The organism is Fusibacter sp. QWL-12 (genome assembly GCF_058683495.1).
Map to the genome: position 1 here is coordinate 689897 of NZ_CM178745.1, position 57671 is coordinate 747567.

Sequence of the window (57671 nt, forward strand, 5' to 3'; positions counted from 1 at the left end):
GCACCGAATAACATAATCCCTTCAAGAGCGATGTTAATAACACCACTACGTTCACTAAACATACCACCTAATGCAACTAAGAGCAAAGGGATTGCAACTGGAAGCATATTTTGAATTAAATAATAAATCGTATCCATTATTTTGCCTCCTTATTTGCAGTTGTCGGTTCAGCATTCGCATTTGCCATTTCAACTTTTTTGCCAAATTTAGATTTAACAAACTTAGCAAATGCTGAGTTCATAATCATAGCAAACGCAGAGAAGTAAATAATAACCGCGATAACAACATCGATGATTTCAGGTTTAAAACCAACTAGGTTAGCAAGCGATCCACCTCTTTGAATATGAGAGATGAAGATTGCAGAGAATATGATTCCTATCGGATTTGAACTACCTAGTAAGGCAACGGCAATACCATTAAAGCCGTTAGCTGCTATGATGTTAATTGGTTCATAAGTCATACTGCTACCTGCAATTGCAGAAGGCGCTAATATAGCAAATGCACCACCAAGGCCTGCAAGTCCACCAGCGATTATCATAGTGACAACGATGTTTCTTTTTCCCTTCATACCTGCGTAATCCGCAGCCGTTTTATTAAATCCAGTTGCTTTTAGTTCATAACCAAACGTCGTTTTTTGTAATACGACAAATAATAAAACTGCTACTAAAATTGCAAAAATAATCCCTAGGTTAACGTTTGAACCTTCAACACCGAGCGACGGAATTTGTACGGTTGATGGTAAATAGTTAGTTCTTGATTTGCTCGCGATATACATCGTCGCATTTCCTTGAACCCACATATCTACTAAATACATTCCAATATAGTTGAACATAATTGAAGTAATTACCTCATTTACGTTTAATAAAGCCTTAAATATACCTGGGATAAAGCCCCAAATCATACCGCCGATCATTCCGGCTAATATCGCCACAACCCAGTGAAGCCCAGCTGGAAGGTCCACCATAAAGCCTACATATAAGGCAAAGAACATACCCATTGTGTACTGACCAGATGCACCGATATTAAATAGACCCATTTTAAATGCAAAACCAACTGCTAAACCTGTCATTAAGATCGGTGTAGCAAAGTAAAGCACATCTCCGAATCTACTAAAACCGCCAACCAATACGTATCTAAAGCCAGCCATTGCCTTTGATGGATTTGCTAAAGTCATTACAATTAAACCAAAGATAAGACCCAAAGTGATTGCAAGTAAAGCTGCTGTAAAAGCAGAAAACCCTTTAGTTTTAGTAATTGATCTAAAATCAAATCCTCTTTTTTGTGAAGATTTATTATTATCCTGCATGGTTAGTCTCCTTTACAGTGTTGCGTTTTGCACCCGACATATACAAGCCCAATTCTTGAACTGTTGTCGTCTTAGGATCGAGTTCTCCTACGATCTCACCCTCGTACATTACAAGTATTCTATCACTAACGTTCATAACCTCTTCAAGCTCTAAAGATACTAAAAGAACACCTTTACCCGCATCGCGAGTCGCAACAAGTTGTTTATGAATGTATTCAATTGCTCCGACATCAAGTCCCCTCGTCGGTTGTACAGCAACTAACAATTCATGCTTTTTATCTATTTCTCTTGCGATAATCGCTTTTTGTTGATTACCACCAGACATGCTTCTAACAACTGTAATAGGTCCTTGACCACTTCTTACGTCAAATTGCTTAATTAAGCCCTCAGCATAATTTCTTACTTCGTCAAATTTAATGAAGCCTTTCTTCTGAAACTTTGATTCCCAATATCTTTGAAGAACCATATTTTCTTCAAGTGAGTACTCTAACACCAAGCCATGCTTGTGTCGATCTTCAGGAATATGACTCATACCTGCAATCGAGCGCTCTCTAATAGAATACTTGGTAATGTCTTTTCCACAAAGATGAATACTACCTTCAGTCATTTTCTCAAGACCAGTCAGTGCAGCGACAAATTCCGTCTGACCATTACCCTCAATACCTGCTAGACAAACAATTTCACCTGCACGTACATCAAAAGTAACCCCTTTAACAGCATTATTTTTATGGAGCTTAGATGCAACCGTTATATTATCTACAGATAACACAACTTCTCCCGGCTTTGAAGGCGCTTTATCGACACTAAAGCTGATATCTCTACCAACCATCATTCTCGATAATTCCTCTTTAGTCGTATTTTTTACATCTACCGTTCCGATATATTTACCTTTTCTTAAAACCGTACAGCGATCTGCGACTTCCATTATTTCGTTTAGTTTGTGAGTAATAAACAAAATAGATTTTCCTTCTTCTGCAAAGCCACGCATGATCTTAAGGAGCTCCTTAATTTCTTGAGGCGTTAATACAGCAGTTGGTTCGTCAAATATGAGTATTTCATTTTCTCTGTATAGCATCTTCAAGATTTCAACTCTTTGTTGCATACCTACAGAAATATCTTCAATCAGTGCATCTGGGTTGATGGCAAGCCCATATTTTTCACTGAGTTCTATCACCTTTTTCTTTGCTTCTCTTCTTTCTATGAAGCCCATTTTGTTTGGTTCTACCCCGAGAATGATATTTTCCAGCACAGTGAAGATCTCAACTAATTTAAAGTGCTGATGCACCATTCCGATCCCAAGTGCGTTCGCATCATTTGGATTATTAATCTTAACTACTTCACCATTTTTGCGAATCTCGCCCTTTTCAGCCTGATATAAACCAAAGAGAACGCTCATGAGAGTTGATTTTCCAGCACCATTCTCACCTAATAGAGCGTGAACTTCCCCTTTTTTAAGATTTAAGGTAATATTATCGTTTGCAATAATACCAGGGAATTCTTTTGTTATATTTAGCATTTCAACAATATAATTTTCCACTTTGACCTCTTCTTTTCTAATAGAATTCTCACAACAGACGCTACATTGTTAATAATATACAATGTGACCTCATTTGTATATGTTGAAATTTTACAATAAATATTTGGTAAACCATATGATTTTCTTATTACTTTTTCTGAAAAATTGAAACTTTCTATAAAAAAAACAGGGGGAAACCTAAAGCCTCCCCCCATCAAGAATCATATACAAGCATAAGGCTGACGCATTATGTCGAGTACTAAATCGTTCTTATTATCTAGTAGTTACAGCAACCTTAACAAGGTTTAATGCAGATGTTAACTCATCAGCAGTAGCAACACCACTTGCATCAGCAACAGTAATTGTTCTGATAGGTGTAACAGAACCGTCAGCTAACTTAGCGAAGATTGCATCGTAAGCAGCTTTGTCAAATGATGCAAATCTGTCAAACGCATTACCATTAGCATCACCGATAACTTCTGTTGGAAGACCAACACCGTTATTAGCAGCATTAAAGTAAGTTGTTTTTCCAGAGTAAGTTGCCCAACCATCATTGTAGATAGCATCAAGAACTTGAACTACAGAAGCAGAAAGACCTTTTGTTGCAGAAGTGATAACTGTTTCTGAATCGTATCTTTGGTCAACGTCAACGCCGATAACTTTTGCACCAGCTTCAGAAGCAGCTGACATAACAGATTTACCAACAGAACCACCACAAGCAAAGATTACTTGTACGCCTTCTTGGTACATAGTTCTTGCTGTTGCTTTGTTTGTATCGTTTTCTTCGAAGTTACCAGTATAGTGGTAAGTTACTTTTACAGCGCCATCAGCTAAACCAAGTTCAGCAGCTGCAGCTTCAGCACCTTGAAGGTAACCGTAACCGAAAGCTTGAACTGCAGGTACAGCCATACCACCCATGAAACCTAAATCAGTCATACCATCTTGAACTGCTGCATAACCAGCAAGGTAACCTGATTGTTCTTCAGAATACATTACAGAAGCAACGTTTTCTTTAGTTTCAAATGTTGAGTAATCAGCAGTATGTGGTGCGCCATCAAGAAGGATGAATTTTACTTCTGGGTATTTAGTTTGAGCTTCATAGATAGGAACCTCAAATAAGAAACCAGGAGTTACGACGATTTTAGCGCCACCAGTTACAGCTAAATCAATTGCAGCTAAATAGCCAGCATCTGATGCTTCTTCTGGTTTGATATAAGTGTGAGAAATCTTGTGTTCTTCAGCATAAGCTACAACACCTTCCCAAGCACCTTGGTTAAATGATTTGTCATCGATATTACCTTTGTCAGTAATCAACGCGATCTCATAAGTACCGTCGTCTGATTTTTGACCACAGCCTACCATGCTTAATACTAAAATAAGCGATAGAGCAATCAACAATACTTTTTTCATTGTAAAACCTCCACTAATAAATTCATTCGACTTGCGTCTTCGAAATAATTATATCGTTATCCACTTCAAATTACAACAACATTTAATATTGCGGTAGTTGAAATATATAGTTTTTTTGAGCTAACTACAACATCAAGCCTTAGTCGCTTTTGTAGAAATACTTCAATCAGAATTATTAGAATTTTCGAACGTAAAATCTAACAAAATTCTATATGAAAACCTAACACAAAAACACTTTTAGAAAGTTCGCCTTTGGCGTGATATATGTGATAATTATACAAACAATCTTACAAGCCCGTTTGAATATTCAAACACACTTACAATAATTTGTTGACTTTATCTAAAAATTCATTTTATTAAAGATTGGCTGAAATCAAAGCTTTAATACCTTCAACATTTGCTGAATCTCTAGTACATTCGCCCATTCTTTGTCCATCTTTGTAAAGTACAATAGTAGGTAAGCCAAGAACGCGCTGGCTAATTGCCAATCTTCTCTCCTGAGTTGTATTGAGTTTACCAAAGGTTACTTTTCCTTGAAATTCACCTTCAAGCGCTTCAAAATCTGGCATAAGTGCTTTACAAGGCTCGCATCCTTCTCCCCAGAAATCTACAACTACAACACCTTCAGCTTTAAGTACTTCTGTTTCAAAATTCTCTTTGTCTAAAATTAACATATCTATTCCTCCAAAGCGTCTACGTATTTTTCAGCTTGAACTGCTGCAATAGCACCATCAGCAGCTGCTGTTACTACCTGTCTTAAAGATTTTGCACGAACATCACCAGCAGCAAATACTCCCGGAATTTTCGTTTTCATATTTTCATCTGTAACAATATAACCTGCATGATCAACCGTTACAAGTTCTTTGACCAACTCAGTTTCAGGAAGATAGCCAACAAATACGAACACACCTAAGAGTCCATCATTTGGATCAGCCATAATCTGCTTCATTTCTTCTGTTTTAATATTTTTTATTTCTACACCCTGAACCATGCCATCGCCAATGATCTGTGTAGCAACCGAATCATAAATAAACTCAAGTTTTGGATGCGCCATTGCTTTTTCTACAATTGATTTTGCAGCTCTAAAAGTATCTCTTCTATGAACTACAGTTACTTTTTTAGCAAACTTAGCGATAAACATAGCTTCTTCCAAAGCCGTATCACCGCCACCAAACACCACGACTTCTAAATCCGTAAAGAATTCAGCATCACAAGTTGCACAATAGGAAACGCCTTTACCGGTTAATAGTTTTTCATTTGGAACGCCTAATAATCTTGGCTTAGCACCCAATGCTAAAATAACAGACTTAGCATACAAATCGCCCTTTGACGTCACAAGTTTTTTGACTTTACCTTCGAGTTCAACAGCGGTTACATCTGCTCTTACTCTTTCAGCTCCAAAAGCTTCAACTTGTTCTACCATCCTTGCAACAAGAGATGGACCAGTCGCTTCACGGATTGACCCAGGGTAATTCGCAACCTCTTCGGTTCCTGAAATCTGACCACCCGTCTTATCTTTTTCCAGAATCAAGGTCGTCATTTTAGCTCTTGCTGCATAAAGACCTGCCGATAGACCTGCTGGTCCAGATCCAATAATAATTACATCATAAATTTTATCCATTTTTGCCTCCTAGTGTTCAGATACATCTAAAACAGCTAATGCAATATTTGAAGAGTGATCTGAGATTCTCTCTAGATTACTCAACATATCTAAGAATATAATACCTGAGCTCGTTTCACATCTGCCCTCATTAAGACGTGTAATGTGTTTCTTTCTAAGTGTTTTTTCCATTTCATCAACAACACCTTCAATTTCAACAACTTTTTGTGCTTTGTATCGATTTTCTTCTTTCATCGCTTCAAGTGAAAGTTCATAAGCTTCAATAACTTTAAGTGTCATTTCATCTAATTCCACAACTGCTTTGTCTGAAAAATGGACTGTATTGTCAATTTTATAGAGTGCAAGCTCGGCAATATTGTCAGCATGGTCACCAACGCGTTCAATATCATTAATGGTGCTAAACAAGCCATCAATAATTTTTCTATCATCGTTATCGATCGACGTATTGGATAGCTTAATTAAATATTCACTAATTTCTCTTTCTAGAGTATTAATGGTCTTTTCAATTTTAAATGTCTTTTCTATGCTCTTTTGGTCATTATTTTTTAGTGCATGAATCGCACTTTCAAGAGAAATTTTAGCCAGATTCCCCATATGGAGCACCTCTTTGACAACTTGACCTAAAGCGATTGTTGGCGTTTCTAAGATACGCTCATCAAGATACTTAATGCCATAAGTTGTCGCTTCCTTTTCTTCTTGAGTTACAGGAATTAGTATATTTACACTCTTAACAATAAGACCTGCAAATGGTAATAATATTAAAGTGTTCATTACATTAAATAAGGTGTGTGCATTAGCAAGTTGTCTTGCAGGATCGCTACTGATACTTGTAACAACTTTGATCGTCATTCCTGAGAATGCGGCAAAGAAAATTAAAGTCCCTAGCACATTAAACATAAGATGCATCACAGCCGCTCTTTTAGCGGTACGGTTTGCACTTATAGAAGATAACAATGCCGTCACACAAGTACCAACGTTTGTACCTAAAAGCATTGGGAATGCTGCTTCAATCGGAAGTGCACCCGTTGCAGCTAAAGCAACCATTATACCTGTTGTTGCCGAAGAGCTTTGAACAACTGCAGTTACAAGTAAACCGATTAAAAAGCCTTTAATAGAACCAACGAGTGTCCCAGCACCAATTGACTTGATCATAACGACAAAACCTTCATATTCTCTAAGCGGTTTTAGTGCGTCTTTCATCAACTCCATACCTAAAAACAATATACCAAAACCAAGGATAATTTCCCCGATGATAATTTGTTTGTTTTTCTTTGAAAAAAGCTTAATCCCAACACCTATTGCGATAGCAATTGGTGCAAGCATCGTTAAATCAATTGATACCAATTGCGCCGTAATCGTCGTACCGATATTAGCACCCATAATTACCCCGATGGCTTGAGTTAGGCTCATAATACCTGCATTAACAAAGCCTACTACCATTACGGTTGTTGCAGATGAACTTTGAATAACAACTGTAACAAGTGCTCCCATTAGAACACCTTTAAATACATTACCTGATAATTTTTCGATTATCTTCTCTAAACGATTTCCTGCAGACTTTTCAAGTCCCTCGCTCATAACAGTCATCCCATAAAGAAATAAACCTAAACCCCCAAGTAGCGGCATAAGTATTGCCAATAGTGCTTCAGTAGAAAATCCCATCTTTTTCTCCTTATTCTCCTTAATGAATTCTCTATATTTTATAAAAAAAAAACACCACACGTCCCCGTGCAGTGATTAAATCAATCATTTCAAATCAAAAAACTGATTCTGCCGCAAGGCTTCATATAATATGATGGCTACAGAATTTGATAAATTTAAGCTTCTTAGATGTTCGTTTTTACGCATCGGAATCTTAAATCTTGATTCTTGATAAGCCTCGTGAATTCTAGCTGGTAAACCTGATGTTTCTCGCCCAAAAATTATAAAACAATCTGGTTCAAACTGACATTCATCATAATATTTTGTCGCTTTTGTTGTAGCAAAATACAATTTTTCATTGCCATATTTCGCAAAAAAAGCATGTTCGTCTTCATGGACCTCGAGATCAAGATAATCCCAATAATCTAGACCAGCACGCTTGAGATGTTTATCGTCCAAAGAAAACCCAAGCGGTTTAATAAGGTGAAGTTTTGCGCCTGTTATGGCACAGCTTCTCGCTATATTCCCCGTATTCGGTGGTATCTCTGGCTGATATAAAACAATATTAATCATTTAAAAATCTCCATTAACCTTTTATTCCAATATCAAACTCAACATCTCCAGAAGCAGATACAAGAGGCACACAAATCGTCTCCATACCTGCTGTCGAAATTTCAATATCAGTACCTTTTACTAAAGATGGAGGTGTGATGTCTATTTTAGTTCCTTCATTGAATAGCAAAGTTGCTGAATTCCCCATGATCATATTTCCTAGCTCTGACAAAGCACTTTTTGCCATTTCATCTATTTCTTCAACAGGCATCCCCATCATCATTCCCGATGCAATAGCTTTAGCCATAGAAATGTCTAAGCTAAAAACCGCTTGACCTTTTATATCACCAGTTATACCGAGTATGATGACAATCTCTTTTGTCGGAAACGGGTTCGATCTAACTAAAGGTCTTCCAACACTAAATTTGTCTGGGACAAAGTTATTCAGCACTTCAGTTGATGCTTTTATAAAAGCATTTATATACTCAGCTTTCACAGACATTCCTCCTTCTATTTTAGTATATGCATATGATAACATATTTTTATCGCTTCTTGACATATTTTTTATGTTAAGCGCTCTAAAAAGATATCATATTGACTTCATTAAATATGGCTTATATCCCAACTTATAAGTTGATCCCTTGGATGACAGGGTATCCCATGACATATTCAATTTTATTAATGCCACAATTATCAATTTTAAACTTCCAATAACCAGATTCATTTTCATAGCATAAATAGCTTAACAAGGCTTGAATTACCCCTCCATGAGCTACGATTGCGATCTTAGTTTCAGAGTCCAGTGAATGTGGCTCTATGATTTTTTTATACGCATTTGTAACGCGTTCAAACATCTCTTTAACACTTTCACCTTCTGGAACCTTAAAATTCTCAAAATCAACAAACCATGAATTCAGTCTTTCAGGGTCAGATTTTTGAATTTCTTTAAAAGTCTTACCTTCCCAAATACCAAAATTCATCTCTCTAAGCTCTTTAAGAGGCATAGGTTGAATTGATTGTGCTTCGCAAATTGTTAACGCTGTATGATGTGCCCTAATTAAATCAGAACTATATACATGATCAAAAGCGACATTTGATAGCTTTGACATTGCCTCTTTCGCTTGTTCCTTACCATTTTCTGTTAACGCTACATCGGTAACGCCAGCAAACTCTTTTGCTACATTTGCAAAGGTTTCGCCATGTCTAATTAAATAGATAAACATTGATTACTCCTTACGCTAATCGATTATTTTGATGCGTTATACTGTTCAGCAGCCAAAGCCCATTGATCTTTTGCATACGTTTTAATAAGACGATTCTTAAAAGCAAACTCATGACGGACAACCATTTCATACCATCTAATCGCTTCTTTATAGTTTCCTAGCTGTCTATTCAGCTCACCAATAAGATAAATAACTTCAAGCTCTTTACCCTCTTCATCATCCTGCTTTTCTACTTCATAGCTTTTAATAAAAGCATCGAGTGCAAGCTGTGTGTATTTCTTATTATCACTTTCATTTCCAAGTTCTTCATAAAACCATGCCAATCTCAGCAATAGTTTCGCTAATGTCGCTTGATTCGCCTGCATAACCGTATAATTGACAAGTGCAATTAAATGAACTTTTATTGCCGTTTGAAGATCTCTTTGACCAGTAAAATCTTGTGGCTTCCAGTTTTTCGTAACCGTATTTTGTATGGCTGTCTTACATTTTGAACTTAAATCTTTCTTAAAATCATTTTCAAACTGCGTAAAACCACAGTTTGGACAACAGATAATCCCGTAATAGGTTGGATTTTCACCTGAAAATATCGTATGAAAGTCTTTTTTTCGCTCTTTTGCCCGTACCGCTGATGTTTTTACTTGTTTAGAAGTAAACTCCCCACCACAAATATTACAGCTATAACTTCTATCAAATAAATCACTCATTTTTATCCTCCATTAAGAATTCCAAAATATATCGATAATGTCTCCTGAAGCGAGGGTATCTGTATACTTTGCTCTCTCACCATTTAGTTTGAGAACGAGAATTCCCTGGGGCTTAGTTAAATCAAAATCTATATGACTAAATACATCTACAAATACAACACCATTTTGCTTATTAGGAATGGATACATTATTGCCATTTACAAACACTTCTATATTTGAGTCTAAACTAAAGGCTTCCTTATATGCATCAGTCGGACGAAATGCATCACGCTCTGAAAGAATCGAGGAAGTGTCAAATTCTGCGAGTTGATATTCATAATAGCTCCCAGGTGATAATAACTCATTTGGATCAACTTTACTATCTTTCATATAAATCGCATAACCAGCACCATCAAGTTCAAGCAACTTACTTAAATCATGAATGGTTTTTAACCCTCTAGTTAATATAACATCATCTGGTTGAACAACATAATCACCAGTTCGATCAACACCGTTAACGCCGACCACTTCAACTATTTTTATTTTCTCACCGTTTAAATAAACCGCCGCATCAAAGTTAACGACTTCTTTAAGCTGCATCACTCTCGTAGAGCCTTTTTTAGCAGGCTCTATTGTGATTTGATCCTTGTGGTTTATTTTTGAATCTAGGTGTGCGGAAAGACCATTAATAAAGATTGTCGCAGGATCACCATACTCTCCCTTAATCTCTTTCTTAACGCCATCTACATTAACAAAGTAACTATCGCCTCTTTCAGAAATTAAACTTCTAGCATTATAACCCGTCAAGATCAGTGCATCAGATACTTGTAGCGGTTTAGAATTAAACAACCTTATAGAAGTATCATTGACATTCACCTGAATGAAATCATGATCACGTTCTTCAAACGCGGTCACCCCTATACCGATAGGTGTAATAAACTCAGGTCCCTTAAGTGGTTCGAGTTCAAAACCCACCATTTCTAAGTTTTCAACGCTTTTAATAACAACTCTTTCTTGAGGTAATCCAAGATGAGTTGCCAAATGCTTTGTAAAACCAGGAATTTGTGCACCGCCACCGATACAAAATACCGCACTTGGTGCTTTTTTATTTAAGGACAGCATATTATCTGCAATTTCTTTCGTTATCAGTTCAACTGTATCGTTAATTTGACTCATGATTTCTTCTGTGGACAAAGTATGTGTTAAACCTAAAACATCCACAAATGAGTTTTCTTCTTGTTTGTTCAGACCAATCTTCAACTTTTCCGCGCTATTAAAATCCAATAGATACGTTTGAGCAATTTTTTCTGTTATCTCATCTCCAGCAAGAGCAACCATGCCATACGAAGTTACAGCACCATCTTTGGAAATTGCAATATCTGAAGTACCTGCCCCAACATCTACAAGAGCAAGATTAAGCAATCGCAGATTTTTAGGTATCGCAACATTTATAGATGCAATAGGTTCTAGCGTTAAATTCATAACCTCTAAACCAGCTTTATGCACAACCGAATACAAACTATCAACAACGATATGAGGTAGAAATGTCGCAATAATTTCTACTTGAAGTAACTTTCCCTTATGACCAATCGGATTTAGGATCATGCTTTGATCCAGATAATAGTTAATGACACTATAGCCAACACAGTAATAACTGGATTTGAGCTGTTCTCTTTCACCCAGTTGCTTTTGTGCCAATTGTATTGCTTGCATTTCAATACTATCTGTAATGGCTTTATCTATCTCTTTGGTTTGATCGATAGACATCTCAAAAGTAGAACGCTCGGTCTTTAATGCTCTACCTGCCGCTGCGATAGCCGCCTGTTCAAGCTTAAATCCATTTCTATCCTCTAGCGCATTTACGACTTTTTGAACAACTTCAGTCACTTTAGCAATATCGTGAATTTGGCCATCAAACATTGCACGATCTGGATGTTCCATAATTTCATAATCCACAACAACATGCTGTTTATCGACTTTTTTAGTTAATACGCCTACGACACTCCTTGTTCCTATATCAAGAGCAAACATTAAGTTTTTAGGCATTGGAATCAGCTTTTTTGTCATGTTAAACCTTCCTTCGTTGGTTTTTCTTATAAAACTCACATAAATCGTTTAATGTACAGACCTCACACTGTGGCTGTCTCGCTTTACAAACGCGTCTGCCATGAAAAATAATCATATGGTGTGCTAATGTCCATTTTTCCTTATTAATCGCCTTCATAAGTTGTACTTCTGTGGCTTCAACAGTACTTGCTTTTGCAAGCCCAATTCTATTTGAGACTCTAAAAACATGTGTATCCACTGCAATCGCAGGAATTCCGAATGCATTTGATACAACGACATTGGCCGTTTTTCTTCCAACACCTGGAAGCTCTGTTAAAGCTTCATGACTGCTTGGCACTTCACCACCATAAAACGCAACCAATCGCCTTGCTGTTTCTTGAATGTTTTTAGACTTTGTTTTATATAAACCGCATGGTTTAATTATTTCTTCTATTCTTTCAATTGGAAGCTCGCTTAAAGAAAGTGCATCGCCTGCAACCTCAAACAGCACTTTAGTCACTTGATTTACCCGAACATCGGTACACTGGGCACTTAAGATAACTGCAATTAAGAGTTCAAATGGATTTTTAAAATCTAATTCCGCGCTAGCATCTGGGTAAAGCGCTTCCAGTCTTTCAATTACTTCTTTAATATTTTTTTTCGTCATAATACCCTCACTATACTAAGGTCTATTATAACATAGAACGTTTTTTTTCGGGTAAGACTTTAGTAAAATCTTCGCCTATCGAAACTAAAAAAACCTGCTCTCAGTTCAATTCTGAGAGCAGGTTATTAAATCAATTATTTTTGCCTTGCTACGGGTAAGAATTATTGTTCAATTAAGTTAATAAATTTACCAATGGTATAGATCACGAGTGTGTAAACTGGAATTGTTACGATGGCGGCAATAACTCTACCTGGTAAAAATACCATAAACCCTTTATCGTATAAAATCGTCAACCAAATGGTATTAAAAAACAAAGAGTTTATAACATACGTTAAGTTCACCGCAAATGCAATTTTATCAAAACCTACAGCACCTTTTGAGCTCTTCAATCTGCTTGACATAGCAAAAGGTAAAATGATGAAAAGTGCCGTTACTAGAACCATCAAGATAATAATCGGCATCGCATTAGTATCTTCCATAAGGGGTTTACCATCTACGAAGTTGATCGTACCTGTTGAAAACATCAAATAGACAAGTCCGATACCAAAAAGGACCATGACTAGTGCATTAACAATGTTAAAGTTTAACTTCATTTTATGAATCTTAAAGGTTTTAAACAACAAACCTGCAATGACACCATAAAGTGCCGCGGTTAAAGTAAATCCTGGGAAGAAGGTTCCTCCCATGGGGTTAATCATGTAACCGACTATGTCAGAAACAATGCCTGTTAAACCACCTATTACAGGACCAAACATCATTCCCGATATAATGAGCGGAATACTTCCAAATCCCACTCGTAAAGCTGGTAGTCCGCCTAATATTAACATTAACGACAAGAAACGTGTTAATACAACACTGATCGTTGCTAATAATGCAGATTTCACAATAATCGAAGTGCTCATTTTTGACTTCGTTTGTTTCTCTTGCATAATATGCCTCCTTAATAATGTAAATTCCTACTATTACATTACTATCAAGGCAGCATAATAATGCAACAGCGGACGCGGTAAAATATCGCAGACTTTGTCTTTCGTTTAAGGTCAACTTCCCATCCCTTAACACTTAACGCATTTTACCTACTCTGTTACCGTAGCATATACATTTTAAAGCATCGTATCTAATTCGTCAACTATGGTTTTGAATACTGCTAAAGCATTGGAAACTGGATGTTCGGTCTCCATATCAGCACCAGCTGCTCTCAATATATTAATTGGGTAATCCGATGAACCACTTGATAAGAATCCTAAATACTTATCTAATGCTGGTGCGCCTTGTTTTAAGATTGCATCTGAGAGTGCTATTGCAGCTGAAAAACCAGTTGCGTATTGATACACATAGAAGTTGTAATACATGTGCGGAATTCTAGACCATTCATATTTGATGGCTTCATCAATAACAACATCTGGACCAAAATACTTTTTGTTGAGATCATAATAATGCTGATTTAAAAACTCAGCAGTCAAAGCGCCACCATTTTCAACGTGCTTGTGAATATCTCTTTCAAATTCAGCGAACATCGTTTGTCTGAAAATAGTCCCTCTAAATTGTTCTAAATAATGATTGAGAATATATTTCTTTTTCTCTGCATCTGTAATTGTTTTTAGAAGGTAATCATTTAATAATGCCTCATTCGTCGTAGAAGCGACTTCAGCTACAAATATCGAATAATTGCCATAAACATAAGGTTGATTTGCTCGAGTTAAATAACTGTGCATTGAGTGACCTAACTCATGTGCTAAAGTAAACATACTGTCTAAGTTTTCCTTGTGGTTTAAGAGCACGTAAGGTTTCGAATCATAAGTTCCCCATGAATAAGCACCACTTCTCTTTCCTTCTGATTCATAGACATCAATCCAACCATCTGTAAACGAAGATTTGATTACATCTTGATATGGCTTACCCAAGACGCCCAGCGCTTCAGTTACAGTTGTTCTAGCCTCTTCATAAGGAATTTTAAAGTCAACCCCAGCGACGATAGGTGTATAAATATCATACAAATGTAATTCTTCAACACCGAGTACACGTTTTCTAAGGCGCATGTATTTATAGAAAGTCTCTAGATTGGCGTTAACCGCTTCAATTAGTTTGTCAGGTACTGAAGCAGGAATATTATTTTCAAATAGTGCCGCTTCTCTCGCTGAAGGATGTTTTCTCATTTTACTAAAGAAGATATTCTTCTTAACTTCTGCTTGCATCAATGAAGCAATGGTATTGTTATGCGCTTCATAGACCTTGTAAAACTTCTCAAAAGCATCTTTTCTAAGGATGCGATCTTCACCCATAAGAATCGACACATAGCTACCATTGGTTAATTTATGTGGTTTTCCTTCTGCATCAATTGCATCCTCAAATGTCATATCTGCATTAAGCAGCATGCCATAGGTATTGCTAGGTGCATCTCCCAGTTCAGCAGTTTGAGCTAAAACCGCTTCCATTTCTTCAGAAAGAATATGCGGCTTATTACGGAATAAATCTTCAAAATACTTATTATAGATTTTAAGCTCTTCGTGTTGAAGTAGGTTTTGGATCACTTCGTATTCAACACTGAGTAATTCAGGCGTTACAAATGCTGTCGCTTCGCCAAACTCAGTCATAAGGCTTTCTGAACGAGAAACGAATGCTTGATAAGTTGCATTTTTAGTATTCTCATCTTGTCTAAGCCTTGCATAAGTAACCACATTCATTAGGCTACGCGCAAGGGCTTCATAGGCATTTAATCCTTTTAATAACGCCTCTGACGATTGAGTCAAAGTCCCTTTCAACGCTTTAAAAATAACCAAGTCACTTTTAATTTTGTTAAAAGCATCTTCCCATGAGGTATCATTTACAAAAAGATCGTCTAAGTTCCACTTGTATTCTGCGTTAATTTCTTCTCTTTTCATTTTGCATCCTCCTGATTAGTTCATGTACTTGTTTTCATTTTCTATCATACTGTCGATCAAATGACTCAAATCGGCAGGCATGTATATCAGTTTAAGACCACAGTTGTATATATCTTCTTCTCGTCTACACCAGACCACACGACCAATCACCACATAATTAACATCTTCATAGCTAATAGCGATGCTGAGAGTTGTCGCCTCGGTTAATGGTATATTTGACTTGATCCCAAGACCTCCCGCTGAAATATCTATGAGTGAAATCTCTAGAGGAGAATTGATAACGACGTCTTGGTTGTTGTTGTGAAAGTTAAAGGATTCAATCATCCCCAAATTCTGTAAACGTTTATTCCGCCTTCTATCCATCCTAACCTCCTTTCTTTAAAGGGTATAGTATACCCGAATAAAAATAAAAATAAAAATAAAAATCCAATTAAGTTAAGCTTTGACTTGCTCATAATAAGCTACAAATGCTGCGACTATTTTAGGATCATACCTTTTGCCTGAAAGTCTTTCAAGTTCACTTATCGCTTTATCGTGACCGATAGCACCATGATAAATTCGTTCTCTGGTCATAGATTCATAGCTATCTACAACTGCAATAATTCGAGCGATATATGGAATTTCATTTCCCTTTAAACCTTGCGGGTATCCGGTTCCATCAAAGTTTTCATGATGTGAGAGAACATACTCACCAACATTGGCAAGTGTAGGCGTTGCAATTAACAGATGATAACCAATTTCTGCATGCTTTTTGACTTCATTGAACTCACTTTCAGTCAATTTACCAGGTTTATCAAGTAGCGATTTATCAACCGAAACCATTCCAATATCATGAACAGATACCGCCAAGGTAAGTTCTTCCATGTGAATGTCGTTTAATCCGATGAACTTACCAAAATCGGATGCTATTTTCGTCATTCTTCTAGAATGATATGCCGTCTCAATGGATTTAATCTCCAACTGCTTTTTAAGGGATTCAATCATATCTAGTTTAATTCGTCTTGAGCGTCTCAGTTTGCTTCGATACATTGAATGATCAGCTTCTCTAAACAAATTATCTAAAGTTTGATGTGTATCTTTTTTTATAGCATATCCCAATGAGATATCTACAATAAAAGGAAAACGATCCAATGCCTTACAGGATTCGTCAATTTTCTTAATCCATTTCGGTATATCGCGCTTACGTGTTATAATAGCAAACTCATCCCCGCTCAACCTTGTAATAAAATCTTCGTCATCAAAAATGGTATTTAATATTTCGGAGATTGCTACTAGTAGTTGATCGCCATAGCGATGACCAAAAGCATCGTTAACCATTTTGAGTCCATTGACATCCCCAACGATTATGCAAATGCCCCTTTCACCCTTTTGCTCTAAATCAACCAATTTTTCATCGAAAGACAATCGATTATTTAATCCTGTTAAAGGATCGTGCGTTGATAAATATTTGATTTTTTCCTCAGCAAACTTCTTCTCAGTAATATCGGTTCCTACTAATTGAATTTCGTCTTTCTTTTGTGGGTGTTTAATGACACGATTACTGAGTTCAATGTGCATTTTATAACCCGTAGGTAATAAAAATTCTACTTCTACCTTTTCTTCAATTCTTGATAAGCAATAGGTGTAAAAGCTCTTCCCTGCGAGTTTTGTAATAAAGGCAGTAGAAAAATAAGTATTGATGTTCTCTATATTAGTTTGATTATCAGTCTCAATCCCTAGAAGTTGAGAAAAGCTTCTATTACTCGTCGTAATCGCATCGCTTTCACTAATAGTAAAGATAAATGCCGAGGCATTATCAAATAATTCTTTGTATCTTGCTTCACTTGATTTTAGGCGCTCAGATATTATGACACTATCGGTTATATCTCTAAGTATACCCTTTTCGTGGAGTAAGTTACCACTTTCATCGCGCTCATGTATGACCCACTCTTCCACCCATCTCACATCGCCACTTTTGGTTATAATTCTGTATTGATTCTTATAGCTAGTTGTCCCTTGCTGACGCGCGTGATAAAGCTCATTTTTTACACGTTCTCGATCTTCTGGATAGACGAAAGACCAGTAATCTTTCAAATCGCCTGCATCATAAAAATCTTCAGGTCGATAGCCGAAGATTTGAATGCTCTCAGAAACAAACTCTGTCGGTATGTCGTCTGACAAGGTCCACTTAAATATGACCAAATTGCTTTTATTAATTATGTCATATGCCTCTCGTAGGTCGATAGATAACTTCTCGTTGCCACGTGTTACCATCTAATCCCCCTATTAATTATCATAAAATATGCGATAAAGCTTCTATAGTCTGTTCAATTTCTTCTACAGTTGTAAACTTAGATGGTGATATTCGAATTGTGCCATAAGGATATGTCCCATATGTTTTATGAGCAAGAGGTGCACAATGTAAGCCAACCCTTGTTTGAATACCATAGTCCTTACTTAATTCATATGCAATCCAAGAGATATCTTTTTCTTTTGTATAAAATGACAGCACAGGCAATCTTTTATAAGCATCTGGGTTTCCGATTCTGATACAATTTGTTTGTTCATCCAAAAAGGTTTGGAGTTTGTCAATTAAACTTCTTTCATAAGCTAGATGCGTCTCCAAAGTGGTTTGACACAGCCAATTAAGTGCTGCACCAAGCCCTAATATCCCAGCAATATTTTGTGTACCTGATTCAAACTTATCAGGCATGAGTTCTGGTTGCTCCAAACTTTCAGACAAGCTGCCAGTACCACCATAAATGAGTGGTTTCACTTCCTTTGAAACAGAAGGCTCTATTAATATTGCGCCAATTCCCTGTGGACCAAGTAAAGACTTATGCCCAGTTATACACAAAACATCTATGTGCATTTCTTTCATATTTATAGGGATGACACCAGCACTTTGAGCTGCATCAACCATAAATATCGCATCATATGAATTACAAAGCTGCCCAATCGCTTCTATTTGTTGTATATCACCAGTTACATTTGATGCATGAGAGGCGACAACCAATCTTACGCCTTGATTTAAGTATACTTCAAGCGCGTTAAGGTCGATTTGACCAAATGTATCACAGGCTAATAAAATGGGGACAATGCCCCTATTCACTCTAAGATGCTCAATCGGTCTAGCAACTGCATTGTGTTCAATCCCCGTATAAATCACCCTGTCTCCTGATGACAAAAAACCATTTAGAAATAAGTTGATGCTCTCCGTGATATTTTTAGTAAAAATCACATGGTCGATAGGCTCAAATCCAAAAAATCGTGCAATTAATGCCCGAGTATTATAGACTTCATGTTCTACTGTATGTACTTCTGTGGAACTCGTCCGTCCTACATTTCCTATAACCTGAGTCATTGATCTAATTAAAGTTTCCTCAACACTTTTGGGTTTAGGATAGCTTGTAGCACCGTTGTCTAGATAGATACTCATCGATACTCCCCACTTGTCAATCTAGTACTTTGTTCTTATAACGATACTACTATTATAGCATAGCTCGTTAAAAACATATAAAAAAAAAAGCAGATATCTATCTGCTTTAAATATGCCGTACTTTCATTTTTAGTTGCCGTTGATACGTACTCCCTCAACCGAGTATATAACCCATTCTGCCACATTCGTTGCATGGTCTGCCATACGTTCAAGATACTTTGCAATCATTAGAAAATCCATGCATTGCTTAATTTCTTCAGGCTTTTGCTTCATCACAATTTCTAAATCATTTTTGATTAAATAGAAAAATTTATCGACTATATCGTCATTGGAACAGACCACTCTACTTTTTTCCATATCAAGGTCAATATAACAATCAATGGTCATACGAACCATTTCTTTTACCTGTTTCGCCATTTTAGGGATATCGATGAGTGGCTTAACATAGCTTGCGTCGGCAAGGTCTAAGGTCAGCTTTGAAATATCTGAGCAATGATCCGCTATACGCTCTAAATCGGTTACAATTTTTACGATAGAAAAAATCTTTCTTAGATCGGTTGCAAGTGGTTGCTGAGTTGCAATAAGGTAAATACACTTATTTTCAATATCAAGCATCATATTGTCAAATCGATCATCTCCATCGACAATTCTCTTTGCTAGAGCCTTATCTTGAGTGGTTAATGCCAGTATGGTCTCTTCAATGGACTTTTCTATTAATGTGCCCATCTTAATAATTTCTACGTGAATTGCCTTTAACTCATTATCTAAATTGTTTCTCATAAGAACTCCTTATTTATCGTCATCTATTGGATGACTCGATGATGTCGCTTATAATTTGAAGGTCCTTATCTGTTCATCGAGTACCACTGCAAGGGATTCAAGTTCACCACTTGCTATTTCTATATGTGCCATCGCTGTAGTTTGTATCTCAAGTATTGCCGTAACTTCCTGAGTACTTGCCGAATTCTCTTGGCTGAGTTCGGCTAGTTTTGCAGTTTGATCTTTAATCGTATCTTTTAAATGATCAATTTCAATTCTTGAGTTCGAAATTGACTCGATGAGAATAGAAATATTCTCAATTGCTTTTTCAATACTATCATAATGGCTTTGCGTCAAATTTACAACTTCACTTTGCTTATTTGCCGTTTTTACTAATTCATTTACGGTTTGTACAACACTTTTCTGATCCTTATAAATGCCATCAATGATGCGCTGGATGTGGCCAGTTGCTTGATTCGATTCTTCTGCAAGCTTTCTGATTTCATCTGCCACTACAGAGAAGCCTTTACCATGTTCACCTGCTCTAGCTGCTTCTATCGAGGCATTGAGGGCGAGTAAGTTTGTGTGTCTTGAGATTTCTTCTATCAGAGCTGTCGCTTCTTCTATTCGCTTAGAATCCGCATTGCTTTTAGTCACTGATTTGAGAACGGCTTCATTTGCAGAAAGCGATTGTAAATTGATTACACTGAGCGCATCCACGTTACTCTTTCCTTCATAGACAATCTGTTTCATGTTTGCTAAATCTGCATTCATTGTATTTTGAATTTCCGAATCTTTGACGAGCATTTCTTTTAAAGTCAATGTCGCTTCACTGCCGCTCACCGCATAGATGGCTTGTTCGTTTGAGCTCTCCGATATACTGTTAATCGCAAGACTCACTTTATCAAGGCCAATCTTTGAATGCCTTAAATCATCACTTAGTGAGAGTGTCGAAGTTTTCACACGGCTCGATGCATCATCCATCTTTTCAAGAATATTACGCATATTATCAACGATTGTAACAATCCCCTTATACAGCACCCCAAACTCATCATTTCTCTTAAGCAGCTTTTGATCGTATTTTTCTTCAAGATCATATTGCGCAATTCTCTCAATATGTGTCATCGCCTTATAGATTGGTTTTTTTAGCGTTTGAGACATCCAAATACTCATCAAAATGCTAAGTCCTGAAATCAATGCACCCATGATCAGCATCTGCTTGCGCATATTGCTCATATTGATTAGAGCCATTGCACGATCTACATCGATGATTAATCCCGCATTTAAATCACCAATCTTAACGTCCGTTATGGTGGTAATCGCTGTCATCCCTGAATAGTTTACTTCATCAAACGAAACCAAATACTCAGTTCCTGCAAGGGTATTAATTTTATTCGCAGCTATTGTATCAAGTGCATCTGTCAATGTCACGCTTTCATTAAATGGCGCTTTTTGTGTTAATGTTAAAAGTTTGTTTTCTTCATTTATTATATAGGCTTCTGAACCAATCGGTAGTTTTTCAATTCCCGATGTAACCAAAACATTTAAATCGTTTTGATTTAATACGATGTTCAGCGTCCCAATAGGCTGATCTCCTGAATAATTGCCATAGATTGGTGTAGCTAAAACCATTATATTATCGTCAATAAACGAGTTTCTAAATGGCTTTGACCAATTTTGCACACCTGTCATTGCTGTGCTTGTAAATGAGCCAGAACCCACTAAAGGCGCAAGATCTAGCGGATTATAGTTGACCGAAAAAACAACTTCATTATACATGTTCGTTACAAATATATCGGTATAGTTGTAATATGTCACTGCGCTTGATAGTAAGGTTTTAAAGTTTGCTTTAACTGATTCTAACTCTTCCTTACTAAGGGTAAAGGTATTTATCCCCTCTATACCCTCTTTAATCGTGCTTGAATGTGTGAGTAGGGTTGCATCTCCCGCTCTGGAATTAAAAAAATTCTCAATCCTTTCTTTTGTCAGGACCGCGTATAATTTTGTACTGGCTTCTACTTCGCTTTTTATCTCTTGACTGGATCTAGAAATACTTATAGAACTCAAAATTATGATGGGCACAAGGCCAATTGTAAGTGCCATAAGGATTAGTTTTTTCTGAATTCCGAGCTTCATCATTTACCTCTCAGCTTTTAGGATCAACCAAATCGACCTGTAATATAATCTTCAGTGCGTTTATCTCTTGGATTAGAAAATATCATTTCAGTGTTTCCAAATTCCACTAATTCTCCCATGAGGAAAAAAGCTGTTTTATCCGAAATACGACCTGCCTGTTGCATGGAGTGTGTAACGATACTAATTGAATAATCTGATTTAAGACTGTCGATTAATTCTTCAATTTTAGCTGTCGCGATAGGATCGAGTGCTGATGTTGGCTCGTCCATAAGGATAACGTCTGGCTGAACCGCAAGTGCTCTAGCGATACAAAGTCTTTGTTGTTGACCACCAGATAAACCGTATGCATTATCGTGAAGTCTATCTTTTACTTCATCCCAAAGTGCCGCACTTTTCAAGCTGGTTTCAAGAATTTCTTCCAACATTTGTTTGTCTTTAACACCGTGTATTTTTGGTCCATAGAGGACATTCTCATAGATCGATTTTGGAAATGGATTCGGCTTTTGAAATACCATACCCACTCTAGTGCGTAGTTCCTCTACTCGCATGGTTTTATCAAATATATTTAACCCATGATATAAAATTTCACCTGATGTTCTTACATTTGGTACGTTTTCAATCATTCGATTTAAGGTTTTAATAAAAGTTGATTTACCACAACCAGAAGGACCGATAATCGCAGTTACTTCATTTTTATTTATTTGAATGTTGATGTCCTTTAAAGCTTGATCATTCCCATACCATAGGTTCAAGCCTTTGACATCATATACAATTTTAGACTCGTATTGATTCAATTTATGCCTCCAAAATTAATAAGTTTTTTGAGTTTTATTTCTAATGACAATTGCAATTGAATTCATTAAAAATAAAGTGACCAGTAGCACGACGATCGTCGCTGCAGCAAGGTTTGCATATTCTGGCGTTAATACCGTATCCAGCGTCCAGTAATAGATCTGAATCGGTAGCGCAGTAAAGTCGTCCATTAAACTGGTTGGTACTTTTAATAAAAGCGCTGGAATTCCCAATACAACCAGTGGTGCAGTTTCGCCTATCGCTCTTGAAATTGAAAGGATCGCACCGGTCAATATCCCTGGGATAGCAACTGGCAACACTACCTTACGAATCGTCGTCCATTTATCTGCACCCATCGCATAGGATGCTTCTCTTAAAAAATTCGGTACCGCTTTAAGCGCTTCTTGGCTCGACACAACTACTATCGGTAACACGAGAAGGGATAACGTAAGACCACCTGCTAGAATACTTGATCCTAAGTTTAAGAATCGACCAAATAAGGCAAGACCTAATAAACCGAAGATGACCGAAGGGACACTTGCAAGATTGGAAATATTGACTTTAATTAAATTTTGGAATCTGCTTTTACTTGCATACTCTTCAAGATAGATCGCTGTTGATACACCCAAAATAAGGGTTACAGGTATTACGACCACCATCAATCCAACGGATCCGATGATAACACCATAAATCCCCGCTTTTTCTGGAAAAATTGACAGTTTGCTCGTAAGAAAATGCCAATCTAACCAACCGATACTTTGAGCAATAATTCTATATAAAAGAACACTTAAAACAGCAAGAGCAAATAACGTTGAAGAAAAGAATACTTTCTTCAAAATTTCGTTAATCATGACTCTTCTATTAATTCTCTGTCTGTTGATTTCTACTTTAATTTGAGTTTGGTTATTTGATTTCATAGGATTCATTCCCTTATCATTTAGAATTTCACTTCTTACATCCATCTAATATTCCTCCCTAAATCGTTTGGAAATATACTGAGCGATTAAGTTCATTATGAAAGTGAAGATGAAAAGCATTAATCCCACTGCATACAAGCTGTAGTATCCAGTTGTGCCACTACCTGCATCACCACTTGTAAATTCTACAATATACCCTGTCATGGTCTGCATGCTATGAGTAATGTCAAAGGTGAAGTTCTTTGAGCTACCACTTGCTATTGCAACGATCATCGTTTCACCAATTGCTCTTGAGATGGCAAGTACAAATGATGACATAATCCCTGACATCGCTGCTGGTAGAACTACTTTAGTTGTCACTTCTAACTTTGTACTTCCTAGACCATATGCGCCTTCTCTTAGTGCATTTGGTACGGATTTCATAGCATCTTCAGAAAGTGAAGCAACCATAGGAATGATCATGATTCCCATTACGATACCTGGACTAAGTACATTTTTCGCTTCCAGTGTCGGAATGAGCTTCATCAGAATTGGCGTTACAAACGAATATGCAAAGAAGCCGTATACAATTGTTGGAATCCCCGCAAGAACTTCAAGAACTGGTTTAATAAAGCTTCTTGTTCTCTGAGATGAAAATTCACTTAAGTACATCGCTGAAGTCAATCCAATCGGAATTGCTACCATCATTGCAATTAGAGAAGAAAGAACTGTACCGTTAATCAGTGGCAAAATTCCGAAAGAAGGATTTGCGCTGAGCGGTGCTAATTTTGTACTAAAGAATTCAAAAATGGAAACTTCTCTAAAAAAATGGAACGCATCTGTAATTAAGGTCAATACAATACCTATTGTCGTTATAATGGATACGCTCGCCATAATCAAAAAGAACCTTGGCATTAATTTATCTGAGTTATTCTTTTTTCTGCCGATATGATTTCTTATTTGATTTCTTATTTGGTTTTGGGGGGTTATCTGTTTTTCCATAGCCTCACTCTTTCTCAAACGACGACTCACCCTCGTCATTTTCTTGTTCATAGAGATTATTTTTGTCTTTAACATAGAGACAAGATGAAGGGATCTCCCTTCACCTTCTCTCTACTTTTATTATTTAAGGTTGTTTAAGATTTCTTGATAATTTGCATATACTGATTCAGGAAGTGGCGCAAACCCATTTTCACTTGCTAATCTTGATGCACCTTCGCTAGATACAACATATTTTGCGTAGTCTAAAACTTCTGGTTTTTCTTTTGCATAGTCAAGGTTAAGGTAAGTGTAAACCAATCTTGTGAAAGGTGCATACGCTAAGTCTGAACCGATCGTTGAAAGATCTGGTGCAACTGGGCCGTTACCAAAATCCACTTTTACTGCGACTAACTTATCTTTGTTGCTTTCATAGTAACCATATCCAAAGTAAGCAATTGCATTTTTATCTTTTGAAACTAAGTCTACAAGTGTTGAATATTCTTGTTGAAGATTTGCTGTAGTTACCATTGGCTCTTTACCAAGAATGTTCTCAGCGAAAAATTCATAAGTACCATGGTTTTCATTTGGACCATAGAATTTAATTTCTTCTGCTGGCCAATCTGCTCTGATATCTGACCAAAGAACCACATCGTTTTCTTTGTATTTTCCGGATAAGAACATATTGATAATTTCATCTTTCGTCATTTCAGTTGCCCAAGTGTTGTCTTTGTTAATAACAATTGTTAAACCGTCATATGCCAATTGGATTTCTAAAACGTTCTCATCCATTTTCATGCCTTTTTCTTCAAGTTGAGCGACTTCTTCATCTTTAATTTTTCTTGAAGCATCTGAGAAATCAGTTTCACCTGGGATGAACTTTTTAAATCCTGCACTTGATCCAGCTCTACCGACTTGTACACTGACATCCGGTTGAACGTTTGTCATATATTCTTCTGCGATGTGTGCCATTAATGGGTAAACTGTACCAGAACCATCAATAATTACTTGACCTTCTAATTTAGCTGTTTCTGTAGTTGCTTGTGTTTCGCCTTGTGATACTGCTTGAGTCGCTGCTACTGTTGTTGATTCATTTGAGCTACCACATGCTGTTGCTGTGAACACCATAGCTACTATCAACATTAATAATCCAAACATCTTAAAATTTTTCATTACTAAGAATCCTCCAAATTTACAACTAGATTAGGTTGTATAGTCTATTTAGTTGCTAAAATTAATTACAAACTTAATTTAACATGGCAATGTTAGGCTCAAATAATTGCTTTGTTAAGTCTGTGTAAAAAGAAGATAGATTCCATGCTAATTTTATAAAAAAAAAGAACACATCTATTTTCAGATGTGTTCTTCTGTTATGAACATGTAAATTCATGATTTATAGCTTTGCATTGGGAATCAAAATTTCAAACGTCGTGCCTTTTCCTGGTTGGCTCGTAACCGAAATCTTACCTTTATAAAGTAAGACAATGTGTTTTACGATGGAAAGTCCCAAGCCCGTACCACCTTGTGAACGAGAACGTCCTTTATCGACCCTATAAAATCTTTCAAATAGGCGTTCTTTATGGCTTTCATTAAATCCTATGCCTGTATCAGATACGGTTATGACAACCCAAGAACCTTGAGCGCCAACTCTAACTCTTACTTCACCTTTTTCAGTGTACTTGATGCCGTTGTCTACGAGATTAATCATCATTTGCTTAATCCGATCTCTATTGGCATGAATCATTGGATTTGATTCAATGTCAGTTATGAGTTTAAGTCCTTTTTCATTTGCTCTAAGTTCCAAAATATCAACGACTTCCTCTATGACACTAGAAACCTCAACCTCCGTTTGCTCAGGCTCTCGATCCATGCTTTCAATTTCGGAAAGCAATAAGATGTCGTTGATTAAACGATACAAACGATCTGACTCAATATCGATAATATCTAAAAATCGCATTGCTGTTTCGGGTTGATGAATTGCACCGTTCTTAAGCGTGTCTACAAACCCTCTAATAGAAGTTAATGGCGTCTTTAGCTCATGCGAAACGTTTGAAACGAAATCACTTCTCATTTGCTCGAGTTTTCTAATCTGTGTGACATCTTGAATAACCACGATGCTACCTAAAATCTCTTTGGTTGCTGCTATAATTGGATTAACATAAATTCTTAAAATCTTCTCGTTGTGAACATAGTTGAGCTCTTTCATCTGTGATTGACCTTCAAGAATAGCACATTCTACCATCTGAGCGATTTCTTCATTTCGAATAATCTTGTACATCGACTCATTTTCTACAACATAGTCCTGAGGCAAATCTAAAATATCAAAACAGAATTTATTAATTAGGATGATGTTTTTGTTTTGATCTACTGCGATAATACCATTAATCATACTATTTAATATCGCTTCAAGTTCACTATTCCTTTGTCTAAGCTCGCTCATAGAGCTACTAAGGGTTTGACTCATCTTGTTAAAGGACTGAGCCAGTTCGCCGATTTGATCATTTGCTTCTATATAAATCTTTCTTCCAAACTCGCCGTTAGCGATTTCATTTGCCGTCTCAGTTAGCGCATCAATTGGCTTCGTAATGCGTTTTGAAACGAAAATTGACATCAAGAGCGCAAATACAGCAGTTCCTAATATTGAAACAACAGCCACATTTAGTATATGTTGATTCATGTCCTTAATCTCGGTGAGCTGCTTTGAGACACGTATGATCCAAGTCTCGTTTCCAATATGTGCCGGTATAGCGACATAAAGAAAATCGGCTTTTACCGTATTGCTATAACGGATAGAGGTTCCCATTTTATCCGTTCTGATTGCGTCAATCACTTCTGCTCGATTTAAATGGTTGTTCATCCTTGCTGGGTCTTCATGTGTATCCGCTAGCACTGTGCCATCTTCATAGATAATGGTAATTCTCGTGTCTAACTCTCTACTGGCATCGTTAACAAAGCTTCTAAAGTCAAACTCAGCAGTTCCCTTATTTTGATACTCTGAAACAAACACCTGCTTAAGCAAATCACACTCATTGACAAATCTATTCTGAAGCTGAAGCGTCATCATATTGTTAGTACTGTTCATCATGATGAGAGCGAAAGTACTGGTAAGCACTATAATAATCGCAAAATAAGAAATGACTATTTTCTTGCGCATAGTGCCTCCTTATGGTTTGAATTTATAGCCAATCCCTCTGACGGTTAAGATCTTCTCAGGATTTCGGTCATCTTTTTCTACTTTTTTTCTAAGCTGTCTGATATGCACATCTACAGTACGTGTTTCGCCCATATAATCATAGCCCCATATTGACTCAAGAAGCTCATCTCTTGTAAAAACGCGACCTGGTGATTTTATTAATTTTTCTAAAAGTTCAAACTCCTTAAGTGTTAAAAACAATTCTTCACCATCATTAAAGATCTGATGCGTTTCGGAATTGACAAATAATCCTTCTGCAGGAATTTCGTTCGTATGCTCTACAACCTCTTCTCGAAGTTGTGCGCGTCTTAAAACAGATTTCACTCTAGAAATCAACTCTCTTGTTCTAAATGGTTTCCCAATATAGTCATCTGCACCCATTTCCAGACCGATGACGGCATCTATTTCTTCATTCTTAGCAGTCAGCATAATTACAGGCAAATCCTTCTGTTCAGACTGTCTAATTTGTCTTAAAACCTCAAGACCATCAATTCCTGGAAGCATTAAATCCAATATAACTCCGTTAATTTTTGTAGATTTGATAATGCTTAATGCATCTTCACCATTTTCTGCCTCTACAACTTCAAATCCATTACTTTCTAAATTATACTTTAAAAGCTCTAAAATATGGATTTCATCGTCTACGACTAACAATTTATTTTTCGACATCATACACCTCTTATTTTATTTGTAATTAATTTTAGCGGTGCTCTGTTCAACTCCATTGTATCTATACTTTTATCAATTGACAACTAATTTATAAAAATCATTGACAAAGTTAAATGAGAAGACTATTATTTAAATGGACACATTCCCATATGTGCATATGAGAATATAAAGGAGGTAATATGCAAGAACTCACCAATCTTTTTAAACTATTATCTGATGAATCACGACTAAGAGTTTTAATGCTATTGAAGCACGGGCCACTTTGTGTCTGTGAATTTAGCGGTATCCTACAAATGCCACAGCCTAAGGTATCTAAAAGTCTTGCGAAACTAAAGGATTTGAATCTCGTTTCTGATACCCGAGTTGAAAAATACGTCTATTATTCACTCACGAATGATTCTGCTTTGTTAACACAAATTCTTGAAGACATTCAAAATGGATTGGAAAAATACCCAACTTTAAATACAGATTTCAAAAGACTATCTCTTAAAACAGAATACTTAAATCAATGTATTCCAGAGTTTAAAATAGGAGGCTAAATGTTTATTTTCAGTTTTTTAAATGATCAAATTTTAAAAATGGTTTGGTTATCCGACCTAGTAACATGGCTACTAGGTGATCTCTTTAAACTCAATCTCGATGGAAAAGTAGGCTCCAGTCTGCATTTCTTCATCTATGATACGATTAAAATCATGATCCTTCTGGCTGTACTAATTTACTTTGTTTCCTATATACAAAGTTACTTTCCACCAGAGCGTACGAAGAAGATTATCGGTCGATTCAATGGTATTACAGCGAACCTTCTAGGTGCATTATTAGGTACTGTAACCCCATTTTGCTCTTGTTCTTCTATCCCACTCTTTATTGGATTTACCAATGCAGGATTACCAGTTGGCGTTACATTTTCATTTTTAATTTCTTCACCACTTGTGGATCTCGCTTCTGTTTTACTGCTTGCCAGTATATTCAACTGGCGAATCGCTATAGCTTATGTCCTGTTCGGCATATTACTCGCAGTGGTTTCTGGTACGCTTCTCAGCTACTTGAAAGTAGAAAGATACGTTGCACCTTATGTTTACGGTTTAGGTGGTGCTGATTTTGAACCCGATGCAATGACACGCAAAGAACGCCACAACTTTGCAATTGGACAAGTAAAAGAAATTGTCAACAAGGTATGGCTCTATATCTTAATCGGCGTATCCATTGGTGCTTTAATCCACAATGTCATTCCTGAATCAGTGATCACAGCTTTGCTAGGTCAAGATAAATGGTATTCTGTCCCTCTTGCAACTCTTGTTGGAATTCCAATGTATGCAGATATATTTGGCACATTGCCTATTGCAGAGGCACTTGTTGCAAGAGGCATTGGAATTGGAACAGCACTTGCCTTTATGATGGCTGTGACCGCACTTTCACTGCCATCCATGATCTTGCTAAAAAAAGTGGTTCAGACGCGTTTGTTACTACTTTTTGTAGCGATTGTCAGCGTTGGGATATTAACAATTGGCTTTATTTTTAATGCATTTGGTTATTTGCTCATTTAGCAAATCAACCTACTATATTATAGAAGAACTTAAATAAAGAAATTCTTAGGAGGATATTTTATGACCATTAAAGTACTGGGAACTGGCTGTGACAAATGTAAAAAATTAGAGAAGCACGCTCGCCAAGCTGTGGCAGAACTCGGATTAGAAGCAACCGTGGAAAAAGTGGAAGATATCGGAAAAATCATAGGCTACGGCGTCATGCAAACACCCGCTCTCGTCGTTGATGAAAAAGTAAAATCAACAGGTAAGCTCTTAACCGTTGATGAAGTAAAAGCAATCCTTTCATAAGCTTAAGCAATCCTTATGAAAGGATTGCTTTTTTAATGGATTGCGGTAATAATAGAATAGGTGGACTCTCAGTATATTTATATCATCACTCAACCTATTTACAGACCTATTTTAGGAGGCAACTTGGTTTCGTTAAGTTACAAAAAAAATAAAGAATTCTATAAATTATTATTCACGATCTCAATACCGATCGTCATTCAAAACTTGATTTCATCGTCTCTCAATCTCGTCGATAACGTCATGATTGGGCAGTTAGGCGAAACTTTTATAGCGGCTACAGGGCTTGCCAATCAGATTTTTTTCATTATGACCTTGATTCTTTTTGGCGGCAACAGTGGGATTAGCATCTACATCGCACAATTTTGGGGTAAAAAAGAAACCGATAAAATCAAATCGGTTTTATCCATAGGGTTAATATTTGCAATTTTTATGTCATCCCTTTTCTTCTTGGCTGGATTTGTCTTTCCAAATCAAATCCTCGGTCTTATGTCAAAGGATACTGAAGTTGTAAAACTGGGTACTGATTATCTTAAAATCGTCAGCATTAGTTATATCCTTACTGCGATTAGCTTTGCATTTGGATTTTCATCTAGAAGTGTTGGTAGACCTAAGTTACCCATGACCGCAAGCGTTATCTCACTGTTGATTAACACTGCACTCAACTATACTCTTATCTTTGGGCATTTTGGTTTTGAAGCCATGGGCATTAAAGGTGCAGCAACAGCGACCTTAATCGCTAGAATCGTTGAACTGTGTATCATCCTATATGGTATCTATAGCAGTATACCAGTTCTTGCTGTTAAATTTAGGGACTTTAAAAACATCAGTGCCGAGCTCGTTAAACGGGTTGGGAAAACTGCTCTACCAGTTATTTTAAACGAGGGCTTCTGGTCACTCGGTATGACGGTATATGCACTGGTTTACGCGCGTATTAGCACAGAAGCTGTCGCTGCAGTTATGATCACCAATACCGTCAATAGCATCTTCATGGTCGTTGGATTCGGTTTAGGAAACGCCTCGTCTGTTATGCTCGGTAACACGCTAGGCGCTAACGAAATTGAAAAAGCCATCGATTATAACAAACGATTCTTAGCACTTAGTATCCTATGTGGCATCGTCATTGGATTTGCGATTAACCTTACTGCACCTTGGATGGTAAAAACGCTGTATCAGCTTGATGCGTCTGGTTATGCAACCACCATTCACACACTTAAGATTCTCGCCTTTTTCATGTCGTTTAAATTTTACAACACCATCATCATCATTGGGACACTTAGAAGTGGTGGCGATACGCTCTACTCCATGCTTTTGGAAATCTCATGTGTGTGGCTCATAGGTGTGCCACTTGCACTGCTGGGTGCATTCGTTTTAAAATTACCTGTCTATTACGTGGTACTACTGGTCAATGCAGAAGAAGTCGCTAAGCTTTTCTTTGGCTTGCCAAGACTCCTCTCAAACAAATGGGCAAAGCGATTGGTTTAGATAAAAGTAAATGCAACCTGAACAAACAGCTGATCGTCAAGATCACATATCAAATGCTCAGAAACCGTCTCCGTGGCGGTTTCTTTTATTTTGGTCGATACTTTTATCTGTTGATCCTCAAACACCTCTTTTTTGAATGCCACTTTAAGTTCTGAAAATCTATGACCATCCATATATGCGCTTCCCAAGGAATCAATCGCCCATCTGATATAAGTAATATTGTTAACGTGTTTGTTGACATCCAAATCCGTATAGACCGCTTGAAGGCATCTCTCTGAAGGCTGCTCAATCATTGACAAATCATTAAAAGAAAGTTTATCGGGTTTCTCTGCATCGGCTTCAACATGGAAAAGCGCATTGAGAAACTTAGGAATATTCACTTGCTTTCTGAGCACTGGATCTATGTAAGCCCACTTGCTATAGCCCGTTAAGACGAGCTCATTCTCATGATTATATACTTCATAGCATCTATATGCGATGAACTTCCTAAAGTAAATCGGCTCAGTGACCACTTTGATCATTCCAGCTTTCAAAGAGACATCGTTCTTCTTTATATCCCATTCTACAATTACCCAGAGTCCTGGTAAATCTTCTCTTGGTACATCACATGTCGCATCTTCAAAATGTCTCGTCGATATATCTTGAAGAAAGTTCATCAATGTGGTCGGTTTTATCTGATAGTTTTTATCAAAATCAAAATAATTGAGCTGATATTCTCTCTCGTACTTCAATCCCAATGCCTTCACCTCTTTCTGTCGATATTACATTATATTGTATACAGTACACTAACATCATACCATAAGAAGGGGTAAAATAAATTAAAAATTGTATTGATTTTACAATCTCAATGTGTTATTATCTTTAAGAATTAAATAAAGCTTTTTAATTTGGTCCAGAGAGGCTAAGAAGAGAAGATTGCGATCTTCTCCCATGAAAAGTATTAAAGGGAGGTTTTTTTATGTCTACAAACAGCTATGCAGCAAACATTTCTACTCTTAAGGATGCTAAAAGTTTCGTTTTAGGTCTTCAACACCTTATCGCAATGTTCGGTGCTACCGTTCTTGTTCCAATTCTAACTGGTTTAAACCCATCAGTTGCATTGTTCAGCGCTGGTGTTGGTACGTTAATTTTCCACTTCTGTACAGAATTCAAAGTTCCAGTTTTCTTAGGTTCTTCATTTGCATTTATTCCATTAATTATTCAAGTAAGAGATATGTATTCCGGTGATTTAGCTTATGCGCAAGGTGGCATAGTAGTCGCGGGATTTATTTATGTGCTATTATCTTTCTTAGTAAAGTCAATTGGCGTTGGCAATATCAAAAAAATATTACCTTCACATGTTGTCGGTCCAATGATTATCGTTATTGGTTTAAACTTAGTACCAGTTGCAGTTAACATGGCATCATCAAATTATCTTGTTGCAGTATTAACGCTTGGCATCGCACTTTCAATCAACTTACTTGGAAAAGGCTTTATCAAACAATTGGCAATCTTAATCGGTGTTGTTTCAGGATATTTCATCGCTTCTGTAATGGGATTAGTTGATTTCACCGGTATCCAAAGCGCATCTTACCTTTCGATTCCAGCATTTACATTCCCAAAATTTACAGCTGAAGCAATCTTAATCATCGCACCAGTGGTACTTGCAGTATTCATGGAGCACGTAGGCGATGTAACGACAAACGGCGCTGTTGTAGGTAAAAACTTCATTGAAAATCCTGGCTTAAATAGAACGCTCTTAGGCGATGGTTTAGCGACTATGTTCGCAGGCTTTATCGGCGGACCAGCAAATACAACTTACGGTGAAAACACTGGCGTTTTAGCGATTACTAAAAACTACAACCCAGCAATCTTAAGAATTACTGCAGTATTCGCAATCATCTTAGCTTTAGTCGGCAAATTGGGTGCAACCCTTCAATCTATCCCAACTTCAGTTATGGGCGGCATCAGTATCATGTTATTCTCAATGATCGCTTTCATCGGGGTTAAAAACATCAAGGATAACAACGTGAAAATGAACTTTAAAAACGTCTTGGTAATGGTCGTTATCTTATTCATCGGTCTTGCACCATCGTACCTGCCAAGCTTAGCAATCTCGTTACCTGTACCAGGAACAGCAGTAGCACTTTCAGGTTTAAGCCTTGCTGCTTTAACAGGTGTTATCTTAAATGCAATCTTGACTGCTTTTATCAAAGAAGCATAAGATCGGAATGAATTGCAATATCATATAAACTCTGACCAATCAATATAAAAAATAAGTCCTGAATCAATAGTAGCAGATGCTTAAATTGATTCAGGACTTTTAGATTTAAGATTTAATGATATGAGCGCTTTCTTCTGCAATTCGACACATGGTTTTCACCACGTCCATCATTTGATCGTCTAATATACCACTATACGAAAATACGACGATAGAGTCATTATAACCAACAACTGGTTCAAGTAGTATCCCTACTGCTTCACACGATTTGATAAACACATCTCGATTTACTTTTTTATCGAGCTTCAAAGTAACGTGAAGCCCCGAGCCCTTTCCCATAAGTGCCAACCACTGACTATTAATTGATTTGAAAGTCTCTAGTAATCGTTGATTTTTCTTTCCATATGTTTTCTTTATTCTTCTAATGTGTCTCTCGAAAGCGCCTTCAGCCATGTATCGTGCTAAAGCTAACTGTTCAATTTTTGAAACAGACTGAGAATATCTTGAAATCACCTGGTTAAACGCTTCGTTAAGCGTTCTAGGAATGACCATAAAACTGATTCTAAGTGCAGGTATTAAAAGCTTTGAAAAAGAACCCACATAGATAACGTGCTCTCCGTCTCGCAAGCCTTGTAAAGCTGGTACAGGCATACCATCATACCTCAAAAGGCTATCGTAATCATCCTCGATAATATAGCCATTTGATTTAGACGCCCATTCCAACAATTGAAGCCTTTTCTTAATCCCCATGACACCACCCATTGGGTATTGGTGCGACGGCGAAACATATACGACCTTTGCTTTTGACGCCTCTAAAGCTTTTATATCAATACCATCTCTTTCAAGTGGTATCTCTGCGCGCGCGTATCCATAATCCTCAAAAACGTACATTCCCTTTGAAAAGCCTGGGTGCTCAAATGCGATGATGTCATGATTGGTTCTAAAAGTAGTGGCTATTAGACCAAACAAATATTGAATACCCGCACCGATGACGATTTGCTCAGGTTCACAAGAAACGCCGCGCGTATGTCTTACAAACTTAGCAATTTCAGTTCTAAGCATCAGTTCGCCTTTAACATCTCCATAGGATAATAGCTGATCCGTATCATATTCCAGTACTCTATTAACCACTTTTCGCCATTGCGTAAAGTTAAAGGTACTCGCCTCTGCGCCATCGCTATTATATGGTTTTGAAGTTTCCCTTACAAAACCAGATGAGGTTGACCTATTTGTGTATAACCGTTTGGTCGTTAGATCGTGATTGCCTAGCTGCATAACAAAATAGCCACTCTTAGCGCGACTTTCTATATACCCTTCCAGCTGCAGCTGATTATAAGCATTTTCCACAGTCACTTTACTCACTTTAAGCGTTTGAGACAGCGCTCTAACGGAAGGTAGCTTCTCATAAGGTGGAATGTTACCATTTTCTATCTCAGATTTGAGATAATGATACAGTTGTATGTATTTGGGCTCTGATGTACTTTCAAAATCAATAACTACGCCTAACATATCTCCTCCATCTGACCTTGTTAATTAGTTCATTTCTGCATCTATTGATAAACCCAATTATATATTATCATTGTAGTGTAAGCAAGCTATAACTTTAGGTTGGAGGATTTATGAACAAGAATTTAAGGGTACTTATTTATACGGCACTCATGACAGCATTTGTTTTTATCACGACATCGATCATCAAGATACCCATTCCTTTTACAAATGGTTATATTCATGCGGGAGATATGTGTATCTTTATCTCTGGGATATTACTTGGTCCGCTATATGGTGGTGTGGCAGCCGGTGTAGGTTCAGCACTAGCAGACTTGTTAGGCGGCTATGCACATTGGGTCATTCCAACGTTGATTATAAAAACCGTTATGGGGATGATTATCGGTTACTTTGCAGTTTCAAAAAAGGGAACTAAGGCTTTTACAAGTGTTATTATTATTCTTTGGGTAGCAGCACTTTCTAGTTTCATTTACACATTATTTGGCACATCTGCTGAAACGGTGACCAATCATGTTGAAGAGCTTTCAACACTTGAAAGTGCAGCAAATGCAATTCGTCAAATAAAGGTGCAGCTCATAGGTGTTTTAATTGCATTTCCTGTTTTGGCAGGTGGTCTTACCCTGCTTAAAAATAAGTATCACGTAACAATGAATCAGCTCGTTGGTATGATTGTATCTGGTATATGGATGGTTCTTGGCTATTACTTAGCTTCAGCGGTTATGTATGGGTCATTCCTTGCACCTATCTTTAGTATTCCATGGAATATCGTTCAGTTTTCTGTAGGTGCCATTTTAGCATTCTTAGTGATTGCAGCACTTGAAAAAGCGAATATCAAGCATGAAACTTTATTTAGATAATTGATGTTTAAACAGGGATCACTCCCTGTAAAAAAAATTTTCAGGCATCGGGCCTTCAGATTTTACCACAAGCAAGATTGTGGCTTAATAAAAATTCGGCGCGTCATACGGTTGTATGATTTGCCGAATTTTGTTATATTTAAGACATGAACAAAAAGGAGAGACAGATGGAAAAAATACTAATTGTAGAAGATGAACTTAAAATCTCTAGAATTATCGATCTGCAATTGAAATACGCTGGATATGATACTGATTTTGCTTATGATGGTTCTGAAGCACTCGACAAAGTCAGACTTAATCATTATGACTTAATTCTTATGGATGTCATGATGCCCAAAACAGATGGTATAACTGCCTGTAATGCAATAAAGCGAATTAATCCTGATATGAAAATTATCATGCTCACTGCAAAGGATGATATTAATGATGTCATCAGTGGTTTGGATTCTGGTGCAGATGACTACGTCACTAAACCCTTTGTTTTTGAAGAGTTGCTTGCGCGCATTAGAGCCAATATACGAAAAAAAGCAAATACCACACCTACATCCGAAATTATGATGTTTGAGGATTTACTTATCAACTCTGTAACATTTGAAGTTACACGTTCTGGTAAACTTGTTGAGCTTTCTAAAACCGAGTTCGACTTATTAAAGCATTTAATCATCAATAAAGGAATCGTACTGACACGCGAGCAAATTTTGAATAAGGTTTGGGGCTATGACTATTATGGTAGTTTAAACATCGTCGATGTTTATATCAAATATCTACGAGATAAGATTGACCGAGATTTCGATCGAAAATTGATACAAACCATAAGGGGTCGTGGCTACGTTGTTCGATGATAAAATAAAGCAGATAAAAAACAGAATTAGACGAATTAAGTTATCCACTAGAATCACGCTGTCAAACGTGGTTCTTTTTACCATACTCATATCTTTATCTATGTATTTCGTTACACTTTTGACCAATCAATTTTTATATTTTAAGAATCGAGAAGATTTACAGACCACACAGCTTAAGATTCAAGAACTTTTGTATTCAGAGAAAGACACACTCTCTGCTATGTCTCCTGACAATAGGATTCCACATATTTTTAGATTGCTTGAGGATTACTATATCTTTGACAACTACAAAACCCTTGTCACGCTTTTTGATACCAACGGGAAAACGTCCTATCCTCTCAACAAGGATGTCTATGATCTTTTGATTCTTGATCAATTTAAGATTAATCCAGCTAATATTGATTTCAATGTTTCCTTTAATAAGGATATTTTACAAGGCAAGGAAATACTTACTTTCGAATTATTTAAGAAGTTAAATGCAAGTGAAACCATTAAGTACAAGGACATTTCTCTGCTCGTTCCAACAAGAGGTGAATCCCCATTCATCTCAGAATCTGACGTTATGGGTTTTGATGTTATGTACACAGTGGTTAGAATTGACATTGGCGAAGAGTACAGTCTTCTTGCATCGGTATTTATCTATCCAGATCTCGATCAAGATTTTCTGTTAAGTCTAAATTCAGCTCTATTGGTCTCTGCCATCATCGGCATTTTATTTTTATCCATTTTTGCGAAGTTCTTTACACGTAAAGCCTTAAAGCCACTTGTTGATCTTTCGAAAATCGCCCAAGGTGTCGATAATAAAATACTCAATTATCGTATCCCGCCAACTGAGAGTCATGATGAAATCGATACACTTATAAAAAGTTTAAATACGATGCTAGAAAATTTAGAGGGGTCATTTGAGAATCAAAAGAGATTTGTATCCGATGCTTCTCACGAGCTTCGAATTCCACTCACCATCGTTTTAGGATATATCGATTTATTAAAGACGATGGGTACTGGAAACGAGGCTCTATTAAAGGAATCACTCGATGCGATTGAGCTTGAAGCAACCCATATGAAGAATATGGTGGAGAAATTACTAACTTTGGCACGACTTGAGAACAATAGAATCAAAGTCACATATGAGGAAATTACCGTCTCAGAATTCTTTAGAAAAGGTTTAGAGGAATGCATTCGACTCTATCCACTCTATCATTTTAAAACCGAACTCAATTATGAAGGACTATTGTATATCGATTTAGAAATTATGACTCAAATTTTTAGAGCTTTGGTTGAAAATGCAGTAAAGTATTCCCTTGAGGACACAACGATTACTTTTAAATCCGAACAGCGCAATCAATATATTGCACTCTCATTAATCGATCAAGGACGAGGTATTGCCAAAGAAAGCATCCCCAACCTAACCAATCGTTTCTACCGCCTCAATGAAGACCGCAATCGTAGAACAGGCGGATCTGGACTAGGACTCAGCATAGTAGATGCCTTAATCAAGGCACATGGTGGACATATGAGAATAGAAAGTGAAGTTACTAAAGGCACTACCATTACATTATTCATTCCCAAAAAGAAGAGCCATTAGATTAGATTATATTAATCTTCACTATTTTAGACATAAAAAGACCTGTATATCATTTCGTTAGCAAGATGATTACAGGTCTAATTTTATATAATTTTTTATACGTTATAACTTAAATAGCGTTAATGATGCGATCATTAGTGAACTATTTCTTCATGTTTTTATAATGCTCAACTAGTTTTTCAAATGCAGGTAATGATCTTTCAATCATAGCCAAATCGACGCAATATGAAATTCTAAAATAGCCTGGATAGCCAAAACCACTTCCAGGTACCAAAAGTAAGTTGAACTTCTTCGCTTCCATAACAAATGCCACATCATCTTCTTCAAGTGCCTTAGGGAAAAGATAGAAGGCCCCTTTTGGTTCAACCATTTCAAAACCAAGTGATCTAAGCTTATCTAGTAGAAGGTCTCTTCTCATTTGATATTGTGAAATATCAACGGTTTCTTCTAATGAATCAGAGATAACTTTCTGCCAAAGTGCAGGTGCATTAACAAAACCGAGTGTTCTATTGCAAAAGGCCAAACCACCCATAAAAAGCTCAACATCTTCAAACTGGCTATTAATTGCAATATAACCAATTCTCTCGCCAGCAAGTCCAAGTGATTTAGAATAAGAATTTACCATTACAGAGTGTCTGAAGTAGTTGTGAATGTTTGGAACAACAACACCATCATATACAAGCGCTTTGTATGGTTCATCAGAAATCAAGTATATTTCTCTACCAAATTTTTCTTCAGCCTCAGTTAATACGCGTCCAATCCCTTTAAGGGTCTCTTCTGAATAGATGACACCAGTAGGGTTATTCGGTGAATTAATAATTACCGCACGTGTTTTTTCCGTGATGACAGACTTGAATGCCTCTAAATCTGGTTCAAATGTCTTTTCATCCGTTTTTAAGATGACTGGAACACCATTGTGATTATTAATATAAAAAATGTACTCAGCAAAATAAGGCGCAAATATAATCACTTCATCTCCAGCATCCATAACCGTTCGCAGAAGTACGTTGATTCCACCTGCTGCGCCAACAGTCATAAGGACATGCTCCTTTGCAATTGGCTGATCGATATCTCTATTGATTGCATCCGCTACCTTTTGTCTAACTTCAGGAAAGCCTGCATTATCCATATATCTATGTGCACCTGGTGTGTCAGCGTTTACAACACTTTTCAACTTATCAGTAACTGATTTAGGGGGTTCAAAATAGGGATTTCCTAAGCTATAGTCATAAACGTTGTCTTCGCCAAATTGCGCCTTGAGCTTGCTCCCCTCAACAAACATTCTTCTGATCCAAGACGCATTCTGTAAATTCTCGCGTACCTCTTTTGAAATCATGATTAACGCCTCCTTATCTATTTTCCTATACTATTATAACATGAAATTGTGCTTATGCAATTTTTTAATAAGGATTAAAATAATTTTATAAATTGACTTGTCTCTCATTCTACGCTAGAATGTAAATGTTATAGGTGCCAATAAATTGGAGAATAGGGAATTAGGTGAAAGTCCTAAGCGAACCCATCACTGTAAGACGGAGCGATCGCATATGCCACTGGGAAACTGGGAAGGCGCGATACGCATTGATGTTGAGCCAGGAGACCTGCCTGTAGTTGAATCAATGGACGACGGTAAAGTTCATTACCCAAGGGATAAGTTTATTCTAAATGATAAACTTACATTGAGGTAATGGGCTTTTTTTTCTGTTGAATTCAGTTCAGACTCACTTTATTGCCCCTAAAAAATTATTTTTGGAGGCCATTTATGAAAGCTTTTACAAACGAATTAAAACAAAAAATCCAACCACTCTGTATGGAAAAGATGACCGCTACACGTCAACGTGTCGATCAACTGGTCAAACCACAAGGCTCACTAGGTGCTCTTGAAGAAATCGCAGTTCAATTGTCTGGGATCTATAAAACCGAAAGACCTACAATTGAAAAGAAAGCAGTCATCGTCATGTGTGCCGATCATGGTGTCTGTGAAGAAGATATAGCATCAGCACCTCCAATTGTCACATGGGTTCAATCCCTTAACATTGCTAAAGGGGTAACAGGTGTAGGTGCATTGGCGAAGCATACCAGTACAACTGTATATGCTGTAGATATCGGGATTAATTTTCAAGAAAAACATCCCTCTCTCATTGATAGAAGAATAGCTAACGGAACTAACAATATCGCTAAATCAGATGCTATGACTACGGAGCAAGCTCTAGAGGCAATCCAAATTGGTATTGAAATGGTACGGATTGCAAAAGAAGAGGGTCATAATCTTATTGCAACAGGCGAAATGGGAATTGGGAATACAACGCCTTCCACTGCTCTTCTCTCTGTCTTAAGTGGTAAATCACCTGAAGAAATCACAGGCGTTGGTGCGAACTTTCCAATTGAAAAGCTATCACATAAGGCATCTGTCATTAGACGTGCCATCGAATCAAAATCAAAGTCACAACTGGAAAACCCAATAGAGTTATTGGCTGCACTTGGTGGATATGATATTGCCGGTATGACCGGAATCATGCTCGGAGGCGCTATCTATCGTGTACCAGTAGTTGTAGATGGCTATATATCAACCGTTTCGGCCTTAATCGCAAAAAAAATAAACCCAGATGTAGTCGCTTTCCTTTTTGCCTCACATGCTTCTGAAGAAAAAAGTGCAAGTTTGGCTACTGAGTTACTCGGTCTTAAGCCCTATCTTCACATGAACATGCGTTTAGGTGAAGGCAGTGGTGCAGTTCTAGCGTTTGGTCTAATTGAGTCAGCATGTGCGATGAATAATGATATGATAACTTTTGAGGAAGCTGGAATTGCAGTTGTATAATCTAAATGGTCATTTTGATCAATTCATATTATAATAAAAAAAAGATGACTAATTTGGAGGGATCATATGACTAAGATATTTGGACACAGAGGTGCAAAAGCCTATTATGCTGAAAATACGTTAACTTCATTTCGAAAAGCGCTTGAAATGGGAGCAGACGGTCTGGAGCTTGACATTCATTATTCAAAGGATGGTGAAATCATCGTTTTTCATGATTTTACACTTGATAGAATGTGTGGTGTAAATGGCAATATCTTTGATTTCACACTTGCAGAATTAAAGCAACTGAAAGTCCAATTTAAAAATCAATACGATCAAATACCTACGCTACAAGAAGTGCTTGAGCTTATAAAAACATTTGATCAAGAAACTGGGAAAGCTACCATTCTAAATGTTGAATTTAAAGCAGGCAGTGATTTTTATCCTAATATTGAGACACAAACCCTATCACTCTGCAATCGTTATTTGCCAAAATCACAATTGATCTACTCTTCATTTGATCATTATGCGTTACTCAAAATCAAAGCGCTAGATCCTGAAGCACAAACGGGTATCTTAACTGCAAGCGCAATGGTTGCACCGTGGGAGTATACTAAAAGATTAAATGCCGATTATTATCACCCAGCTTATCAGTCTTTAACCAATAGAATGTTAGGTGAAATCAAGCAGCATACACTTCTTCTTAATGCGTATACGATTAATGACCCTACTGTTGCAAAGGGTTTAATCCAATACGGTATAGAAGGTATTATCACCGATATGCCCGATGTCATGATCGAGCTTAGAAATAATAACTAGCAAACTAAATCAAAGCTTCTAGTAAATTACCACTAGTCGTTTTTCCAGACTTATTTTGATCATTATTATATTTGTTTTCCTGACCATCACTCATTGTGGTGGTTTTTGTTACCCCACCAGACGCATATCTTCTTCCACACTCTGGGCAAACACTTGTAAAAATCTGAACACTTTGTCTGACAACCGTTGCATCATTAGCATCTGCATTCGCTCTTTCTCTTGTGACATGCTCTTGTTCATGTGATGCAACCGCTTGGAAAGAAGCTTCGGGCGAAACATGCGTTGGCGATTTAAAGGAAACGCCCGCATCGTCAGAACCATCCACATAGGTTCTTGAGCTACAAGTACTACATTCAATAACACCCATTTGCTTTAATGCTTTTTCACCATAGATTTCTATTAGACGATCCATTCTATTTTCAGGTGATACATACTTCACAACCTTACCACTAAAGTTATTACTAGCTTGCGACCCGCTTATATTAGGCACTTCGCTAGAGGGTGCTTTTTTAATCTGTTTATTCCCATTTATCAGAACCCCATTAGAAGAACCCACAGGATTTATCGACACAAAATCAGCCCCTTTACTTAAAGCCTTGTTTTAACCTATCAAAACGTGGTATCATCAATATTAATATATACCCAATTCAGATTATTTTTATCATTATGTTAACCACAAAAGGAGCGTTTATGAAACCACTTTTTGAAGATAAACACATTATCGTCGTCGAAAAGCCACAAAATCTACCTACACAGCGTGACAAAAAGGGTGGACTCAATCTATACGATCAAGTAAAAGATTACTTAGAATTCGGATGTGGTATCGAAGATCCTTATCTTGGTTTGGTGCATAGATTGGATCGCCATACGGGAGGTCTTGTGGTATTTGCCAAAACCCCTAACGCCACGCGAACATTAAATGATCTATTTGCATCGAGATGTGTGATTAAGCGTTATACTGCAAGGGTTGAAGGACACGTTACAGAAGACATCAAAGGCTTAACACATCAAATATTATACGACAGTTCTGTAAATGTATCTAAAATTGTAGATGAGTCGGCAATTGGCACTAAAACTGCTATCTTAGATTACGAGGTAAAGAGTCATTATAAACTTGCTGAGGGATCTTTGTGTGATTTGTGTGTTACACTTCATACCGGTAGAAAGCATCAAATTAGAGCACAGCTTGCACATGTTGGGCACCCAATACTAGGAGATGAAAAGTATGGTGCAAAGCAATCAAAGGCATATGGCCTTTCAATCGCACTTTGGTCAAGTGAGTTAATTTTCTCTGCTTTCGGCATCAACTACCACTTCACCTCTCAACCACCTTTCTTAGGCATCTGGAAAATTAAATAAAGTTCATTTCTCATTTGATTTAGCATATTGTGTCAAAAAACTTATGAGACAACAATCCTGTTACTGAAAAAAATCTAGCAATCAAATTGATTGCTAGATTTTTTAATTACATTACTATACGATTACTCTACTTTATAGATCCAACCTTCAGGTGCTTCAATTTCCCCAAATTGAATACCTACAAGCGTATCATAGAGTTTTTTAGTGATTGGACCAACCTCAGTTTCGCTATGGAATACATGAAGTTTTCCTTTGTAATCAATACCACCAATTGGTGTAATTACAGCTGCAGTACCACAAGCACCCGCTTCAACAAACTCATCGATTTGATCGATATAGCAATCTCTTTCTTCAACTGGCATCTTAAGATAATTTTCAGCCAAATACATCAAAGAGTATTTGGTGATACTTGGTAAGATTGAAGGCGAATCTGGTGTAATGAATTTTCCATCTTTTGTGATTCCAAAGAAATTCGCTGCACCAACTTCCTCGATCTTACTATGCGTTTTAGGATCGAGATAAATACAATCTGCAAAGCCTCTCTTTTTAGCTTCATAGTTTGGTAACATACTACCTGCGTAGTTACCCCCTACTTTAGCTGCGCCAGTACCAAAAGGTGCTGCTCTGTCCATATCTGCAATAGTAAAGTTAACTGGTGCCATACCACCTTTAAAGTATGGACCTACAGGTACTGCAAACACACCAAACATGAATTCTGGAGCTGACTTAACGCCTAAGTTGTGACCGACACCGATCACGTAAGGTCTTAAGTATAAGGTTGCACCAGTACCATATGGCGGTACAAAGTCCATGTTCGCTTTTACAACTTGCATACAAGCATCGATAAATTTCTCAACTGGTACTTCAGGCATCATCACACGACGACAGCTTCTGATCATACGCAATGCGTTTTCATCAGGTCTAAACAACTGCACGTCACCATTGGGTGTTCTATACGCTTTTAAACCTTCGAAGCATTGTTGTCCATAATGGATTGCTGTAGACGCTTCACTAATTGTAATCATATTGTCTTCAACTAGTTTCCCATCATCCCAGCTACCATCTTTCCACATTGACACATAACGTAAATCCGTCTTTGTGTAACTGAAGCTTAAACTTGACCAATCAATTGATACATTTTTACTCATCTTCCAAGCCCCTTTCATAAATAACGTTCTTGGAAAAAGTTACCCAACTTCATTATATAATGGTCATTTCAAAAATGCTATCCCACAGTTTAAAATAATGCATTTTTTTAAGAACATTGATTGACATAAAATCTAACAACTGAATAACAGTTTATTAACGATTTATAGCATTTTGTGTAACTACATTGTGACACTACGTTTGATGATGTAAAATAAATTCGATTAAATATTATAGGAGGAGTTTATGAAGCTTCCCGAGCTAAAAGTAGGACAATTATCTATTAAGATTCCCATATTTTTAGGTGCAATGGGCGTAGGCGTAACGCGCTCTGGCCTCGCAACAGCGATTACTAGCGCAGGTGGACTTGGCGTTATTTCAGGTGTTAATCTCGGTTTTAAAGAGTCCGATTTTTATACCAACCGCCTTGAAGCAAATCTCAGAGCACTTCGCAACGAAATTCGTACTGTAAAAGAAAATACTAAAAACGGTCTCGTTGGTGTTAACTTTATGGTGGCCATGAACAACTATAAAGAACATGTAACTGAGGCCGTTAAAGAAGGCATTGATTTTATCATTTCTGGGGCAGGTCTTCCAACTGATTTACCTGCATTCGTAAAAGGCTCACGTACTAAGCTTGTCCCAATTGTATCTTCAGCAAAAGCCGCTTTGTTGATCTCTAAGTTATGGGATCGCAATCATGAAACAGTGCCTGACGCCATTGTTATAGAGGGTATTAAAGCAGGTGGTCATTTGGGCTTCTCTAAAGAAGAACTGATGGCAAAGAACTTTGATCCTAAAGAAACAATTAAAGCCGTTAAGCTCGCTTTAAAACCTTTTGAAGAGAAATATAAGAAGCATATTCCAGTAATTTTCGCAGGTGGTGTGTTCGATGGTGAGGATATCGCAAAAATGCTTTCATATGGTGCCGATGGTGTTCAAATGGCAACACGATTCGTTGCAACAACTGAATGTGACGCACACGAAAACTTTAAACAAGCCTATGTAAATGCAACCGAGGAGCAAGCACAAATCATAATCAGTCCAGTAGGTATGCCTGGTCGGGCAATCAACAATCCATTTATCCAAGAGATTGCCGCTGGTAGACGACCTAAAATTGAAAGATGCGTTAACTGTTTGCAAACGTGTAACCCAAGTACAACACCATACTGCATTTCTCAAGCATTGGTATCATCTGTTGAGGGCGATGTCGATCACGGTCTTATCTTCGCTGGAGAAAATGTTTATAAAGTTAAAGAAATTCAATCTGTAGAAGCAGTTATGAACGAACTGGTTGCAGAGGCTGAATCTTACCTTGCACTTGAATCGATCGCAAATAATGACTAAAACAAAGCCCCTCAATTTTGATTTGAGGGGCCTTATTATTTAATAGTAATGAATTTAATAGTAATGAATTTGATAGCTATGAATTTACTTGCAATAAATTTACTTACTATGAATTTGATCTAAATATCATAAGCCTATATGCCTTGAAATTTTTATAACCATCTCACATCAAACGGCTTCAACTCAACGTCTTCAAAGGTCACTTCAAAAGAATTGTGATTTAAAAGAATTTTTACACCTTCTCTAGTGACGCATTCAACACCATCTGGTAATACATTTTGTTGTAGTCCGCATTCGGTAAGTACATCAGAAACAATTTTTTTCATTAACGCATCATCCGCACCACCACCGATATAATAGACAGAACCGTTTCCGATATTTCTTCGCGTTGCGCCACTGTATTGTTTATAGAAAGCATCTGTATATTGACATAAACTTTCTGCTTCTACAGGTTCGATCATCTCACGCCACACATTAAAGGTGTGTGCTTCGCCTTCTCGTGTTACAACCTCAACCACCACATCATGACCCAAAGACTCATAGTTTTTAACTTTAATACCGCTCAGCTTTTGAACAGGATTACAGCCAAATCTGATGTTGTTTGTTATATCCTTAAGACCACTTCTGTAACCAAAGATGACAATACCACCCTTTTTAACATAGTTTTCAAGTCTGTTGACCATTTCGTCTGATAGCACCATCATGGCGGGCAAACATACAACCTTGTAATTCTCCAGGTCACACTCTAGTTTCCTGACATCAACCAATTGTTGATAGGTATAAAATGGACGGTAAAATCTAAGAATCTCTTTTTCAATGTCAAAGGCTTCACTTTGCGGCTGTGCTGCCCAAGCCCAACGGTTGGTATAATCATAAAGAACAGCGATATCACTTTTAATCTCACTCTCATAAATTGATTCATTCGATTTAATCTGTGAGAAAAAGTTTTTAACTTCATCTAGCTTTTCATTGTCTAGGTTATCCGAGTCTAAAATACCTTGGCAAAACTGCTCAGCACCATGTGTCATCCCTCTATATCTAAAGAAAAGTAAGCTTTCACACCCTCTTGCCATAGCTTGATGGGCCCATAGAGATGCCTGTCCCGGTCTTGGCAAGTAACCTATTACAGTATGTCCTTGAGCACCCATTAATTCTTCTACAACCCAAAAGTTCTTATTTTTTAATCCTCTAATATAATCAAGTGTCATAGCAATATGTTCAGGTGCTAGTGGTTTTTCTAGCCCTCCCCAGACCGGATAATTATCATACGCAACAACATCCAGTCTTTCTGCTAGTACATTTTGATCGTAAGCACGATTGAAGAATCCACCAAATAGGTTATGAATGATTTTTTGTTCTGGCTTGATCGTCCCTCTTAAAATGTCAATTTGTAATTTAGCAAAATCGTTGATCGATTTCGATCTAAAATGAGCCCAATCCACCAAAAGTGAAGGATTATGCGTCGTAATGGTTTCTGTAGGTAGCGGCACTTCATCAAATCGATTATACGATTGGCCCCAGAAAATAGTACCATAAGTACGATTCATCGTCTCAACGGTCTCATATTTTTCTTCTAGAAAATTTTGAAATCCTTTGTGACAAGTCTCACAGTAGCACTGATCTGAGCCCTCATGCCCAAGCTCATTGTCAATTTGCCAAGAAACAATTGCCCCTTCCTCTTTGTAATGATCTACAAGAGCTTTTACGAGCGCTTCTACTTTGTCTCTATAAACGGTTGAATTATAACAGTAAATCCGCCTACCACCAAAAGCATAGACTTTGCCATCCACATTTTTAGCAAGTACTTCAGGATATTTTTTTGAAAGCCACGCTGGAAAAGTTGCCGTAGGCGTTCCAAATATAATATTTAAATTCCTGTCTTTGAGCTTTTCAATCACAAGATCAAAATACGAAAAATCGTAATGACCCTCATCTGGTTCCATTAAATGCCATGCGAATTCACCAATTCTTACAGTATTTGCACCCATGGCTTTTATGCGTTCCATGTCTTCTTCCATTAGCTCGTTTGGCCAATGTTCTGGATAGTAATCCACACCTAAATACATATTGCACCTCAGAATAAATTAACATTAAGTTCAGTTTAGATATTAATTAAAGTCTATTTAAGCTTAAAAAATTAAAAAAAATAAAGGTCATAACCTATATGGAACGGCAAACTAGAGGGGCGCTGTTCCATGTGAGGCATGACCCACAAGAGGAGGATTTTACTTTCTCTTTATATATTTACGATTATCAATTGCTACTGCAATGATGATGATAAGACCTTTAATAATATATTGAATATAGGCATTTACCCCTACAAAGGCAAGTCCGTAAGCGATAACTTGGAAGATCAATACCCCTGTTACGATACCAGCAATACTACCGATACCACCTGAGAAGGATAAACCACCTACGATACAAGCTGCAATAGCATCGAGCTCATAGCCGTTACCTGTATTATTCGTTGCAGATCCGATACGTGCTGCTTCTAGTGAACCACCAAGTCCATAGAATAAACCAGCAAGGATATAAACCATGATTAACATTCTGCCAACATTAACCCCTGATACAGCAGCTGCTTCAGCATTACCACCAACTGCAAATAGGTTTTTACCAAATCTAGTCTTGTTCCATAGGAACCACATGATTGTGACTGCGATTATGGCGTAAATCACCAAATAAGGGATTGTGATGCCACCAAATTTTAATGAGCCTTGAGCGACATTAGCAAATCTTGGATCTAAACCACCGATCGGTTGTGCTCCATAAGGCGGTCTATCGTAGTAAATAGAAGTTACACCGTATACGATAACCATCATACCTAAAGTTGCAATAAATGGATCAACTTTAAATTTTGCAACTACAAAACCGTTGATACCACTAAATACTGCAGTGATTAACATAACTACCAATATTGGAACAATAACAGGTAGAATTGGTAAATCTGGATACATTTTATAAGCATAGTTTGGTGCTTGTAGTAAAGATGCTGAAATAACCGCTGCAAGACCAACTTGACGGCCTAGCGAAAGGTCTGTACCTTTTGCGACGATAATCGTACCAACACCAAGTGCAAATATGGTTCTAGTTGAAGCCTGAGCCAAGATGTTTGTAAAGTTCTTTAATGAAACAAAGCTTGGTTCAAGTGCGATGATCACCATCATCAAAACAAATAAGACTATAATAATTGCATTATTCATTAAAAAGTGACCAATATCTTGTTTGTTCAGCTTTTTCTTAATCGTATTAACTGACATAAGCCATCTCCCCATTATAAATATTTAGAAGACAATCTCAGGATTTCTTCTTGAGTCGTTTCCTTCGTGTTAACGATTCCTGCTAAGCGACCGTTACTCATAACCATAATTCTATCTGTAATACCGAGTAGCTCAGGCATTTCAGATGATACCATGATCACACCCTTACCTTTTGCAGCCAAATCAATCATCAGTTGATAGATATCATATTTCGCACCTACGTCAATCCCTCTGGTCGGTTCATCTAGAAGAAGGACTTCAGGTTCTGTTAATAGCCATCTACCAATAATAACTTTTTGTTGATTACCACCTGATAATGAGACGATTCTCGTCTTATTATTTGGTGTTTTAACACGCATACTATCGACTACCCAATTGGTATCCTTAAGAATTTTTCTTTGATCTAAAACGGATGCAAATTTAACATATCGATCAATGTTTGCTATCGAAGAGTTAAAGAAGATGTCTTGATTTGGGAAAATCCCAGTGGCACGTCTTTCTTCAGTAACCAATGCAAAACCATTTTTAATGGCATCCTTTGGCGTTTTAAACTTCATCGTTTTACCATGTAGCTGAACTAAACCGGTCGCTTGTCTCTCTGCGAATATAGATTCGATAACATCAGTACGCTTTGCACCAACAAGACCAGCAATCCCTAAGATTTCACCAGCTCTAAGTTCAAATGATACCTCCTTAATCGAAGGCTGATACACAGCGGTTAAGTTTTCTACCTTTAATATTACTTCGCCTGGATGATTTGATTTAGGTGGGAAACGATTTGATAAATCCCGACCTACCATTAAGCTAATAATTTCATCAGTCGTAATATCTTTAATAAATCGAGTTGCAATCCACTGTCCATCTCTCATGACCGTTACTTCATCACAGATTTGTTCGATTTCATCCATTTTGTGCGAAATATATATAACAGAAACATCTTTTGACTTTAAATTTCTAATAATTTTAAATAAGTGACTAACCTCTTTTTCAGTTAACGAAGAAGTTGGTTCATCCATTACGATGAGTTTTGAATTATAAGAAACTGCTTTTGCAATTTCAACCATTTGACACTCTGAAACTTGTAACTCACTTACCTTTTTCCTAGGATCTAGGTTAATGTCCAAGCTTTTAAAGATTTCAAGTGTGTCCTTATACATCTTATCTTCATCTACGAAAATACCTTTGGTCGGAAAACGACCTAACCAGATATTATCCATAATTCGCGTACTTCTAACTTGATTCAACTCCTGGTGAACCATCGATACGCCATTATCGAGTGCATGTTTAGATGAAGTGAACTTAACGTCATGTTCTTCTAATCGAATATGACCTTCATCCATATGGTAAATACCGAAAAGACATTTCATCAAGGTCGATTTACCAGCACCATTTTCACCCATTAAAGCATGAACACTACCTTTTCTTACCTTTAAAGTGACGCCATCTAATGCTTTAACCCCCGGAAACTCTTTGGAGATACCATTCATCTCTAGCAAAAACTTATTGTTTGCTTCTTCCTGCATGGATTACGCCTCCTTTCAAACTATATATTGAATACCCATTTAATCAATGCGTAATTTTTTCTTTACTTAATTGTTTACTAAAAAAAAATTTACTTCACGCTCTATACGTCATCCCACTCTGACAAATCCAAGTATAAATCGTGACTTAAGAAAAAATCTAGGACATAGTATCCTCGATTTTCTAATCCAATCATCGTCCAATGTCAAAGGACGCCGCTATCAAAATGTTTAACTTCTCCCGACATTGAATACAACGCTTACTTTCGGTATAAATTCGTCGATTACTGTAGATTCCCTATTATCTATTTCGGAAGTTGAGTTAAAAAATTCGAGATGCAGATGCTGCATCTCGAATTGTCTCTATTATAATGACTATTTGTAAGCTTCTTCAGCAAACTCGATATTGTCAATTGTAACAGCTACATATGGTACACGAACAGCTTTAGAATCATCAAGAGTCCACTCAGTTCCATCAAGAGGATCTTTACCCATTGCTACATTGTAAGCTAATTCGAAAGTTGCTTTACCTTGGTTTTTAGCATCGTTTAATACTGTACCAACCATTTTACCATCTTTGATTTGCTCAAGAGCATCTGGGATAGCATCTACGCCAACTACAGGCATGAATTTGTCGCCTTCAAAGTATCCAGCAGCGTTTAATGATTGGATAGCACCAAGTGCCATACCGTCGTTGTTAGCAATTACCATTTCGATAGCATCGCCATGTTTAGAAATCCAAGCGTCCATTAATTCTTTCGCTTTTGCAGAGTCCCACATACCAGTTTGAAGTTCAAGTTCTTCAACTTTAATTCCTGAAGCTACTACTGTATCTACAGCATATTTAGTTCTTGCTTCAGCATCTGGATGTCCTGGTTCGCCTTTAAGAAGTACGTATGACATAACGCCATCGCCATTTCTATCCCATTCTGGATGAGCGTTCCATGCGTTAATGATTACTTCGCCTTGGATAATACCAGATTCAGATGATGTTGTACCAACATACCAAGCTTTATCGTAGCTAGCAAGTACAGATGCATCTGGCTCTTTGTTAAAGAATACAACTGGAAGATCAGCTGCTTTAGCTTTTTCAACGATTGTTGAAGCTGCTTGTGGGTCAACTAAGTTAATTGCTAAAGATTTAGCACCTTTAGAAATCATAGTGTCAACTTGATCGTTTTGAGTTGCTTGTGAATTTTGAGAATCGTTCATTTCAAGTGATGCTTTGTCTGTTGCGAAGTTTTCAATTGCTCTTCTTACGAATGACATAAAGTTATCATCGTATTTGTAAATTGTTACACCGATCATTGGCTTTTCGTCGCCTTTTGCAGTTGTTGTATCAGTGTTTGATGATGAAGAACATGCTGCTAATGATAATACCATTACCAACATCAATAGAATAGCAGTAAACTTTTTCATAAAATTCATCTCCCCAAGTAAAAAATTGTGTACTACATTTTCATCTTAGTAAATATTTACGAAACTGTCAAGGTAATTTTACTTAAACTTTACAAATACTCTCTCTCAGTTGTAGCTCTGTAGGAACAACAACCTTCTTAGCAATTTCTCGCTTTCTAATAATTCTTTCAAGTAGCAATTCTACAGCCGTTTCTCCCATAAATTCCTTATGTACGCGAATCGAGGTTAACGGTGGCACAGTATACTTAGATGTTGGAATATCGTTAAACCCGATAATGCTAACATCCTTTGGCACCTTAAGACCACATTCGTGAATGGCTCTTAAAACACCAATTGCAATAGAATCGCTGGCTACGAAAAACGCACTTGGCAATTCATCCAAAGTCTGAACGGCTTGCTTCATCAAGCGATAGCCTGATTCCGCCAAGAAGGCACCTATAAAGACATTTTTCTCTTCATAAGCACCCAGATCAATCATATGTTGTCTGAATACACTCTCCCTGCGCTCACCTAACGCAACTTGATCCGGACCGATGTACTCCCTTCCGCCAATATAGCCAATACTTCTATGGCCAATTTGCCAAAGGTAATCCAAAGCTCCAGTCACCGCTTTTTCAAAATCGATAACAACGCTATCAAAACGCGTCTCTTGTGGTGAAGAATCAACGAAGACAATATTTGGTGACCGTTCGTAAATCTTTGCAATCTGCCCATCGGTGAACTTACCAATGGCGATAAACCCATCTACAGATTCCAACTTTTGAAAGTCATATTCATCTGGTCTAAAAATTTTAACGATTTCAATATTATTTTCATAGCACATTTTTTCAATGCCAAGGCGAATAGACATATAATAAGGATCGTCTAATTCCTGACTCATGGTATACCAGTGAACCAGCCCAATTTTCAATTTCTTAGGTGCCTTGCTGATATTGCGTTTTCTGGGAGGCATGTATTCCAACGACTCCGCAATCTCAAATATCAGTTTTCGTTTTTCATCAGAAACAGAGAGCGATTCATCGTAGTTGAGCACTCTGGATACAGTCGCTGATGATACGCCAGCTTTTTTTGCTATGTCTTTAATAGTTGCCATCTACTTACCTCTTTCACACTATTCTTAAACCTAATTCAGGTTAATATTTAGTAAAGTTTTACTGATTCTATCATACTCTCGTATAAAGAATTAATCAATACCACTTACTATTTTAATGCTTTACTAGGTAAAAGTCACAGAAATTGTGAAAAAAATAAAAATTTCAGAAACACCAAATGATATCAAAATTTTACACATTTTTTACAAATGTGTCACTTCACTTATTTAATCACTTTTTTATAGTTTTCATCAATTTTTTTAAGTTTGATGTATACAAAATAAAACACGTAAAAATTTAAGGTTAAATTTTTACGTGTTTACTAAATTCCGATCTAAGTTCATACTTCTACACCAGCAGCCAAATAGTATCGTTAATTGCTACTCGTTTCTGGGGCATCAGTTCCAGTTGTGTCACCTTCTTCATCATTGGTATCGATGTTTCGATAAATATCTTCCTTTCTGTGAAAACCACTTTTTATAATCACAGAATCCATATTATCCATATCAACAACATAGGCATCTAACTTTAAGAAAGGTACGGTTACATATTCATTGTATATAGAATCGTTTGCAAGAACTTTTTCTCCCTTAGCCATACTTATCGCAATTTTTGCCGTAATCGTTGCAAGGTCATAAATGGGTTTATATGCGGTTGCCAGTTGTGTATTCTCTACGATTCTTTGACACGCAGAAAGTTCTGCATCTTGACTGACCACATAGACGCTTCCCGCCTTTTGCCACTTTGAAAGCACCTCAATCGCGCCAGTTGCGAGAACATCGTTGGCGGCTATAATTCCATCAATCCGTTCTCCCTTTGATAGGTATTCTTCCACCAAATCCTTAGCGTACTGTTCACGCCATTCATTAGCCCAGGTCTCATCTACGACAGTGATTAAACCATCCTCTATATATGGCTGTATCGCTTCATAGAAACCTTGGTTTAACAGTTTTGAGTTGTTGTCTTTAGGATCGCCGTTGATGATTAATAACCTATAGGGTGTAAATTCTTCTTCAGGCACAGATGCTGCATCACTTTTAAACTGATCCATCAACCGTTGAGAAATCCCTTTCCCGATCGCAACATTATCAAACGAGATGTACAGATCAATGTCAGGATGCATAATCAATCGATCATAGGCGATAACATCTATACCATTTCTTTCAGCTTCAGACATGACATCATAAAATGCCTTCGCATCATTGGGAACCACGATAAGTACATCAACATGTCGATTAATTAGATACTTGATTTGTTCCGTTTGCTTATCAATACTCTCATTCGCAATTTGAACATCGATCTCAGCACCTAGCTCGTTTACTGTAGCCACCAAAATTTCAAGCTCTCTTTGCCAACGCTCAACAACAATACTGTCTAAGGACAGTCCTATGAGAATTTTATCGTCTGAATCTACCTGTTTATCTTTGGAACAAGCTGTAAAAGCACCTAGCAGGATGAACACTAAAATCCCTAAGCGCATCAGTTTTTTTCCAGTCATGCTGTCCTCCATCAACGGTATATTTTTTGATAATCCTTTGGTGTTAGCCCCTCATACTTTTTAAACGCTCTAATAAAATAGCTGGTATCATTATAACCAACTTTAAAGCAAACATCTTTTATACTCGCTCCAGATTTAAGTAGGCTCTTGCTTTCTTCTATTCTAAGCTCAGTTAAATATTCTTTAAAGGTAATTCCTGTATCATCTTTAAATAGCTTCGATAAATACTGAGGGGTTACTGATAGATTCAACGCCACTTCTTCAAGTGTAATTTCACTTTCAAATCGGGCATTTAAAGTATCAATAACGCTTAGTGTTAATGGATTAAAGGTATCGCTTTGCATCTTAGCGTATACGGCAAACCACTCATTGACCACCTTTTCAAAATAATGAAGCTTTGACATTGCGCTTCTATTGATCATCTCAGTCAAATAATAAGTATGCTTGTCATCAGGTGTTGATTTTACCATTAAGCTACCACAGCGATCAAAAAGAAGGACGAGAAGTTCTATTAAAATTGCTTCTGCATACTCTGCACTTTCTTTATGATTCAACAATTTTAAATATTCACCTTCAAAATGCTTCACCGTGCTTTTAAAGCGTTTGTTTCTATTGATAAAATCATTAAACAAATTATTCTTTTCTCTGTCAAAAGCATCATAATCTGACTCGATGTCTTTAATATCTTCCATTGCACAAACAGCATCATCTGATACGCGCATGGCTAATAAAGACTCGGTATAAGACTCGCGTAGATTATCAAGAGTCTTATTGGTACCAATCCCGATTCTAACTCTAAGCTTAAACCGCTCCATGATCTGTTGAGAAAGATTGTTCCAAAAAATCCGATCTTGTTCGTTCTCAACATATGCAAATATACGATTTAAAAATGGATTGCTGACGATTGCCGTTCTATGATACTTTATATGTGTCTTCAAATAGTCTGCACAGTCGTATAGCTTCTGATTGTAACTATTGAGCGCCATTGGATCGGCTTCTTGAGGCAACTTATCAAACTCTATCGTAACTACTGTTCCAAGCTCAAATGGGACTTCAAGCAACTCTATATATTGGGTTCTATATTTTAGTATATTTCTGTTGAGTAATATTGAGTTAAAGAAATTACTTTCAACCAGTTGGATTGACTGATAATATTTTTCTATATTATCCAGTTCTTTGTTTCGAAGCTCCTCTTCCATTTCAACCTTTAGAGCAATATTTTCTATAACATCTATCAGCTTCGTCTTGGAAAGTGGTTTCAATATATAGTCTTCAACGCCATATTTGACAGCATCTTTGGCATACTCAAAGTGATCGTATGCAGATACAATTATAATTTTAACTACCTGATTGACTTTTCTGATCCTCTCAATGAATTCAAGACCATTCATCCCAGGCATTTTAATATCCGTCATAATTACTGTTGGACGAAAGTGTTCAACCTTGATGAGGCCCTCTCTTGAATTTCTAGCCGTTTCAATGAGTATATCATCAAAATGTTGACTTAAAACTTGTGTAACCGATTCCAACACAATGGCTTCATCATCCACTATAAGTACTCTCAACATCACTTGTTTCCTTCCTAGGTAATCTAATAATTACACGTGTATATTTGTCTTTTTCACTCTCAAATTGCATAATCTGCTCAGTTTTGAAAAAATGCTTCAATCGATCGTAGACATTTCCGAGTCCAAGACCTGTTGTGTGCCCATGTCTCTCTGATACTTTTCTAAAATCTCCAGCATTTAATTTTTCAAGTTCACTTGCTTCAATTCCTTCGCCATCATCCCAGATTTCAATAATCACTGTCTCAGATTCAGGATAAGCGCAAATCATCATGTTACCGGTTTCCGTTTTATTTCTAAACCCGTGAATTAAAGCGTTCTCAAGCAAAGGCTGTAAAATAAGCGGTGGCATCTCAATATCTTTGACCTCTGGATCAAGTTCAAATTTAAATGTAAACTGATCTTTAAACCTAACTTTCATAAGCTCATAATACTTTTCTGCATTATCAAACTCGTCACATAGTCTTACTTTGTTCTGTAAGGATTGAATGTTATAACGAAAAAGCGTGCTTAAGACCTCTAAAAAATTACCGGTTCTTTCTGCATCCTCAATAATCGCAAGCTGTACACCTGCGTTCAAAGTGTTGAATAAGAAGTGTGGATTAATCTGAGATTGTAGCGCCATAAGCTCTGCTTGATTTAATGAGTTTTGCATTTTAAGCTTTTCAGTTTCTGATACTCTCAGCTTATTTTCTGTTTCAACTTTATCACGAAGTTCATTGATGTATTCTTGAATATGCGAAGCCATATCATAGAAGGTATCTCGTAGCAGTTCAGCTTCTCTAAAATGATTGCCCTGTTCTGGTTCAAAATCGTACTTACCCTTAGCTATGTCTTCAGCTTGGCGGCTTAACGCTTCAATTGGACCAGTTACGTTTGTAGAAAACGTAAAAACAAATAAAATACTCAATATAATTAAGAGCATAACGATAGCGACTAAATTGATCTGTATGTCTTTAAATTGCTCTGAAAGCTGCATATAATTTTGAAGGTTCACTTTAAAGTCCATGCGTTCTAGTATTGAAACCTTCAAATCTATATAACTGCTTATTTTAAGTAGCTGACTATAGGTAGAAAGATAGCTTTCTGTATTTCTACCGCGTTTGTATTCAATTGCATCCTCTGACACATCCAAATATGCCGTTAAGAGCTTGC

At 37.1% G+C, this 57671-nt stretch carries 51 protein-coding genes and 2 riboswitches (2 of these 53 running past the window's edge); of the genes, 12 read left to right on the forward strand and 39 right to left on the reverse strand.

From position 1 onward, the window contains the following. From AC4PID_RS03755 to AC4PID_RS03880, 26 genes are all read right to left on the reverse strand, one after another. Window positions 1-137 carry the start of an ABC transporter permease gene (locus tag AC4PID_RS03755; protein ID WP_492134228.1) on the reverse strand. Its footprint begins 829 nt before the window's first position, so 137 of the gene's 966 nt are visible here — the first part of the coding sequence; the start codon lies at window positions 135-137; the stop codon falls past the left edge of the window. Then, on the reverse strand, window positions 137-1306 hold the full coding sequence (locus tag AC4PID_RS03760; RefSeq protein ID WP_492134229.1) for an ABC transporter permease: 1170 nt from the start codon (window positions 1304-1306) through the stop codon (window positions 137-139). The genes AC4PID_RS03755 and AC4PID_RS03760 overlap by 1 nt, the downstream gene beginning before the upstream one ends. Further along, on the reverse strand, window positions 1296-2843 hold the full coding sequence (locus AC4PID_RS03765; protein ID WP_492134230.1) for an ABC transporter ATP-binding protein: 1548 nt from the start codon (window positions 2841-2843) through the stop codon (window positions 1296-1298). Before AC4PID_RS03765 ends, AC4PID_RS03760 begins: the two co-directional genes overlap by 11 nt. 252 nt (window positions 2844-3095) lie before the next feature. Beyond that, entirely contained in the window at window positions 3096-4232 is a 1137-nt protein-coding gene (locus AC4PID_RS03770; RefSeq protein WP_492134231.1) for a BMP family lipoprotein, read from the reverse strand. Window positions 4233-4588: 356 nt separating this feature from the next. Continuing rightward, a complete protein-coding gene (gene trxA, locus AC4PID_RS03775; protein ID WP_492134232.1) occupies window positions 4589-4906 on the reverse strand; it encodes a thioredoxin TrxA in 318 nt (105 codons plus the stop codon). Between the two features lie 2 nt (window positions 4907-4908). Further along, window positions 4909-5853, reverse strand: coding sequence for a thioredoxin-disulfide reductase (gene trxB / locus AC4PID_RS03780; protein WP_492134233.1), 945 nt, complete (start codon window positions 5851-5853; stop codon window positions 4909-4911). Window positions 5854-5862: 9 nt separating this feature from the next. Continuing rightward, window positions 5863-7515, reverse strand: a complete 1653-nt coding sequence (locus AC4PID_RS03785; RefSeq protein WP_492134234.1) for a Na/Pi cotransporter family protein — start codon at window positions 7513-7515, stop codon at window positions 5863-5865. Window positions 7516-7599: 84 nt separating this feature from the next. Further along, window positions 7600-8067: a tRNA (uridine(34)/cytosine(34)/5-carboxymethylaminomethyluridine(34)-2'-O)-methyltransferase TrmL gene (gene trmL, locus AC4PID_RS03790; RefSeq protein ID WP_492134235.1), complete on the reverse strand. Its 468-nt coding sequence runs from the start codon at window positions 8065-8067 to the stop codon at window positions 7600-7602. A 13-nt stretch (window positions 8068-8080) separates the two neighbouring features. Further along, window positions 8081-8542: a chemotaxis protein CheX gene (locus AC4PID_RS03795; protein WP_492134236.1), complete on the reverse strand. Its 462-nt coding sequence runs from the start codon at window positions 8540-8542 to the stop codon at window positions 8081-8083. Between the two features lie 130 nt (window positions 8543-8672). Then, on the reverse strand, window positions 8673-9269 hold the full coding sequence (gene cobC / locus AC4PID_RS03800; RefSeq protein ID WP_492134237.1) for an alpha-ribazole phosphatase: 597 nt from the start codon (window positions 9267-9269) through the stop codon (window positions 8673-8675). 23 nt (window positions 9270-9292) lie between these two features. Further along, window positions 9293-9973, reverse strand: coding sequence for a DUF2225 domain-containing protein (locus AC4PID_RS03805; RefSeq protein WP_492134238.1), 681 nt, complete (start codon window positions 9971-9973; stop codon window positions 9293-9295). Between the two features lie 12 nt (window positions 9974-9985). Beyond that, the gene (locus AC4PID_RS03810) at window positions 9986-12019 is read right to left on the reverse strand and encodes a cell division protein FtsA (RefSeq protein ID WP_492134239.1); all 2034 of its coding nucleotides are present in this window, start codon (window positions 12017-12019) and stop codon (window positions 9986-9988) included. A 1-nt stretch (window position 12020) separates the two neighbouring features. Beyond that, window positions 12021-12665 (reverse strand): endonuclease III, encoded by a 645-nt coding sequence (gene nth, locus AC4PID_RS03815; protein WP_492134240.1) that lies wholly within the window; start codon window positions 12663-12665, stop codon window positions 12021-12023. Between the two features lie 161 nt (window positions 12666-12826). Continuing rightward, window positions 12827-13594, reverse strand: coding sequence for a folate family ECF transporter S component (locus AC4PID_RS03820; protein ID WP_492134241.1), 768 nt, complete (start codon window positions 13592-13594; stop codon window positions 12827-12829). Window positions 13595-13658: 64 nt separating this feature from the next. Then, window positions 13659-13751: riboswitch (THF riboswitch) on the reverse strand. Between the two features lie 17 nt (window positions 13752-13768). Continuing rightward, window positions 13769-15547 (reverse strand): oligoendopeptidase F, encoded by a 1779-nt coding sequence (gene pepF / locus AC4PID_RS03825; RefSeq protein WP_492134242.1) that lies wholly within the window; start codon window positions 15545-15547, stop codon window positions 13769-13771. Window positions 15548-15562: 15 nt separating this feature from the next. Beyond that, the gene (locus tag AC4PID_RS03830) at window positions 15563-15910 is read right to left on the reverse strand and encodes a PilZ domain-containing protein (RefSeq protein ID WP_492134243.1); all 348 of its coding nucleotides are present in this window, start codon (window positions 15908-15910) and stop codon (window positions 15563-15565) included. Between the two features lie 72 nt (window positions 15911-15982). Next, window positions 15983-17800, reverse strand: a complete 1818-nt coding sequence (locus AC4PID_RS03835; RefSeq protein WP_492134244.1) for an HD domain-containing phosphohydrolase — start codon at window positions 17798-17800, stop codon at window positions 15983-15985. A gap of 19 nt (window positions 17801-17819) precedes the next feature. Further along, a complete protein-coding gene (locus AC4PID_RS03840; RefSeq protein ID WP_492134245.1) occupies window positions 17820-18965 on the reverse strand; it encodes an aminotransferase class V-fold PLP-dependent enzyme in 1146 nt (381 codons plus the stop codon). 129 nt (window positions 18966-19094) lie between these two features. Continuing rightward, window positions 19095-19745: a phosphate signaling complex protein PhoU gene (phoU, locus tag AC4PID_RS03845; protein ID WP_492134246.1), complete on the reverse strand. Its 651-nt coding sequence runs from the start codon at window positions 19743-19745 to the stop codon at window positions 19095-19097. 48 nt (window positions 19746-19793) lie between these two features. Continuing rightward, window positions 19794-21860, reverse strand: coding sequence for a methyl-accepting chemotaxis protein (locus tag AC4PID_RS03850; RefSeq protein WP_492134247.1), 2067 nt, complete (start codon window positions 21858-21860; stop codon window positions 19794-19796). 23 nt (window positions 21861-21883) lie between these two features. Next, a complete protein-coding gene (gene pstB / locus AC4PID_RS03855; RefSeq protein WP_492134248.1) occupies window positions 21884-22654 on the reverse strand; it encodes a phosphate ABC transporter ATP-binding protein PstB in 771 nt (256 codons plus the stop codon). A gap of 15 nt (window positions 22655-22669) precedes the next feature. After that, a complete protein-coding gene (pstA, locus tag AC4PID_RS03860; RefSeq protein WP_492135354.1) occupies window positions 22670-23503 on the reverse strand; it encodes a phosphate ABC transporter permease PstA in 834 nt (277 codons plus the stop codon). Between the two features lie 111 nt (window positions 23504-23614). Next, window positions 23615-24550, reverse strand: a complete 936-nt coding sequence (pstC, locus tag AC4PID_RS03865) for a phosphate ABC transporter permease subunit PstC (RefSeq protein WP_492134249.1) — start codon at window positions 24548-24550, stop codon at window positions 23615-23617. 120 nt (window positions 24551-24670) lie between these two features. Beyond that, the gene (locus AC4PID_RS03870) at window positions 24671-25699 is read right to left on the reverse strand and encodes a PstS family phosphate ABC transporter substrate-binding protein (RefSeq protein WP_492134250.1); all 1029 of its coding nucleotides are present in this window, start codon (window positions 25697-25699) and stop codon (window positions 24671-24673) included. Between the two features lie 220 nt (window positions 25700-25919). Further along, complete coding sequence (gene pnpS / locus AC4PID_RS03875) at window positions 25920-27680, reverse strand: two-component system histidine kinase PnpS (protein WP_492134251.1); 1761 nt, start codon at window positions 27678-27680, stop codon at window positions 25920-25922. Between the two features lie 9 nt (window positions 27681-27689). Beyond that, window positions 27690-28388 (reverse strand): response regulator transcription factor, encoded by a 699-nt coding sequence (locus tag AC4PID_RS03880; RefSeq protein ID WP_492134252.1) that lies wholly within the window; start codon window positions 28386-28388, stop codon window positions 27690-27692. 179 nt (window positions 28389-28567) lie between these two features. Here AC4PID_RS03880 and AC4PID_RS03885 point away from each other — a divergent pair, with 179 nt between their 5' ends. From AC4PID_RS03885 to AC4PID_RS03900, 4 genes are all read left to right on the forward strand, one after another. Beyond that, window positions 28568-28927, forward strand: a complete 360-nt coding sequence (locus tag AC4PID_RS03885; RefSeq protein ID WP_492134253.1) for an ArsR/SmtB family transcription factor — start codon at window positions 28568-28570, stop codon at window positions 28925-28927. After that, a complete protein-coding gene (locus tag AC4PID_RS03890) occupies window positions 28928-29932 on the forward strand; it encodes a permease (protein WP_492134254.1) in 1005 nt (334 codons plus the stop codon). A 60-nt stretch (window positions 29933-29992) separates the two neighbouring features. Then, the gene (locus AC4PID_RS03895) at window positions 29993-30223 is read left to right on the forward strand and encodes a thioredoxin family protein (protein ID WP_492134255.1); all 231 of its coding nucleotides are present in this window, start codon (window positions 29993-29995) and stop codon (window positions 30221-30223) included. A gap of 123 nt (window positions 30224-30346) precedes the next feature. After that, window positions 30347-31705, forward strand: a complete 1359-nt coding sequence (locus AC4PID_RS03900; RefSeq protein ID WP_492134256.1) for an MATE family efflux transporter — start codon at window positions 30347-30349, stop codon at window positions 31703-31705. Here AC4PID_RS03900 and AC4PID_RS03905 read toward each other — a convergent pair. Further along, window positions 31702-32442 carry an acyl-[acyl-carrier-protein] thioesterase gene (locus AC4PID_RS03905; protein WP_492134257.1) on the reverse strand — a complete coding sequence of 247 codons (741 nt, stop codon included), beginning with the start codon at window positions 32440-32442 and terminating at the stop codon, window positions 31702-31704. The two genes, AC4PID_RS03900 and AC4PID_RS03905, sit on opposite strands and share 4 nt — an antisense overlap. Before the next feature lie 221 nt (window positions 32443-32663). On the opposite strand from AC4PID_RS03905, the gene AC4PID_RS03910 reads away from it, so the two are divergent. Then, window positions 32664-33908 (forward strand): uracil-xanthine permease family protein, encoded by a 1245-nt coding sequence (locus AC4PID_RS03910; protein ID WP_492134258.1) that lies wholly within the window; start codon window positions 32664-32666, stop codon window positions 33906-33908. Between the two features lie 105 nt (window positions 33909-34013). On the opposite strand, the gene pdxR is transcribed toward AC4PID_RS03910, so the two are convergent. Continuing rightward, window positions 34014-35414, reverse strand: a complete 1401-nt coding sequence (gene pdxR / locus AC4PID_RS03915) for a MocR-like pyridoxine biosynthesis transcription factor PdxR (RefSeq protein WP_492134259.1) — start codon at window positions 35412-35414, stop codon at window positions 34014-34016. A gap of 110 nt (window positions 35415-35524) precedes the next feature. On the opposite strand from pdxR, the gene AC4PID_RS03920 reads away from it, so the two are divergent. The 3 genes from AC4PID_RS03920 (at window position 35525) to AC4PID_RS03930 (ending at window position 38695) form a co-directional block, all read left to right on the forward strand. Next, complete coding sequence (locus AC4PID_RS03920) at window positions 35525-36268, forward strand: ECF transporter S component (RefSeq protein ID WP_492134260.1); 744 nt, start codon at window positions 35525-35527, stop codon at window positions 36266-36268. A gap of 167 nt (window positions 36269-36435) precedes the next feature. Further along, complete coding sequence (locus tag AC4PID_RS03925; RefSeq protein ID WP_492134261.1) at window positions 36436-37110, forward strand: response regulator transcription factor; 675 nt, start codon at window positions 36436-36438, stop codon at window positions 37108-37110. After that, a complete protein-coding gene (locus tag AC4PID_RS03930; RefSeq protein ID WP_492134262.1) occupies window positions 37091-38695 on the forward strand; it encodes a sensor histidine kinase in 1605 nt (534 codons plus the stop codon). Before AC4PID_RS03925 ends, AC4PID_RS03930 begins: the two co-directional genes overlap by 20 nt. A 142-nt stretch (window positions 38696-38837) precedes the next feature. Here the strand turns inward: AC4PID_RS03930 and AC4PID_RS03935 are convergent, their stop codons facing one another. Beyond that, window positions 38838-40031 (reverse strand): pyridoxal phosphate-dependent aminotransferase, encoded by a 1194-nt coding sequence (locus AC4PID_RS03935; RefSeq protein ID WP_492134263.1) that lies wholly within the window; start codon window positions 40029-40031, stop codon window positions 38838-38840. A 115-nt stretch (window positions 40032-40146) separates the two neighbouring features. Then, a riboswitch (cobalamin riboswitch) is annotated at window positions 40147-40318 on the forward strand. A 139-nt stretch (window positions 40319-40457) separates the two neighbouring features. Here AC4PID_RS03935 and cobT point away from each other — a divergent pair. Together cobT and AC4PID_RS03945 are read left to right on the forward strand one after the other, a co-directional pair. Continuing rightward, window positions 40458-41513 (forward strand): nicotinate-nucleotide--dimethylbenzimidazole phosphoribosyltransferase, encoded by a 1056-nt coding sequence (cobT, locus tag AC4PID_RS03940; RefSeq protein ID WP_492134264.1) that lies wholly within the window; start codon window positions 40458-40460, stop codon window positions 41511-41513. A gap of 66 nt (window positions 41514-41579) precedes the next feature. After that, window positions 41580-42311, forward strand: a complete 732-nt coding sequence (locus AC4PID_RS03945) for a glycerophosphodiester phosphodiesterase (protein WP_492134265.1) — start codon at window positions 41580-41582, stop codon at window positions 42309-42311. A gap of 4 nt (window positions 42312-42315) precedes the next feature. Here the strand turns inward: AC4PID_RS03945 and AC4PID_RS03950 are convergent, their stop codons facing one another. Next, a complete protein-coding gene (locus tag AC4PID_RS03950; RefSeq protein WP_492134266.1) occupies window positions 42316-42723 on the reverse strand; it encodes a hypothetical protein in 408 nt (135 codons plus the stop codon). Window positions 42724-43001: 278 nt separating this feature from the next. On the opposite strand from AC4PID_RS03950, the gene AC4PID_RS03955 reads away from it, so the two are divergent. Next, entirely contained in the window at window positions 43002-43670 is a 669-nt protein-coding gene (locus AC4PID_RS03955; RefSeq protein ID WP_492134267.1) for an RluA family pseudouridine synthase, read from the forward strand. Window positions 43671-43792: 122 nt separating this feature from the next. Here the strand turns inward: AC4PID_RS03955 and AC4PID_RS03960 are convergent, their stop codons facing one another. Beyond that, the gene (locus AC4PID_RS03960; RefSeq protein WP_492134268.1) at window positions 43793-44818 is read right to left on the reverse strand and encodes a branched-chain amino acid aminotransferase; all 1026 of its coding nucleotides are present in this window, start codon (window positions 44816-44818) and stop codon (window positions 43793-43795) included. A gap of 244 nt (window positions 44819-45062) precedes the next feature. On the opposite strand from AC4PID_RS03960, the gene AC4PID_RS03965 reads away from it, so the two are divergent. Continuing rightward, window positions 45063-46163 (forward strand): NAD(P)H-dependent flavin oxidoreductase, encoded by a 1101-nt coding sequence (locus tag AC4PID_RS03965; RefSeq protein ID WP_492134269.1) that lies wholly within the window; start codon window positions 45063-45065, stop codon window positions 46161-46163. A 152-nt stretch (window positions 46164-46315) separates the two neighbouring features. Here the strand turns inward: AC4PID_RS03965 and AC4PID_RS03970 are convergent, their stop codons facing one another. The 8 genes from AC4PID_RS03970 to AC4PID_RS04005 all read right to left on the reverse strand — a co-directional run. Beyond that, window positions 46316-48229, reverse strand: a complete 1914-nt coding sequence (locus AC4PID_RS03970) for a beta-galactosidase (protein WP_492134270.1) — start codon at window positions 48227-48229, stop codon at window positions 46316-46318. A gap of 159 nt (window positions 48230-48388) precedes the next feature. Beyond that, on the reverse strand, window positions 48389-49423 hold the full coding sequence (gene mglC, locus AC4PID_RS03975; RefSeq protein ID WP_492134271.1) for a galactose/methyl galactoside ABC transporter permease MglC: 1035 nt from the start codon (window positions 49421-49423) through the stop codon (window positions 48389-48391). A 14-nt stretch (window positions 49424-49437) separates the two neighbouring features. After that, window positions 49438-50946 carry a galactose/methyl galactoside ABC transporter ATP-binding protein MglA gene (gene mglA / locus AC4PID_RS03980; RefSeq protein ID WP_492134272.1) on the reverse strand — a complete coding sequence of 503 codons (1509 nt, stop codon included), beginning with the start codon at window positions 50944-50946 and terminating at the stop codon, window positions 49438-49440. Between the two features lie 372 nt (window positions 50947-51318). Next, window positions 51319-52362 carry a galactose/glucose ABC transporter substrate-binding protein MglB gene (gene mglB, locus AC4PID_RS03985; RefSeq protein WP_492134273.1) on the reverse strand — a complete coding sequence of 348 codons (1044 nt, stop codon included), beginning with the start codon at window positions 52360-52362 and terminating at the stop codon, window positions 51319-51321. An 82-nt stretch (window positions 52363-52444) separates the two neighbouring features. Continuing rightward, a complete protein-coding gene (locus AC4PID_RS03990) occupies window positions 52445-53455 on the reverse strand; it encodes a LacI family DNA-binding transcriptional regulator (RefSeq protein WP_492134274.1) in 1011 nt (336 codons plus the stop codon). Between the two features lie 371 nt (window positions 53456-53826). Beyond that, window positions 53827-54951: a sugar ABC transporter substrate-binding protein gene (locus AC4PID_RS03995; protein WP_492134275.1), complete on the reverse strand. Its 1125-nt coding sequence runs from the start codon at window positions 54949-54951 to the stop codon at window positions 53827-53829. Between the two features lie 11 nt (window positions 54952-54962). Continuing rightward, the gene (locus AC4PID_RS04000; protein WP_492134276.1) at window positions 54963-56519 is read right to left on the reverse strand and encodes a response regulator transcription factor; all 1557 of its coding nucleotides are present in this window, start codon (window positions 56517-56519) and stop codon (window positions 54963-54965) included. Continuing rightward, window positions 56494-57671: the 3' portion of a sensor histidine kinase gene (locus AC4PID_RS04005; RefSeq protein ID WP_492134277.1), read on the reverse strand. The gene runs 346 nt beyond the window's last position; only the last 1178 of its 1524 coding nucleotides appear in the window; its start codon lies beyond the right edge, outside the window; its stop codon occupies window positions 56494-56496. The genes AC4PID_RS04000 and AC4PID_RS04005 overlap by 26 nt, the downstream gene beginning before the upstream one ends.

Excerpts from the sequence above, each read along its gene's own strand:
- AC4PID_RS03760 (WP_492134229.1), bottom strand. The coding sequence starts at position 1,306 with ATGCAGGATAATAATAAATCTTCACAAAAAAGAGGATTTGATTTTAGA.
- AC4PID_RS03770 (WP_492134231.1), bottom strand. The coding sequence starts at position 4,232 with ATGAAAAAAGTATTGTTGATTGCTCTATCGCTTATTTTAGTATTAAGC.
- trxA (WP_492134232.1), bottom strand. The coding sequence starts at position 4,906 with ATGTTAATTTTAGACAAAGAGAATTTTGAAACAGAAGTACTTAAAGCT.
- trxB (WP_492134233.1), bottom strand. The coding sequence starts at position 5,853 with ATGGATAAAATTTATGATGTAATTATTATTGGATCTGGACCAGCAGGT.
- AC4PID_RS03785 (WP_492134234.1), bottom strand. The coding sequence starts at position 7,515 with ATGGGATTTTCTACTGAAGCACTATTGGCAATACTTATGCCGCTACTT.
- trmL (WP_492134235.1), bottom strand. The coding sequence starts at position 8,067 with ATGATTAATATTGTTTTATATCAGCCAGAGATACCACCGAATACGGGG.
- cobC (WP_492134237.1), bottom strand. The coding sequence starts at position 9,269 with ATGTTTATCTATTTAATTAGACATGGCGAAACCTTTGCAAATGTAGCA.
- AC4PID_RS03805 (WP_492134238.1), bottom strand. The coding sequence starts at position 9,973 with ATGAGTGATTTATTTGATAGAAGTTATAGCTGTAATATTTGTGGTGGG.
- AC4PID_RS03810 (WP_492134239.1), bottom strand. The coding sequence starts at position 12,019 with ATGACAAAAAAGCTGATTCCAATGCCTAAAAACTTAATGTTTGCTCTT.
- nth (WP_492134240.1), bottom strand. The coding sequence starts at position 12,665 with ATGACGAAAAAAAATATTAAAGAAGTAATTGAAAGACTGGAAGCGCTT.
- AC4PID_RS03820 (WP_492134241.1), bottom strand. The coding sequence starts at position 13,594 with ATGCAAGAGAAACAAACGAAGTCAAAAATGAGCACTTCGATTATTGTG.
- pepF (WP_492134242.1), bottom strand. The coding sequence starts at position 15,547 with ATGAAAAGAGAAGAAATTAACGCAGAATACAAGTGGAACTTAGACGAT.
- AC4PID_RS03830 (WP_492134243.1), bottom strand. The coding sequence starts at position 15,910 with ATGGATAGAAGGCGGAATAAACGTTTACAGAATTTGGGGATGATTGAA.
- AC4PID_RS03835 (WP_492134244.1), bottom strand. The coding sequence starts at position 17,800 with ATGGTAACACGTGGCAACGAGAAGTTATCTATCGACCTACGAGAGGCA.
- AC4PID_RS03840 (WP_492134245.1), bottom strand. The coding sequence starts at position 18,965 with ATGAGTATCTATCTAGACAACGGTGCTACAAGCTATCCTAAACCCAAA.
- phoU (WP_492134246.1), bottom strand. The coding sequence starts at position 19,745 with ATGAGAAACAATTTAGATAATGAGTTAAAGGCAATTCACGTAGAAATT.
- AC4PID_RS03850 (WP_492134247.1), bottom strand. The coding sequence starts at position 21,860 with ATGAAGCTCGGAATTCAGAAAAAACTAATCCTTATGGCACTTACAATT.
- pstA (WP_492135354.1), bottom strand. The coding sequence starts at position 23,503 with ATGATTAACGAAATTTTGAAGAAAGTATTCTTTTCTTCAACGTTATTT.
- pstC (WP_492134249.1), bottom strand. The coding sequence starts at position 24,550 with ATGGAAAAACAGATAACCCCCCAAAACCAAATAAGAAATCAAATAAGA.
- AC4PID_RS03870 (WP_492134250.1), bottom strand. The coding sequence starts at position 25,699 with ATGAAAAATTTTAAGATGTTTGGATTATTAATGTTGATAGTAGCTATG.
- pnpS (WP_492134251.1), bottom strand. The coding sequence starts at position 27,680 with ATGCGCAAGAAAATAGTCATTTCTTATTTTGCGATTATTATAGTGCTT.
- AC4PID_RS03880 (WP_492134252.1), bottom strand. The coding sequence starts at position 28,388 with ATGTCGAAAAATAAATTGTTAGTCGTAGACGATGAAATCCATATTTTA.
- AC4PID_RS03885 (WP_492134253.1), top strand. The coding sequence starts at position 28,568 with ATGCAAGAACTCACCAATCTTTTTAAACTATTATCTGATGAATCACGA.
- AC4PID_RS03890 (WP_492134254.1), top strand. The coding sequence starts at position 28,928 with ATGTTTATTTTCAGTTTTTTAAATGATCAAATTTTAAAAATGGTTTGG.
- AC4PID_RS03895 (WP_492134255.1), top strand. The coding sequence starts at position 29,993 with ATGACCATTAAAGTACTGGGAACTGGCTGTGACAAATGTAAAAAATTA.
- AC4PID_RS03910 (WP_492134258.1), top strand. The coding sequence starts at position 32,664 with ATGTCTACAAACAGCTATGCAGCAAACATTTCTACTCTTAAGGATGCT.
- pdxR (WP_492134259.1), bottom strand. The coding sequence starts at position 35,414 with ATGTTAGGCGTAGTTATTGATTTTGAAAGTACATCAGAGCCCAAATAC.
- AC4PID_RS03920 (WP_492134260.1), top strand. The coding sequence starts at position 35,525 with ATGAACAAGAATTTAAGGGTACTTATTTATACGGCACTCATGACAGCA.
- AC4PID_RS03925 (WP_492134261.1), top strand. The coding sequence starts at position 36,436 with ATGGAAAAAATACTAATTGTAGAAGATGAACTTAAAATCTCTAGAATT.
- AC4PID_RS03935 (WP_492134263.1), bottom strand. The coding sequence starts at position 40,031 with ATGATTTCAAAAGAGGTACGCGAGAATTTACAGAATGCGTCTTGGATC.
- cobT (WP_492134264.1), top strand. The coding sequence starts at position 40,458 with ATGAAAGCTTTTACAAACGAATTAAAACAAAAAATCCAACCACTCTGT.
- AC4PID_RS03945 (WP_492134265.1), top strand. The coding sequence starts at position 41,580 with ATGACTAAGATATTTGGACACAGAGGTGCAAAAGCCTATTATGCTGAA.
- AC4PID_RS03950 (WP_492134266.1), bottom strand. The coding sequence starts at position 42,723 with ATGGATCGTCTAATAGAAATCTATGGTGAAAAAGCATTAAAGCAAATG.
- AC4PID_RS03955 (WP_492134267.1), top strand. The coding sequence starts at position 43,002 with ATGAAACCACTTTTTGAAGATAAACACATTATCGTCGTCGAAAAGCCA.
- AC4PID_RS03960 (WP_492134268.1), bottom strand. The coding sequence starts at position 44,818 with ATGAGTAAAAATGTATCAATTGATTGGTCAAGTTTAAGCTTCAGTTAC.
- AC4PID_RS03965 (WP_492134269.1), top strand. The coding sequence starts at position 45,063 with ATGAAGCTTCCCGAGCTAAAAGTAGGACAATTATCTATTAAGATTCCC.
- AC4PID_RS03970 (WP_492134270.1), bottom strand. The coding sequence starts at position 48,229 with ATGTATTTAGGTGTGGATTACTATCCAGAACATTGGCCAAACGAGCTA.
- mglC (WP_492134271.1), bottom strand. The coding sequence starts at position 49,423 with ATGTCAGTTAATACGATTAAGAAAAAGCTGAACAAACAAGATATTGGT.
- mglA (WP_492134272.1), bottom strand. The coding sequence starts at position 50,946 with ATGCAGGAAGAAGCAAACAATAAGTTTTTGCTAGAGATGAATGGTATC.
- mglB (WP_492134273.1), bottom strand. The coding sequence starts at position 52,362 with ATGAAAAAGTTTACTGCTATTCTATTGATGTTGGTAATGGTATTATCA.
- AC4PID_RS03990 (WP_492134274.1), bottom strand. The coding sequence starts at position 53,455 with ATGGCAACTATTAAAGACATAGCAAAAAAAGCTGGCGTATCATCAGCG.
- AC4PID_RS03995 (WP_492134275.1), bottom strand. The coding sequence starts at position 54,951 with ATGACTGGAAAAAAACTGATGCGCTTAGGGATTTTAGTGTTCATCCTG.
- AC4PID_RS04000 (WP_492134276.1), bottom strand. The coding sequence starts at position 56,519 with ATGTTGAGAGTACTTATAGTGGATGATGAAGCCATTGTGTTGGAATCG.